A 56,120-nucleotide genomic window follows, 5' to 3' on the forward strand; every position below is an offset into this window, starting at 1 on the left:
CGGCTTCAGCGATACTTACCGGCAACGCGGAATTTCGCATTCTCTTGTCGTAATGTTCAAACATCGCAAGTGGGGTGGAAAGCACGTAAGCCAACTCTGGCGCAATCTCCATGCGGTCGGACATGTTCGCTTTGTTGTTATAGATAATTACCCTGGAGATTTCCTTTTTCGCGAGCTCGACCGGAGTGAGTTTGCTCAAAACGTGCGTGGGGGCGTCTTCAAACTTGACTTGCCGGGGGTGACTCGACTCGATTGTGGCTTTGGACTGGCCAGAGTACGCCGGGGTCATCCCGATAATTGCAGGCGGATTTTCAGAATTTGAGACCAAATCAAGCGTGGAGCCAGGGCCGCGGTCTCCTCTGATGTGGGGCGGGAGACCTTCGTTCGTCCACTTTCCGTCTTCCAACTCGATGCCGAAAAGCGCGCAGAAGAATTTCTTGGGAACAGCCATAGAAAAAAGTGCCATTCGATACGCGGCGGAGCTCTCATCGAACGAAAATCCGATGCCCGCCAGGAGCCCGGTGAGCACGTCGCGCCCCGTGACGACGCAGAGTGGTGGAAGAGGCTTGCCTTCGATGTAGCCTTTCGGAAGTTCGGCCGTGTAATGCCCGTCGAACTCGGTAATTTCGAACACGGTTGAGACCTCCTCGGTAAATCGACCTTTGGACGCGGCCTTGCGTCTGCGATATCTTGCTGGACCGATACGCTCCTCTTGAACGGTTTCCGGCGAAATGGCTTTCTCAACCCAGTACTTAAACTGATTAAAAGTGGGGAACGGCTTACCTTCAGACTGAACAAAGCGAAGGGGTTCTCCTTTGCGACCAACGCTTTTGCATTCGAAGACGTGAATCATCGTCTGCACGTAGATTTCCTGCATTGACAGCCCCGGTGCTTTATGGTTGAGGTACCCCTTCATGCAGGCTTCCACCATTTGCCGAGTTGCAGGGTAGCCAGAGTTCTTTCCCCTCGATTTTGATGGGGCACCTTGCTTGACCTCGGAGAAATCTTTCTCCCTCTTTCCTAATTTATGAAACGGTGGTAAGAGCGCCCATACGTTCCGCCCGTAGCAAAGGTAGGTAAGGAGCCAGAGACGGAAGCGAACGCGGTTTTGGCGGGGGGACGCCCGATTTGCAAACTGATTGATTGCGCGTTCCATGTCTGGTGCCGCGAATATGTCGGCTAAGTTTTCCAGGGCAGGAGCGATGTGGAGAAGCCTTGACTGCGCGTAGTCGATGTAGGAACGCTTGCTACTTTGTCGAAAGTCATTGAGTCGCATCATATTCACGTCCGACAGCTCCTTAAGCCACGGAGGCAAAACCTCGGCAGCGGTGGAGGCGACGTTGATGAGCTTGCGGTCAATACCATCCTCAAACTCGGTCCGGGGGAAGCGAATCAACGTGACCGTGGGCACCAATTGGCTGCCATTTCCCGAGGAAGTAGAAAATTGTGCTAGCACGACAAGAGGGCCGGCGTTCGCTGCGAACTTGTAAGTCATTCCCTTCGCGAGAGCTCCAAACCCTTCTTGTGCTGTTATGTCAGCGCCGATTAGCATGGCTTCTCCTCGAACCACCCTGCGTAGCGGGCGAGTACGTCCTCGGCTTCGGGACGCAGCGGCCGGTCAATCAGCACAGGCCGGAAGAGGTCGACTCTAAGCTTTCGTCGCCAAATGCTCTGGTAGAAGACGTTGCAATAGTCGTTCGTGGTCGTGCTTCCGTTCCCTCCCAAGCGAACGATGACTTCTAACGGAGTCATCCCCGTGTCGATGCATGTTCGAAATCGATGCAGCAAGTCAGTTTGCTGGTCCAGCGATAGGTTGACGGCACGGTTGTGCCACAGAAATAGAGTGCGTAAATTCCCGGTCACATGTGGGTCGATGGCCTCACCGGCCACGTGAACAGTCCTAATGCCGGCGTCTGCGTAGTAGATGGTTTCAAGCTCATGACGCAACTGTTCTTTGGCACTTGGCTGCGGACTCAACCGAGATAACCACCTGTCATCAAACGGTCGCTTGAAATCCTCCTCACGGCTCTTCACTGACCAGTTGACGCAGTAGATATGACCGTCTGCCGCCCTCACAGCCCACAACAGGTCGCCGAGGTAAGGAAAGATGAGTTCCCGCTTCCCGGTCTCGCACATTGGGTCGTCGCCCCAGACTTTGGGGAGAGCATCTAGGCAGTCGAGCCGCTGAGCGACCGCGACCATTCCTTGAAACGGCAGCAAGCCGCCAGCGATACATCCAGGAAAGTTTGTGAGCGGATGTTCCTTCGGGGCGGGAGACAGCATTCTCTGTTCCTGCAGTCCCACGACGCCGGGGTGATACAGACCAATGAGCGCAGCAGCTAGCTCAGGACTGGAGAGGAGATGTATGTATCGACCAGAAACCTTCCACGGGCCCAATTTAAATGCGTGAGACTTCGCCGGAGCCTCGCCTCGCTCTGCCTTGGTAGAGGGCTGATAGTCCTCTCCCCATGTTGGATTTTTCTGACGTCTGAATATTTGCTTGAGGCGAGCTATCGTCAATCCTTTGGATGTTCCCATCATGACCTCCGGGAGAAAGGCCATTTGACGGCGTTCGTAAATGTGGATGACATTTTCTTTCCTCCAAAGCTTGGTCGCGCAATTACCCCTCTGGAAACGCTTTCCAGAAAAATTGCGAAAAATGGCTTGACGCGCCCAGGCGAGTGGAGGAGACTGGAATTGCTAGGTACCAGTCTTCTGCGTTTCGCAGGCGAAGCCGGATGAGCCGCAAGGTGATTCCGGTTTTTCGTTTCTACATCCCACCCTCCATTAAGTGCCACGTTTCTCGCTTTCATATGAGCGAGATGCGTGAGATTTTCCGTTCGCTACGTACGTGATTCTCCCGAAGAGTGCCTTCTGGGATGGAGTCGCCGTGCGTGTTCTGAAATTTCTATAATCTTCCTGCTTCACTTCCTTGTGAAAAAATGCGCATACAATTGTGCATCTTTTTTTTAAAAAATTCCACGTAAACATCGGAATTATTTAATCGCATTTAAAGGTATATTAAAGTTAATTTATTTTAAAAGTTGGTAGTATACCAATTAATTCAAATATCGATTTTCATTTAAATTTTTTTGGGCTGATGTTATCGTCGCTCTGCTGGTTGTTGTGTTTCATTGGATTTCATTTGGAAAAGATGTTGGTTGATGGGTAACTGTGTAATGGGGAGGGGGTGTGCTGATTCTGCCCGCGATAGAGAATGACGAATACGCGTTGGGGTTTCTTGGTCGGATACGTGTGCTGAATCTTGTTGAGTTTCGTCGGCCAGGTGACCTGTCGCCACTTGTCCTCTGGACTGGTGATTTTTGCTCTAGATATCACGACGTTGTGGCCAGTCTCTTGGGAATGAGCTCGCATGCGTTTCGGCTTCACCACGCGCTCCCGGTCGCCCCAGGGTGGTCGTACTCGTCGAGAGAACCGGTTCTAGGTGCTGGCTTTCGTAACCAAATCGTACGATTCTGTTCTGCGTGTTTTAGGGAGCATCGGCGTGAGGTCGGCAGGCCGATTTGGCGTCGCGGTCATCAGTTGATTGGCGTTCACATATGTGCTGAGCACGATGTGCCGCTAATGACAGTTTCCGGATTCTGTCCTTCGCGCGTCCTGCCCGACCCTAAGAGCATGGAGGGGACTAGGGCGCGGTGTTTCTCGTCGAGTTCCGGCTTTGAGGCCGTTCGAAACTACGCGGCTGCGGCTGGATTTTTGGTGCAGGAGCTTGGAGGTGGGCGTGTATATCGGCATGCCTTGAATCGGCTTAAGTCAGTCTTTCAGCTTCGGGCCAGTGAAATGGGACTCGTTACGCAAGCCGAAGATTGTCCTGGAACGTATCTGAGTGACGTTGTGTTCGAGTGCCTTCCGGAGTCGTGGCTTGTTGATGAATTCGGCAAATCGTTAGTGAAGTCTCCAGGTGAGTACTTTTATCCGATTGACGACATTGCTAACGCCGGGCGATTCGATTCATATGTCGCAGGGCCATTGGCCTTGGCGCTAATGTTCCGCCGGGACGAATGGCGGAGTCTTCTGCTGCCACAAATCGAGGCCATAAGGGAGGATTTATGGGGTGCACCATGTGCTAATGCCGGTGCTGATGTGGCTGAGATTGAGCTCCACCGACGGCTGGTCCGAAGCCGGCCGGAGGGGTAAGGGACAATGGGTGAGTCGCTTTTTCAGAGTGGGCTGAGCGTTCCGGCTTACACCGATGAGTCGGTGTACAGTTGGTGCGCGCGGTTACATCGATTACACAGTGGACTAAGTGGCAGAACTCTCAGTCGTTTACTCAGCGGGCACTCGACAGCATGCTTGCGACACGATTTTCCGTTCCGATTGGGGAGTTTCCATCACTTCATGCAAAGCGACGCGACAGCCAGTCAGTTGCTGCATGAGCGAACCGTCTATGGCATTCACGCGCCTTTTTTGTCACTCGAAGCGGACCACGACATTCGTGATTCACTCATCGGTCCTCATGGTTCAAGCGCTCTGCGAAAACTAGGCCTTTCTCGCTCCGGCGTCCAGCCGCTTTACGCCCTCAAATTCTGTCCGCACTGCGCTGAGGTGCAAAAATCCGCATGCGGAACCCCTTGGTGGGTGACCGCGCAGCAGTTCCCATCCACATTCATTTGTGACATTCACCATGTCTGGTTGATGGTGCCAGCCACTTCGTCATCAAGGGGTGTCATGAACGACTTCTACCTGCCCAATATCGACGGTGCGCGCCCCTATTTCCTTTCGTCGCGACGCTCTCAGGCGTTTATCGCGCTTGCGAACTTGGGAAGGTGGACGCAGCAATTACGAGCCGAACAAGCCTCCAGTTACTCCGATGCCGGGTTGCGATGCACCTACCTCCTCGCAGCGAAGCAGCGTGGTTGGGTCGCATTAGACGGGAGTGTGCGTATGCAGTCCCTTAGCGACGGGTTTTCGGACCATTTCGGGGAGACGCTTGGGCGACTTGGGGGAGGGCTCACTGGCAATGTCGGTCCGACGTCGGCTGGATTTCTTCCCCTTTTGTTGCGACGCGTGCCGGGGCACCGACATCCGATGAAGCACCTAATGTTAATGAGCTTTCTGTTTGACAGCTTCGAGGCGTTTAGTGTGTTGCACTCGGAGGTCATAGGCTTGATGGCCGATGGCGGTGAGGAGGCGATAATCTCGAAACTTCGCGACGGTCAAAGAGCGTTGCACGACATGGTGGGACGCGGGAAGTCGGTTACCAGTTCCGCCCATAGTCTAGGCATACCTGTCACTCAAGCCACGCGTACGCTAGACAAATTGGGAGTGCAGGGTCGTGCTCGGCGCCAGCGAATTGTTGGTACGTCGCGCGAACGAGAACTGTGCAATTTACTTTTGTCGGGGCAGAGTCGCTCACAAATTGCGAAAGCAGTTGATGTCCGTCCAGCGTTTATCAAAGACTATCTCGCCGACCGGCCTTCTCTCAAAAGTCAATGGGCTGCTGCATACGAGAGACGCCAACGGGAACACTATCGCGAACGGCTCACTGAGGCTCTTGCGACGCATCCGGACCTACCCATTAAGTCCATTCGGATGCTTCCTGGAAACGGGTTTCAGTGGCTTTACAACCATGATAGGGATTGGCTGCGGGAGATTTTGCCTGCGCTGTGGAGGCGTGGGTGATTGCCCACTCAGGCAGGCATTGACACAATGTTGACTAGCATCTGCGGGATGCGGCCTTCGGCCCAGAAGCATTTGGAGCTTGGGGCACCAGCTCTTCGTCTGAGGACGCGCTGGGTGGTCCGCGCTAGCCCCGGTTTCCTTTCATAAGCACGCGTCAGTGCATCGCATTTCCGCGGACGTCGATGCGCGTTCGCTGAGAGTGTTTGCGACGATGGATGGTTCGTACCCGGCTTTGCTTCACGCGACGAATGCCATGAATAAAAATTTCGCGTGACTGTTGCGGAAGCAAGCATGCAGCCTTGCCGTTCTGGTTGGTGCCCTCCGAGCTGCGACAGGAAATGACTCCCAGTCAGACCTCGCATTCGTTATTCACGAACCAAGATTATTGGGTGCACACCGAGGCCGTCAGCTAATAACTGAATGTTATCCACCGTCACGTTGACTACTGCTCTCTCGAGTTGGCTGATGTAGGTGCGATGAAAGCCGCATAGCTCGCTAAGCGCCTCCTGGGAAATCCCCTGTGCCAAACGAAGTCGCCGACAGTTTTCTGCAATCAGGCGTCGGAGGTACGGGTCAAAGCTTTCTCTCTTGCTCATAGGGAGGAGGATGAATTCAATAGATATGCACGCCTGAGAATTATATATCTACAACTTATAAATCTACTGCCTATACATCTCGGTCTGGTGCTTTTATAATGCGATTAAGTGGTCGTGTATTCACGTGCCATGGGGCTATTGACAATGCCCCTCTTGGTTGGCCCCCCCTATTTTCGTAAGAGCTAACTCGACATTCCGCAGCGCGATGATTAAGTCAACTGAAGAACAGATTGCCGCACGCGAGCTTCACAGGACCGCGTTTCACGAAGCTGGTCATAAAATTGTCTATCAAAGTTTCGGCGGAGACGGTGACGCGATAGTGTGGAGAAATGAAGATAGGCAATCAGATGAAAGTGCTTGGCGAGGGCAGTTTCGTCCGCGGACCTGCCCAGAAGCTACGCGTCGGACTGCGCTAGCGTCCGGGGTTCCCGTCCCGGACCTGCCACATAACTGGCAGGCGTTGTATGGAATCGCTGGAATGGTGGCCGAGGAAATTTGGGACGACGACACCGTCGAGTACTTCACAATCGCCGAAACGATATCGTTCAGAATCTCGATGGGCGAGGCGTCTGCCTCGGACCTCGAGAGTATGGGCATCACTGACATCGAGAGCTTCGGACTTGATGACGAACTCGTCGAGGAAGCTACGCGGATTTTGAAAGATGGATGGCAGCTTGTGCGACAGGAAGTTGAGTACCTTCTCATTGAAGCTGAAACCGCCATCGAGTAGTTCCGTGCTATGCGACAAATGCATTTAGCTGCGGCAGCTCATCGTAGGAAGCTGCTGCAGCTATTCAGTGCACACGGACCGAGTCCCCCGCGCGTGGACACAGCCAGACCATCCGGGAGCCTACATTCCACCATCGTGCTCCATTGGGGCAATGAACTTCTCCGGCAATTCGATGAGATGAAACTGGCTGCCCCCAGTCACACGGTCAAACACAGCGACGCTTTCGTCGAATGATGCAGCAAGAATGCTTTGAAGCTGCTTCAGCCCGCTCATCAGGTTCACAAGTGCCTTCTGGCTCGTCTCGCTCATTGAATGCTGGCCTGGCTCGTCGAACATCAACACGCCTGGATGGTTACCCGCGTAGTCTCGCGTTGACGATGTTTGATAGACCGCCAGAAGGAACGCCCAGATAAGTCTGACAAAGTCACTTGCGGATGACTCTGATTTCACGTTTCGCTTTAACACTTCACGCAGTGTGATGTCACCCAATGCCGGGAGCAAGGTTCCTACATTGATTTGGACCTCTGGAATTTCGGCACTCGTATAGTTGAACGCCGATGCGTTCGCGCGAAAGTTCTTCTCGAGGATTGAAATTTTGACGCGGTCTTGCCTGCTGTATAGGTCGCTCGGAAACGTCGCACGCTCCGCTTCGGCACTGATGAGCTTATCCACCAGGTCATCTGCGCGCTCAAGGAAGGTCGACAAACGAGACTCCGCACCTTGTAGCGAGCGGACATCCTGCTCCAGAATTACCTGCCTCCGGACATCGGCTTCGAGCGTCGCGTCGGACTGGGAAATGTCCTTTCTCAAATTCACGACGTATGCTCGCTGCTGCGCTATCGCTCCCTCCAACGTTGAGATGTGGCCAGCGGACTGCTCACTCATGCTCTCCAAACCAGCAATTTGACCCTTGAGCATCCTCATCTGAGCTTCGAGGTAGTCGATGTTGTGCTGCAAGTCCATAGGTGTCACGCCCTCTGTGTGGGGGAGTAACGTGTTCTCGATGTCTGCGCCGCAGGTTGGACATTTTCCCTCTGCGGATTGAATTTGAAGGCTAGCTCCCAAGTCGTGGAGCTTTCGGGTCGTCTTGTTCTTGCGAAGGTCTGACTCAGCCTGCTGCAGAAGCTGACGGAACTCGCCTAGGGTGTTTTGTCGAAGACGCGCTTCGCTCGTCAATGTCTCGTAGCTAGCCATGAGGCTGTCCAGCTTGGCGGTCCGCTCGTTCAGCAAGTCAATAACATCTTGGGTGGCCGATACCGGCCCAGCTTTGCGACGATGCTCAATCGCCCACCACTGCTCCGCCTTATCCGAGACGGCTTTCGACACAGCAACCATCTCCGACTCGACCCTCACCCAAAGCGACACATCGCTCGACTTGAACGAGCCATGCAGGGTCTTTGGAATGCCCTGCGTGGAAACATCCACCACTCGCAAGGCCGCCTGTAACTCTGCAAAATAGTCCGCCCACCGAGCCTGCAGTTGATTGAGACGCTGCTCGTTGAGCGCCCGCTCCTCCTCGAGCTTAAAGTTGTCCAGACCCAAGAGGTACTGAACAACTCGGGTAGGTGCCCCCAAAATTTGATAAAACGGGATGTTTGCTATGTAGTCGGTCCAACCTCGCTTCTGTTCGATGAACAGCGCAGCTGCAACGACTTGCGGATAGAGCCGCGTGAGCCCACCGATTGAAGATTGCACACGCGGTAGTTGCATACCGAGAAACGTCTCAAGGTAGCGTAAGAAGCCGCTCTCGTACTTCGCGGCGCCGGGGTCATGCAGGAATAGCGGCGCTGGCTCACCGACAGCATCGCCTGGCTTGGTGAGCAATGCTCCGTCAAAGGCTTCGACGAGCTTGGTTTGCTTACTCTCGCTCCGGATAGGACGTCGGAAAGTGACGACCTTGCCGGAGTCGTTTTCAACTTCCACTAGCACGGCGGATTGGCTTATGACACGCGTCTTGCCGTCAAACTGGAAGCTGTCGCGTACGGCTGATGTCAGGGCTTTCTCACCCTTTACACCGACCAACTCCTCGAACCCGAGGCCATACATCAGCGTGTTAACCAGGGTACTTTTCCCCGATGAGTTACGCCCCTTGATGATGTTGAGCCCCGGCATAAAGGGGGTACGAAACCCGAAGGTCTCACCGTCGCTAATGATTCGAATTTCGATTCCACGGATGAGCATACTAGACCCACTTCTCCACGATATTGTCGACCATTTTTTCGGTGATTGACGTCCTGAGTCCACGTAAGTAGGAGGCGTCGGCGTCGTACAGTTTCTCCGTCAAAGCAAGTTCGCAGAGGTCGCTGCCCTTTCTCGTTAAAGCCACTGATTTTGCGGTTGCGACGATGAGCCCATCTGCGGCGGCGAGAGTCATTGCCTTCTGCACGGCGGGGTCCAGGCCCCACGCAGGAAAATCGATTTCCTGACTCTTTGCGGCGCTAACCAGCTTCTCCCTTCGTGCGTCATCTTTCAAGACCCAGTTGAACAACTGCAAGCGGACGAGGCTAGACTTTCTTCCACGCGACGCCAGCAACAATACAAGCAGCAGTTGCGTAATTTTGAAAAGCGGACGATGGTCCGGGAGTACGGTTGACGGGCGAACGTTGAACTCAAGAGTTGCCATTATTTAATTGGCTCCGAAAAGTCCAACTGACACACGGCAAGCCAACGCGCTACGACCAGGTCTGCGAGATTGCGAGCGTCGCTGAAGCTGACAATGCCGCCAAGCTCTTTCTCCAGACGATTGCCAAGTTCGGCCTTGACCGAATCCACCAGCTCATTGGGCTCGCCGGTCCAAAAATACTTGAGCTCCTGCATCTCGTCGGCATAAAGCCCAATGACTCGAATGACCTGAGCGAAGGCCTGAGGAGATGTTCGCTCTATCGTCGCCAAGTGCTGGTCGCAGCGTAGAAACTTGCCTTGAACGAGCTTGTTGAACTCCGACAAGTCAGATTCAAACGTCGGGCTGCCCTGTCGGGACTTGAAGCGCATTCGGTTCTTTCGAGCGATGAGCTTGTCATATTCCTCCGGCGCCTCCGGCAAGACTATCGACTTGTCCACCGCCGGCCCGAGCTGCAAAGCAGTCCCGGCGTTGCGCCTGCACTGCTCAAACTCGCTGGAAAAGTAGCCCGCGTCCAGCAGCGAAATATTGAAGCTTTCGGTGAGGATAGACAGTTCCCACTTGCGGGCGTCCCTCTCCTTCTTTCGCGCGTGCTTGTGAAGCTCGTTGTCGTTTATCGTTGGTGTCACAAAGAGCCAGTTATGAATCCTCGTGGACCCAATACGCTCAGCAATCTGCGCCGCATAAGACTTGAGCTTGCCAACGTCACGGGTAATCTTGTCTCGAATGGCGCCGTAGAGTTCATCCTGCGTGTAATGTCGCTCTGGACAATAGCACTGGAACGCGAGGCCGTCAGTCGTCCAACCTTCGATTCCATAGTCACCAGGTGACGCCGGCATACGCTGATAAGACGGTCCGTATTTCATCTTGAACGCAGACTGGCACAAGCGCTCCCAGCTTGTACCATCGAAAGTCCCGAAATCGGTTTGTATCATGAAGCCCCCAGTCCAAATGTACGGTCCAGACACAGCGCTTCTCGTATGGTCCTCGTCACCGCGAAAGCAAACGCTTCGGCGACGTTCTCCAAGGCATCAGCAAGATGGGACCTTACCGGACGGCCCGCAGATTCCGTATTACACGGAATCTGGAAAATGTGTCTGGTCGGACGTGGCGCGTTGCCGGCCATGCGACTCACGGCAACGACGCGGTTGCACGTTGCGAGCGCCTTCAGGACTTTCACGTGAAATTCCCCTCGAAATTTAATTCGTTGTTCTTCTTTATTTACGTCGATTCTAACAGCGCAGCAACACTACTGCGAACAACCGAAATTGACGCATCTTGAAATTCGGAAATGCGAAAGAAGGCGTTAACGAACGTCATTTCACAGCTAGGAGTGTCGTGCAACAATCCGCCTAGAGTGATAAGTTCGCAAATACGCACGGATTTGGTAACATTTTCCAATTGTGAATCTGTAGCCCTACACAGGTTCACCAGAAATAAAATAATACGTTTTTCGGGGGAAACTCAATGGAAGATGCTGTGCCTGCCGCGCCGGTGGTGCCACTGTTCTCGCTGGACCTAGGAGCAAATGGCGGGGTTTTCGCCCCAACCTCGCTAACGGAACTACTTGCCTGGATATCCACCGAGCGGAACCATTGGAACTGGGTGTATTCCGTCGCAGGTGGAAATTTCCGAAACGCCGTATACGCACAGGTGAGCCAGCTAGACGAGATATCAACGACCGTGACGCGAGTGTCGAACTACCCGAATGGGCACGTTCACCTCGGTAGCGCTGTCACGTCCGCTCGTTCGTCACTCAATAGTTTGTACGTAACGCGAGGATTCCCTCACAGCATGTCATCCATAGGAATCCGGATTTCCGAGCTTCAGAAACGAGACCCCCTGGAAGCATTGGCGTACATGTTTGTCTACGCCCCCAACGAGCAGTATCCCTTCGACACCAATGCCCCGGCGGCGTGGCGGGGATTTCTGGCCGGAATTGCTGACCGGTACGGCATCGGTAGCGTGCCTCGGGACAGCTACCAAGCACAACTGGCGAGCGTGGAGGAAATGAAAGCCGGTTTCTCTAGAGTCATTGCCGAGAAAGCGGAGGCGATGAACTCGCTGCATCGAGAGTACGAGCAATTGCGCGATGACTGTCGCACAACGGCGCAAGGGAATGCTAATCAGTTCTCCAGAGCCCTTGAAAAAATCAAAGAACTGCACGCTGCCGCACTGGAGGGGCACAGTAGCACTATGCAGAATCTGCAGGAGGTGTTTCGCGAGAAGATGACTTTGCGTGCGCCCGTAGACTACTGGGAAGACCGACGCAGTCACCATCAAAAGCGCACCAAAGTGCTCGGAGGCTGGACGTTTGGGTCAATGGCAATCTTGGCCTTGATGCTCGGCGGCGTGGCTTGGTGGGTCATGGGCAACCTCACTGCTGACGGCAAGCCAGAGCTCTGGCGAGCCAGCGTACTTGTCCTAGTTGCCGTCATTGGCGTCTGGGCAACCCGCCTTATCGTCAGGATTTTCCTTAGCCATAGCCACCTGGAGACCGACGCGGCTGAGCGAGTGGTAATGGTGAAGACTTATCTGGCGCTGCTTGAGAGCGACAAAGACTTGTCACCTGAGGACAGGAAACTGGTGCTGGCCCCGCTATTCCGCCCCGCGTCCGACGGCATCGTGAAGGACGAAGGGTTACCTCACCCTGCGCTCGATGCCCTCACAAAGCTAAGCGGGCGTTGATGTGGCTTGACCATGTGCAGCACCGCTTATGTGAGCGAGGCCTCTCAGTGATATTTCATTGCGGTCCCGCACTGCGTCCAGATTTGACTGTGCGGGGCCGGCAACCAAGGGAATGTTAGACACTTGGGTCTGCCAAGAGCATTTCCTCCAGATGTGGAGTTTGTATGTCGTTTCGGGCGGTGATTGCGGCGATGGCTCTCTTGGCCGGAATTATTTTTACGGCAAAGGGACTTTGGAACGGGACATATGGCGGAGCGGCTGGCTACTTTTTGGCCGGTATGCTGGCGGCGTCCGCAACATTGTTTGGACGTGATATTTGTGGAACGTCGCTTTGGCGTGTCGGCGTAGCCCTGTTCACTGTCCTCGGCTTGTACTCTGTGCTTTTCGAAACGCCAGGTTTCGACGTTGAGAAAGGACGCTTCGAGATTGACGTCACTGCCGAACTTATCGAGGCGTCAATGCCGCTCGGACCGCCAGTGCTTGCACCGAAGGAAAGGGAAATTTTGCGTGCAACGCTGCTTGAATGTGCGACGCAGCCGGAAGTTGACATGATGGAGAGTGCAATCGCCGCAAATAAGACGGTCCATCTCGGACCGAGCGCGACACTCGTGGATTCGTCCATCCAGACCCTTTCGGGGAGCAACCGTGAGGAGCGCTGTCTTTCTGGCTTCAAGATTTTGTACAAAGCAGCCCCAGGCCTCTTCGCCACAACAGTCAAAACGCATGAGGCGTGGTTGAAGAAGCACGGTGTACTGGAAGACTGACGGGACGAAGCCGGTTCAGCGGATTACGGTGCAGAGGCAATCCGCCCAAGCGCAACGCTCCAGCATCAAGCCTCCCGGAATTTCTCGCTGTCCGCGCCATCCAGTCAAGTCAGCTCTTTACCGCGGCCCGCCGCCGCGGGGTCCCGGAATTGAATCGCAGTCCCGTTCGAGATGATTCTCAAGTCTTCGGTCACCAGCTCAAACTCGGCCATGAGGGACCGACTCTTGGTCACGGCTTGTCCCGCCACCTCAACCTCCTGCCCCGCCATTCACGTACTTCTATTGGCTCTTTGTACGTCAGCATCTGATATTGGTTTTCGACGTATCGGATGAGGCATTCCACCTACGGTGGTCTGCCGGGCAGGCACCCGCAAATGGAACCCTGAAGCTCCCAATGGGAGTGCCCAGATGGACTCTGACAAATGGACGTCTCGCGTCGTTCACTCGGCTGGTACGCTCTGCCCAAAGTGCGAGTCCACCAAGAGTCTGTATGCGATGACTGAACTCCCGAGTTCACCGCGCTATTCGCGCTGGTGGGTGATTATGACGGGCTACCAAAAATGTAACCGCAGCTCAATGCTTCCGCTTGCCTAATTGCTTTCGCCACTGGCTTAGCCTAGGCTCGAATCGAGTATTGGCCACCAAGGACACCACCATGTCGACGGGCAAGAAGGAGTCGAGTCGAGGACCCAGCTCACAGCGGGAGGGCGACGAGTTCATGTCCACATCGGACGCAGCGAAGATGTTGTTCGTTTCCCGGCCACACATCGACAAGCTCATTGACCAAGGCAAACTAAAGCTGCACCACATAACCGGGAACAACCGCTTTGTGAGGAAAGACCCGGTGCTGGCGTATCAAGCCGGCCAGCAAACCGGGATAAAGGCGTACCAAGCTGCAGCGTCAGACGAGAAGTGAGCTGGCGGCATACTGACCTGGGCAAGGCTACGTTGGATGCCGGCAAATTTGGTGACGCACATCACCACTCACTTGCCGTCCGTAGTAGCCCAGCTTGCCGTGTGTAGTAAATGGCCACTCGGTCACCAAGGAAACTAGCGGCGAATAGCGGGTGTTTTCTGTGGATATCCACCCCCCCTAATCTTTTATAAACTTTGTAATCTCGGTAATCCAACGCACTGGGGGGTCTCAATCGCATGAAACTCAGGTCAGAGACACCCTTGGTCTTGCACACGAAGCTCATCGTTGCTCGGCACGCTGCAACTCCTCCGAAGCATCTCCCCATCGAATCAACGCACCTTTCGAATCGTTCCCAAACGAGGGCATACGTCGCTCTGCACGGCGCGAGATGTCGCTAACGTGAGATGCCCCCCGCCATCGCTCCCTGGTTGCCATAGAGCCGCTCCACACTTATGGGGATGTGGCCGCGTTGAGCGTATTAGAATGCGTGTCACGTGCGTAGACCTGCTTGCCGTTCTGATTGTTGAGCAAGCCGATGCATCGTTCATGCAAAAATTTAGGTCCTGGAAAACAGCATAGGAGCCTTGCGTATGCCGCCGCTTTGCGATGTGCAGACCCCGGCAACCAGGAGAGCGCACCCCTAACCTCATTCCGTCTGCCGGCTTCAACTCATTACCGGTGGCGCTTGGATATGACAGAGGCAACTGAAATCAGAAAACCTAGTGAACTTCAGGAGAGCAGGCTTCGCCAAATGGCCTGGCAGTTGAATGACCTCACCATGGACTTGAAGACCCCAGCTGACCTGGCTCCAATATTGAGAGAGCTCAATAACAAACTCGAGGCAATGTCATGGGCAAGGATGATGCTGGGCGCGCTGGTCCTGAATCTTAGCAAGCTCCAAGAGATTCTCGAGCACTACGGCAAAGACATTCAAACGCTCCCAACCGAAATCCGAGACGACCTCAACGGAATCAAGCAAAAAATCAAGAAGAAGGAAATTTACGCGTACAGGAACACTTACATCGCCCACGCGTTTCTTGAAGAGAAGGTCGAAGATAAAAAGATGAAACGCCCGCTATCACTCGACGAAGCAACGACGAGATTGAGAGCAATTATTGACGAGGGACTGGCTCCACCCATGGAGAATGTTCACGCCTTCTGCCGATGGGTTTACGAGAGCGGAGACCAGAAGTGTGTAGTCAATGTCATCCATACGACGGTTAGCACGCTCGAGAAGCAATTGGGGGGACTTGGGCGGCGAACCTAGCAAGCCCGTTTGCACTACCACCCTGAAAATAATCGCTGCACAAACCTAGAGTACCGAGAAGCCAGGATAGGCTCCAAGAGTGCTTTGTCCGACTCGAAGCCGCCCCCGACACTTCGAGAGAACTTACCGATGAACTACAGCGCTGGTTGCTCGAGTCAGAATCTTAGGCCAATTGCACATCACTGCGTGGGGCATCGGAAGGCTAAAACTCGTCGGCCCGAGACAAGTTGCCAACACAGACAACGGCAATAGCGTCAGGAGGGCAGCCAGGAGATGCCGCCCAGCTTCGCGCCTCACATCAAAGACTGACATAGGCCAATCAATTGGCTGCAGACCAGAGAGCACCAAGTGGCAACGGGATATAGCAACGGCGCGTTGAATACATCACGCCCGCCCTGTAGCCACGCTGATGCGGCGGGCGAGTTCAACCAGCCGCGGCCCTATGTCATGCTCAAGAGCATCCCTGCTCAAGATGAATGCTGGACCGCCACAATTGAAAGCCATCTGCGTGCCGTCCGGTGCTGTAAAGGGAACGCCAACGCTTGAGATGCCTCGGTCCCAATCGCCTACGGACAAGCAGAACCCACGCTCTTGGTAATCAATTTTCGCCTGTTCGATTCCGCGCTCTACGCTAGGCCACTCGTCCTCGTCTTGCATACGCACCTGGTCGAGCACTGACCGCCGCTCGTCCTCGCTCGCCGCGACGAGATAGGCACGTCCCATTGAAGTCGTCGCAATGGGCAACCGCACGCCAATACTGCGCATCACGGTGATAGGTTCACTGCTTCGCACCCATTCGATGTACATAATCGAAAGCCGGTCCCTGACGCCGATTGCTACAGATGCCCGAGCGTGCTCTGCACGCTCCTCCATCAGCGGGCGTGCAAGGTCACGGATTGGGCTGCCGCCGGTTACTCGAACTCACACCTACCTGTGGCGAAGCAGTCGAACACCGGCAGCGCTCGGGCATGGCTTGGGTTTGGAGCGGCGCGGCATAACGCGGTGGCCGGAATTGTGCGAGACAGAGAGCGGTTGCCCGCTCTCTATATAGACCTTACACGGCTTTGGACAAGACCCCGTGAGGGTCAATTACAAATTTCTTAGGAGCGCCAGCGTCGAACTCGGTGTAACCACGCGGCGAATCTTCAAGGGAAATGACCTGAACGTTTACCGCCTTGGCGACGTCTATTCGATTCCACAGAATAGCGTTCATAAGGTCACGGTTGTACTTCATCACGGGAGTTTGGCCGGTGAAGAAGCTATGCGATTTCGCCCATCCAAGTCCGAGGCGAACCGACAGGCTACCGAGCTGCGCTGCCTTATCCACTCCGCCCGGGTCGTCCGTTACGTACAGACCGGGGATGCCAATCTTGCCGGCCACGCGCGTCACTTCCATCAAAGAGTTGAGTACTGTGGCCGGAGCCTCGTGTTGAGAGCCGGAGTGACCGTGTCCCCTTGCTTCAAATCCGACACAATCAACTGCACAATCCACTGTGGGCTCGCCAACGATAGCGGCAATTTGCTCGGACAGGGGGGTGTCTAGAGAAAGGTCAACCGTTTCGAAGCCGACCGCTCGTGCATGCTCCAAGCGCTTCGGGTTTACGTCACCAACGATGGTTACAGCGGCGCCGAGCAAACGGGACGAAGCAGCCGCAGCCATCCCAACCGGGCCGGCGCCCGCGATGTAGACCGAGGCCCCAGGGCGAACGCCAGCAGTCACTGCTCCGTGGTAGCCGGTGGGCAGAATGTCCGAGAGACAGGTGAGGTCGCGAATTTTCTCCATAGCTCGGTCGCGGTCCGGGAACTTCAGAAGGTTGAAGTCAGCGAACGGCACCAATACGTATTCCGCCTGACCGCCAATCCACCCCCCCATGTCTACATACCCATACGCCCCCCCGGGACGTCCAGGGTTCACACTCAGGCAAACCCCAGTGTTTTGGGTTTTGCACATCGGGCAACGTCCGCATGCAACATTGAATGGGACCGACACCACATCGCCCTTCTCCAAGGTGATGACGTCAGAGCCTACCTCAATGACTTCCCCTGTGATTTCGTGGCCCAATACCAGTCCTTGGGGGGCTGTCGTTCGGCCGCGCACCATATGCTGGTCGGACCCGCAAATATTTGTGGAGATGACCTTCAGAATTACGGCGTGGTTCGCCTTTCTGCCGGTAGGGTCGACCATCCCCGGGAACGGAATAGACCGCACTTCGACCTTGCCGGGTTCCACATAAACCACTCCTCGATTACTGCTCATAACACGTCTCCTTATTGTTGAAACGACAAATTAGGGAAAGCGAGAGTAATTGCGTAACGAGAACTGGCAAACGGATGAGCTGCCCGAATGCCAGATTCGATTGTAAGGTAGTCTGATATCTTGAGCGCGAGTGCAGTGTCGCGCGACTGACTGCAAACGAGAGGCTGGTCAGGCAGATTGCTCCTGTTCCACCAAGCGTTCGAGGACACGTCGAGATTGGACCCCTCCGCTGTCGATGTTCAGCTTGAGAACGGGGCGACCGTTCCAGTGAACATGGTTTTCGTGTTGGGCTTCCAACATGAGGAGGTCCTCTGCAAAAATCTTTGCCTGAGCGCCACGAATTGAGTCTGTCAGGGCTTGGTCTTCAACGGAAAACGTTCGTGCGAGCCCTAGGAAATACCACATGGAGCCATCCGACTCTGGCGTAATGAAGTCGACCACGACGCACGTCACTTTGTCGGCGTCACTCGCGACATAGCCGCCTTTGCCTGAGTGAGCCACCCCCGCTTCAATCATGACGTGTGAGGGCGGGGTGTACCTGCAGATTTGCCAGCGGTCACACGGCACGTCATCGGCCAAGTTCTTGGCGCGCAGCGCCGCTGCCCAGAACGGCGGAGGCATGATTCCCTCCATGAGTCGGCTAGTGGTGACCGTGTCACCGTCCACTTCCGTCTTCGGCGGAACTTCCTCGATTTCTCTCTGACCGATGCTCGATGCGTGCACGTGCGTTTCGTGCGTGAGGTCCATGAGGTTGTCAATCATCAGACGGTAGTCACACTTCAGGCGGAATGTGTGGCCCCCATACGCCCAATCGGGGCTGCTCGCCCATTCAAATGTCGGTGGCCGCGAGGCACTGGACGCGTCTTGGTCTCCCGGCCAAATCCACACGAACCCGTTCTCTTCGATGATGGGATAGGTCCGCAGACGCGGGAATCCATTCACTCGCTGATTTGCCATTCCGGCACAGACACCGTCTGCGCCCATTGACAGCCCGTGATAGCCGCAGACGAGGTTGTCGTCTTTTACCGTGCCTAATGAGAGCGGCGCACCACGGTGTGGGCAGTAGTCCTCGAGCGCCGCAATGGTTCCGTCGCCTTTTCGATAGAACACGATACGGTCACCGCATATCTGCCTGCCAAGAGGTTTGTCCTGTACTTCATTGGATGAACACGCGACATACCAAACATTTTTCGGAAACATTGGAACTCTCCGACGGTTTAATCTTGATGAAATGGGGATGTTGCGACGTTATTTCTCTAGCGCTTTATTGCGACGATTTCGAGATACTCCGCAGGGATAACCAGCGCTTGGGTTCCACCTGTATTCGAGTTGCGCAACAGTTCTGTCAGTTCGTTCGTCAGTTGCGACTGTTCGGATGCGCTTAGAGATTCGAAGACCTGCTGTGTGGGCCCAAAGAAGCTTCGATACACGTTGATGAAGTGTTCAGGACTTCGGTAGCGAAACTTGAATAGCTTCCGTTCAATGGAAATTTGCGACGCGTATGACCCGAACAGGTGATGGATGTGGTCCTCTGTTCCCCATAACATCGGAGATGCAGCTCCCGCAGGAGGCGGTACATATCTTGTGGTCAGGCGGGACATCTGTCCGACGAACCCCTGCGGCGTCCACGTTGTCAGCCCAACGCGGCCGCCACTTCGCAGAACCCGTGAAAGTTCACCCGCAGCCAGTTCGTGGTCAGGTGCGAACATCGCGCCGAACGTCGAGAGACAAACGTCAAAGGCGTGACGTTCAAACGGTAGGCGCTGCGCGTCGGCCGTAACAAATTTGATTTTTAGGCCCTCTGCCGTGGCGCGTGCAGCCCCCTTGTCAAGGAGCTCGGGAACAATATCCGTTGACGTGACGGTAGCTTGCCTCCTTGCGGCCGCAAGCGTTGCATTTCCATTTCCTGCGGCTATATCGAGGACGCGCTCGTCGGGGTTAATGTCCACCGCCTCGGCCAAAAGCTCTCCGATGATTTGGAACGTCACCCCGATGACGGCAAAGTCTCCCTTAGCCCATGTGGCACGATTGTTCGCCGGCGGAGTGTTGATTTGTGGGGGATGTGTCATTGGATGTGTGAGCATGTACTAGCGAAATGCCGTAAGCCGAGTTTAAGTCGCCAGGAATGCGACCTCATCGGCAAGGCGTCGTTTATCGACCTTTCCGGTGGGGGCTATCGGCAGGTCCCGAACTAGGCGCAGATATTCGGGGATTTTGTAACTGTCTAAGCCACGATTTCGCAGGTACGTGGCCACATCCTCAAGACTGGGGCGACGATGGTTCGCTCGAATAGTGAGCACCATGCACATTCGCTGGCCAAGGTCGCGGTCATCCACTGCGACGCAAGCGGCAGCGACAACTCCAGGCATGCCAGTTACGAGCTGTTCAACTTGGGCGGGATTGATGTTCGCGCCTCCACGGATGATGACGTCCTTCTTCCGCCCAGTCAGATAGAGATAGCCATCCTGGCTCATACGGCCCATGTCGCCGGTTCTCACCCACCCTTCATCGTCGCGGTACCGAGCGTCCAGTTCGGGGGCATTCACGTATTGCATTGGAGTGATGGGGCCTCGCGCGTAAATCTCCCCGACCTCGCCAACAGGCAACGTTATGGAGCTATCGTCAACAATCCGAATCTCGCAGATTGACGGTTCTGGTCGCCCAACATGCCCCGGCTCATCGGCGCTATCTGTTTGCATGGCGTGACATATCACGCCATCTGCAGAACCATAGAACGGGAGGAACGAGCAGCCGAATGCCTCGGCGCAACCAGAAATACTCTCCGGACTTATGCCGGCACCGCCGCTGATTAGTGCTCGCAGGCTCGTTCGATTTGTCTGCCGAAGTGACGACTCCGCAGCCATTCGTTGGAACATGGTTGGGACTCCGAGAATGTGAGATGGCTTCGACTTTTCAATCGTTGCAATCGCGAGCTGCACGTCAAACTTTCTCATGACGACGATGGAGCCGCCGAGCCAACTAAGGATTCCGGCGGTTGCATTCGCCCCGGCAGCGGACCCCAGAGAGACGAGGTAGAGACACCGGAACTCTTCCGCGCCCCAATTGATGCGCTCCAGATACCGACCGCGGCCACCTAGCATTGCGTTGTGCGAGTAGGCAATCAGTTTGGGTTCGGATTCGGTGCCTGATGTCGTGGTTATCCGAAATGGGGCGTCTGCTGATACAACCGGTAGGCAGTTACTAGAGAGCGCCGGCGTTTCAAAAAGCAGCTCGAGAGAAAGCCAATTCTTTCTCGTCGAACCTCCGAGAGCGATGCGGCAATCAAGGGATGGCAGCATGGGCCGTATTGCATCGACCTCATCGAAGGCACTGCCATCACCTTCTCCACTAACAACTAATGCCCGTGCGGCGCTGCGACGCAGACTGGCTTCGGTGTCCAGTTTTCCTCGCCCGGCAGGAAGGGGAAGCGTCACCCCGCCGAGCGCTGCAACTGCCAAATCTATGGCGCAACAGCGCCAACTGTTGGGGAGCTGATACGCGACAACATCGCCCAGGCCAATTCCAGCATTGCGCAGCCCCGCAGCCAACTTGAGTGAACTGGTTAGGAGCTCAGAATATGTTGTCTCCAGCCCATCTGAGATAACGGCCACGCGATTGGGGTGTTGTGTAGCGCGGTATTGAAATACCTCAAAGACAGATTTGTTCGGATATATTCCAGCGACCGCCCATTGCTCGCGAAGCCGCTTTGGTACCAAGTCAGCAAACACGGAAGTGCTCATTGGAAGCTCCATGGAGAGGTCACTTGTGTGTATTCCGCTTGAGCTAGCCGGAGACGAAATCGGGGATTTTCTGACAACTCCGCCAGGTCTTGAATCGCTGTGATGGCAGGAATGCCCGCGTTTTCGAAATGCCTGCACAGCTCGCTTGTACTGGCCTCCCTTACCTTAGCTGATAGAGCTTCGAGCAGATTTGACTCGGCATCGACGTTGAGGTTAGTTCCTAGTTCGTCGATGCTGCAGTCAATCGCAATCCAACCGTCGCTCGCGCGAAGTACGAACTCATCACTATTTACGCCCTTGATGCGGGAGTTTGAGGCGGACTTGTCCCTACAGGTCTCGCTCTGTGTGAGCAGTGAGGCAGCGCCGAGTAGCGAGGTGTCGACTCGCACAGCTGATGGTGTCAGCTCGCGAGCCAACAACGCTGCACAGATTGCTTGCGCGGATATCGCGGCGCCAAGAACGTCCAGAACTGTGAAAAGCGAGCCGCCGCTTGAGCCTGAGGAGTCGCCTATGCGATGTGCAACTCCGGAAAAGGCTTGCACTGTGAAATCTGTCCCAAACACCGAAGTTGGAGTGTCGAGTCCCCATGCCCCGGCGTATGCGTAGACCAGGTTGTCGTTGACCGCAGCCAGGTCGTTGAAGTCCAAAGCCATTGCCGACGCTTTTCCTGGCGCCCAGTTGTGAAGGAACACGTCATAGGCAGCGACAATCTCAAGCAGGCTGGTCCGTCCTTGGGGCGACTTTATGTCTATTTCAGCCGTACGCTTCAGTCGATTTATCGCATCGTACCGGGCTGATTTGTCGCCAACGAGTGGACCGCTGTATCTGAGTGGGTCTCCTCCTGGAGGCTCTATTCGGGTGACTTCGGCTCCTAGCAGGCTCAGTAGATGGCCGGCCAACGGTCCTTGTATGCGGCTGGTGCACTCGACGACTCTTGCCCCCTTGAGGGGGAGGTTTGAGTCTCCCTCAGCTACTTCTCGCGAATATCGGTGGTTGCCGGTTGGAGCGGTGCGGGATTCGGTGAGCAATGGTCCAGAAAACGCCCAAGGCCCGCGTTCGCGGAATGCTGAGGCGTCCGGGTCTAGTTCTCGGCGCTTAAGTGTTCGAATTTGCACCACGGCGACCTTCGCAGTGCGTGCCATCAGAGCAATTTCGACGAAATCAACCTCCGCCAGGCAGTCAACCAATGCTTGCGGAATGCGTGCCGTGGCAGTTGCGTAGCGCTGAGCAAAAGCTGGCCACGCCGCTGCCGCGCAATCAGTACTTGCGCCCGCCGCGGCCCAGAAGTCCCGCCATGTCGTTGGGTCGATTGCTTCGATTTCAAACGGAATCCCGTCCCTCGAATGGAAGGGGGGCGCTTCCCCGTTACCGCACACATCTCCTGGTGGGCGCTCTGCACCGCAGGTGTCCTCTGCCACGTACTGACCAACGCTAAGAAGCGCGGAAGCAGCAAGTGACGTGCGGACTTCCGTCGTGGACAAGCCTCGCAAACGACCGTACATTGCGGCGATAAGGCCTTGGAGCGTAAGCGTCGCCGTTAACGTCGAAACGTACGGGACGCCTAGTGTGGAGGCGACTCCTCGTGCGCGCGCATGAATCGATGTGATTCCACATGCCGCCTGAATCAGCAGCTCCGACACAGGCTCGGAACCTTTGTGTGCGTCTTCGTCGCCCCAGCCTCCGATGTTGCAGAGCAACGATTCACCGGCCGGACCAACAAGAATTGCGGCGAGCCTACCTCTGGGAAGCGGCGAGGCATACCGTGTCAGCGACATGCCGAGTGCTCGCGCCTGATAGTCGAGGGAACTGATAATTGGGGTATGCCAAGGCTCCCCCGAAGATTCCAGTATCAATGCGAAGCCATCTAAGATTCTCGTCCGCATGTGGTGCTATGCCTGATTTGCCGCGTGGTGTCGATTACCACCGACTGACGAGCCACCTGCAACCGCCGGCAGGATAGTGATGACGTCGCCGGTCTGCACAGGCGTGTCCAGTGACTTAGCGAACCTTATGTCTTGGTCGTTAACGTAGACATTGATGAATTTACGCATCTGGTCGCCGTCAAGAAGGCGCGCTTTTATCCCGGGGAACTGGCTCTCAGCGTGCTCGATAACCTCCCTCACGCTGTTGCCTTGCGCGGCAATCTGCTTCTCATCACGCGTGAGCGCGCGAAGTAATGCCGGAACCTGAATCTTGATGGACATTTTGAGCGCCTCAAGTTGTAATGATGTGAGCGTCTATTTGGACGCTTGAACAATTCGGAGCGTCTCTTCGACAACTATCCCATTGACGATTCGAAAGCTCCGGACTTCGGCCGTATCTGACAGGCCGATACCTACGATTAAGTAGTGCGCGCCAGGCTCACCAGCTCGGTCTATGTCGGCTCGGCTCGGAAACGCCGGAGACTCGGTGTGGGAGTGGAAGAGCACAGCGACCTCTTCATCTCGGGACTCCATTTCCCGCCAAACAGCGAGCTGCTCAGAAGATGCGACGTGGAACTCATCGCTTGATACCGCGGCGTTCGTCAGTCGAACCAGGCGAGAGTGGACATGGGTGTGCGCATGACGCGTCACCAGCCCGCACGTCTCTATTGGATAGTCGCAGCGAGCTTGGTGAACCATCGCATCTATCAACTCCGAACTAATTGTCAGCATTGGTAGGCTCGATTCGGGGAGTCAATACTTCGGAAGTGAGGGGTCGACGTCTTTAATCCACGCGAGGATGCCGCCGTCGAGATTGCGAATGTCGTGGAATCCCTGGTCTCGAAGTAGTGCAGCAGCTGCCTTTGAGCGGGTTCCTGCCTTGCAGTGGAGAACAAGCGGGGTCCCTCTGTCCAACATGCTCAGCGTTTCGGCGGCCAGTAAACTATCTTTGGGAATAAGTTTCGCGCCCGGGATGCGTACGATGTCCCATTCAGTCTTTTCTCGAACATCCACAATCTGCACGGGTGTTCCTTCGTCGAGCCACTGCTTGAGTTGGGTTGGAGTAATGGACGCAACGTCCGATGCCGGCGTGTGGGAATTTGTAAGGCCGCAGAAGCTCTGGTAATCGATGAGTTCGGTGACGAGGGCGCGATTCGGTGCTCGCATGAGAGGGAGAAATCGATATTGCATCTCGAGCGCGTCATAAATCGCGATGCGACCCAAGAGCGTTTCCCCAAGCCCGGTCAGAAGCTTGACCGCTTCCGTAGCCATGATGGTTCCGATGGCGCCGCACAATACGCCAAGCACACCTCCCTTGCCACAAGATGGCGCTAGTTCCGGCGGAGGAGGTTCGGGATACAAGTCTCTGTAATTGACGCCAAGCCCTTGCGGTGGCGACTCCCAGAAAACGCTCGCCTGCCCTTCGAACCGGAATATGGAGCCCCAAACGTATGGTTTGCCTGCGAGCACGCATGCATCGTTCACTAGATACCGTGTAGCGAAGTTGTCGGTTCCGTCAACGATGACATCGTATTGGGAGAACAGAGGCAAGATGTTCTCGCTCGATAGGCGCATCGGGTGGACCTCGACGTGAATCTCTGGATTGATGCGTTTCGCGGCACGTGCAGCGCACGATGCCTTGGGCTTGCCTACATCGTCTACGCCGTATAGCACTTGGCGCTGAAGATTGGATTCGTCGACGACGTCAAAGTCGACTATGCCGAGCGTGCCAACGCCTGCCGCCGCCAGGTAAAGAATGATTGGCGAACCGAGGCCGCCAGCTCCAATGATGAGCACGCGGCTCGTCTTCAGGCGCTGCTGGCCTTGCATTCCAAACTCCGGAATAAGCAGGTGCCTGCTGTAACGAAAGGTCTCGCTCGCGGACAGCGGCTTTCCAACGGTGACTACCGCAGGTTGCTTCATTCAACGCTCCTATGACCACTGCAAATCAAATTGGCGACGAGTCCGATGCTCAAGCGTGTGACGTTTTGCATCCGCTTCTCCTGTGTGTTCGCGCGTTGAAAGGGCAACGAGTTTGGGTTTGCATGAGTGCATATTCGGCGGCAACGGGCTTGTTGCATATGCAACTTATCGCAGGTTTGGCCAGCGGATTGGGCATATCCAAATAAATTAATCGACGATTAATTTATAACGTCGAAAGGCTAGCACTAAGCTCGTGGCCACATCAATCCTTGGCTGCTGAAAAGAGTGTCAGGATTTTCCCCTAGATTATCGAGACTTCCCCGGTCATGAGATTTTTTACTGGAAACATGATGGGCTTTTCTCGATAAGCAATTGATTTGTTATCTATTTTTCGTCGTTTTCGGGCTGTTTCTTGGTGCTTCGAGTCGGGAGAGTTCGCCGTCGCGACTTGCCTGTGCCACGCCTAGGGGAAAAATCTCAGCTTGATGCGAGAGAGCGCAGAGGTTAGCATTCGCATTAATTAATCGATGATTAATAATTTGCCGATTGTGTGCTGCGGCGTACAGCGTTGGCAGAGAGCACATCCGAACTATCAGAAGAACCAGGAGACAGTAATGGCAGACGCAAAATCGACCAATGGAGTTGAACTCACGTTCAGGCCGCCGCGCGGAACACCGGAGTCGAAAGGTGCCGAGCCTCCTCGATACCGCACGTTCGTCGAGGCGGGCATGCGCGTGGAAATTGATGTTCCTGTGCGGTTGCGCGATGGCGTTGTGATGTATGTCGACGTTGCGCGCCCGATTGACGGAGAGCCCGTTCCCCCCATTATTGCGTGGGGCCCGTATGGTAAGCACATCCCGAACCAGCCTGAGCGGTACCTGCCCGGCGCGGTTGACCCGAAGGACCTGTCGCCGAGAGCGCGATTCGAAGCACCTAATCCTGATTACTGGGTTCCGAATGGGTACGCGATTGTAAACGTGAACCCGCGTGGCACTTGGTACTCTGAGGGGAAAGCATCGTACATGTCGGCGCAAGAGGACCAGGACTTCTACGACGTCATCGAGTGGGCGGGCACGCAGCCGTGGAGTAACGGCAAGGTGGGCCTCTCTGGGGTCTCGTATCTGACCGTCTCCCAATGGCGTGTCGCAGCGCTTAACCCTCCTCATCTCGCGGCCATCAACCCATGGGAAGGATGGTCGGATACGTACCGCGAAGTTGTGTACCACGGCGGTATCCCCGATACGAACTTTTGGGAATACCTCTCCAACCGTTGGGGGCACAGCGTCACAGAGGTCGAGGACATCATGGCCGAGACCGACTCGCACCCATACTTCGATACATTCTGGGAGTCCAAGGCGGCTGACCTCGCCGCTATTCGTGTGCCGGCATATGTTGTCGCCAGTTGGACGGACCATGGTCTGCACACCCGAGGCACGTTTGAGGGCTTCAAAAAAATCAAATCCACTCACAAGTGGCTCGAAGTCCATGGGCGAAAGAAGTGGGCTCACTATTACGCGCCTGAGAATGTTGCCAGAGCGAAGGTGTTCTTCGACCGTTTCCTCAAAGGCATCGACAACGAGATTTCAGACTGGCCGAACGTTCGGTACGAAATTCGCGAGCAGTTCTTCGTTGGTGATATGAAGAATGACGTCTCGTGGCCTCCTGCGACAACTCAGTACAAGAAGCTGTTCCTGGACGGCCAGCACGGCACGCTCGCTACCCAGGAGCCCTCGCACACCGCTGCAGTCGCATACGACGCAGTTGATTCGCGTCCTGTTCCTTCGCGCGCTGAGTTTACGTTCACGTTCTCCGAGCGTACGGACGTTGTCGGAAACATGGCCTTGCACGCGTTTGTTGAGGCCGACGGTTCAAACGACATGGATTTGTTCGTGGGAGTTCACAAGTTAGACGAGAATGGCAATCCTGTCCCATTCCCGTTCTGTGCTCAGTTCGATGAGGGACAGGTGGCACTTGGATGGCTGAGGGTGTCTCAACGAGAGCTCGACGCCGAGAAAAGTACACCTGAGCAGCCGGTTCTCGCGCACCAACGAACGATGAAGTTGGCGAAGGGAGAGATTGCGAAAGTGAGTATCGAGATACTTCCTTCGGGGACTCGGTTTGAGGCCGGGGAGAAGCTTTTGCTGGTCGTGCAGGGTAGCGAGGTTCCGAAGCATAAGGCCCTGGCGCACTACGCGCACGAACGAAGCGTCAATGCGGGACGTCACATCATTCACACCGGCCCTGAGTACCCGTCTTACTTGGTTATGCCGGTGATTTAACGCGTCGTCACCTGTTGGGCGTGTCCTCGGCAATTACTCGCACACCTCCGGGGGGCGGTGTGCGAAGTAGGCTGGGGCTCTCTGGGCGTTCGCCTTCGGCACAAGTGAACTGCGCTGCGAAGCGTCCACTCGCGAAAACTGAAATCTGCTGAAGCGTGTTCGCTTTAGGGAGGTAAAATGATGACACTCGCCTACGAGTGTCCGCTTTCCGGAATTCTGTGCCGATGCTTACGAAGACAATCAAAACGAAGAGAAAGGTCGGCGAATCCTCGCCTGAACCTACGACTGGTACATCCGACAGTAACAACTCAAAGGAAAAGCTGATTTCAGCAGCGGAGTACCTCTTTGTCCGCAAGGGGTTCGGGGGGGTATCTATCCGGGAGATTGCGTCTCGAGCCAAGGTTAACTCCGCGCTCATTAACTACCATTTTGGAGGAAAAGACGGTCTCTTCAAGGTGGTGTACGAAAGCGTCGCAGCCCCGATGAACCGCTCACGTATGCAGAATTTCGAGCGACTGAAAAGCGAGATAGAATTTAGCGTCGAGGACGTGCTTCGAGCTTGGGTTTTGCCAATGTTCGAGCGGCCGAAAGCGTCCCATCGTGCGCCCGTCGCTGACCTGTCTCTGAGTCTAGGCTGGGAGCATTCGGAGTTGACGAACCAGATGATGTCTGACGTTTACGATGCGGTGAACGACGCGTTTCTGTCGCTCATGGAGACGTGCCTGCCCAACGTGCCACGCGACGAACTTGTTTGGCGACTATTTTTCCTCATTGGCTCTGCATTGACTGCGACCCGTGCGCACGAGCGAAGTATGCTTGCAATGTCTCGCGGGAAGTTCGACGGTAGGGATACGGTTGAAATGGCAGAACAACTCATTCGCTTTGCGGCTGGAGGCTTCCGTGAATGAGTAAATTGCCGCTGAGCCAAGCTTCATAGCGCCATAGAGACGTAGCGCTCGCTAGAGTGTCGACGTGCGCACCCACAGTTCGCTGAAAGAACACAGCCTCCCTTCATCGCGAGGCTTTTTTTGCGCCCATACGCTTCACGAATCTTGCTTCTTAGCCGATGTGTGCCATGCCCTCGCACCAATTGGTATCGATGATTCACATTGGTGAATGTCCCTATGACAATTTCGTCGTCTACCGATTGACGCGCCCATCGTAAATACATAATCATTAATGTTAATCATTGATTAACAAGTCTGACTGAGCGCGCACGTCTTGCAGGTTTAGCGATTACGGTGAGTGGCGGTTTCGTTGTCTTCTTTGTTAATCAATGATTAATTGTGTGCGCAGGCATGCGCGAATATTAGGAGACAAACGTGAGAGTTGACATAACCGCACTCAAAGAAGTGCAGCGCATCAACGCCTTCCACTTTCGAGTAATGGCCCTTTGCGCGCTGCTACTCTTTTTGGACGGCTTTGACTTGATGGCGATGGGCTTTGTGGCCCGTGACATCGCAATGGAGTTGGCACTGTCGCCGCAACAGCTCGGCTTGGCGTTCTCCGCTGGCGTACTTGGTATGTGTATCGGTGCCGTGGCATTCGGAGTACTTGGCGACCGGTGGGGGCGTCGCCCGTCCACGATTGTCGCATGCTTGGTATTTGGCATCGGTACGCTGCTGACGGCTTGGGCATCCCACCTCGACACCCTTCTTCTGTGGCGCTTCATTGCTGGTATTGGACTCGGTGGTGGCACGCCTCTCGCGCTCTCCCTGGCCGCTGACTACAGTCCTAAGCGAATCCGTGGCACGGTCAGCATGGTCCTTTACTGTGGCTACACAGTCGGGTGTTTGTCTGGGGGCGCAGTTAATACCGTGTTGGCAGGTTCGGGCTGGCAGGCGCTGTTTTATGTCGGCGGAGTATTCACGCTCGCGTTTGTGCCGGTGCTGATTGTTTGGCTCCCTGAATCGCTCGAACAGCTTGTGAAGAGTGGTAAGGGGGCTGCGGCAGGAAAGATTCTCGAGCGCATCCGTCCCGACTTCATTGCACGTTCAACCGATGTGTATGAGTGCGAGAGCGCGTCCGAAAGTGGGGTACGGGGTAAGGTGGCTGAACTTTTTCGTCACGGCGCCGGGGTAAAAACGCTCCTCCTTTGGGCGGCATTCTTCTCCGGCCTGCTGTCGCTGTACTTCTATGGGAACTGGTTGCCGACGATGCTCCGTCAGATGGGGTTCAGTCAGCAGCAGGCCGTTGCGGGTTCCATTGTCGGGCAATTCGGCAACCTGTTTTTGTCCCTCGTTATGGCCAAGCTCATCGGAAAAGTGCCGGTATCCAGGGTTATCGGTATTACGTACATCCTGTCTGGTGGCTTGATGTTGTCTGTCTCTATCGTAGGTTCTGACTATCCCTCACAGCTTGCGGTAAATGCGCTCGCCTTTGGCTTGCTCGCGGGGTCCTTGGGCGGACTCTACGCACTTGCGCCCGCGATTTACGCACCGTCCGTTCGTGCCACAGGGACGGGGTGGGCGATGGGGGTCGGCCGAGTGGGCGCCGTTCTGGGGCCCAGTATTGCTGGTGTCCTGATGTCGAATCAGTGGACTGCAATTGAAGTTCTGAAACTCGCAGCAGTTCCGACCGCTCTGGCGGGCGTCTTTTGCCTTCTCATTGAGCTCACGTCCAAGGCTCCTGTCGCCTCAGGTGTCGCAACCGGCGAGCTGTCCTAGCCCTCGCTAGCAATCTAATTCACGCGCAGGATTTCCCCACTCATTGCTGAGTGGGGAGGACTCGCACACGCTTTTTTTCCACAACTCGCAAAAACAATTAGAACTATTGGAGACAACGATGCATTTCCGCAGAACCAGTATGCCGATGACGTTAGGCCGCTCGAAATCGAGCGCTGCAGTAGCGCTAACAGCAACTCTTGCGTTTGTTGCACCAAGTGTCTTTGCGCAATCGAATGTGCAACTGTATGGCCTGATAGACAGCGGGGTCGAGTATGTGAATCACATTGGGGACGGGCAGTCGGTGGTTCGTATTCCGGCAGGTGGTGGTGAGTTTCCGAGCCGTTGGGGGATTCGAGGAACTGAGGACCTTGGGGGCGGTACAAGCGCCATCTTCACACTTGAAAGTGGCTTCAACGTGCGAGCCGGAGACATGGCGCAAGGTGGTCGACTTTTCGGACGACAGGCTTTCGTTGGCCTTAAAGGGCAGTACGGAACACTGGCTTTCGGGCGACAGTACAACATGACGTATGTTGCCCTGGCGAACTCAACGATTCTCGGCCCGGACATGTATGGCATGGGGAATCTGGATACCTACTTGCCAAATGCACGGACCGACAACACGATTACGTATCAAGGGGCATATCGTGAATTGAGTTTCGGTGCGAGCTATTCGTTCGGCCGCGATTCAACCGGCACTGGAAATACGCCGGGGCAAGGGACTTGTGCCGGGTCGGTAGCCGGGCAAAGTACGCAGTGCCGCGATTGGACTGTGATGTTGAAGTACGAGCGCCAAGGGTACGGGATTGCCGCCTCGTACGACGAGCAGCGTGGTGGTCCGGGTGCGACAGCCTATTTCTTTGATGGGCTCGACACGATTCCGTTGAGTAGTAGCGCAGACAAGGATGCACGTGCACATGTCGGTGTTTTCGGTAGACACGGGAACTTTCGATTCGGGGCCGGCTGGGTGAACCGGCGAGTGACAATTGCTTCCGGCGCGTATCCCGATGTGCATTCGAACCTATACTTCGCGGGCCTCTCTTATCAGCCGACTGCCGCGTGGCTATTTGATGGGGAGTTGTACCGAATCATCAATCCTGACCACGATTCGAGGGCGACAATGGGGTCAATTCGCATGACGTATTCCCTGTCCATTCGCACGGCGGTTTATGCTCAAGCGACGTACATCGCCAATAGCGCGAAAGCCAGATACTCGTCCAGTGGCGGCGGAGGCGGAACGACGCCTAACCCCGGAGTTGGGCAGATGGCCGCAATGGTTGGCATGCGACATTCCTTCTGACGACAGACCGTGTCAACGCGTTGGGGCTACCCGCGCGTTGACTTACTTTGGGGTGCTTCGCGAGCGAACCGAGACATTTGTCGATGTCTCGGTCGGCGATGAAAGGTTGTCAACAAACCGTTCCAATGCCCTTTGCAGAACAAGTATCTCGTTTTGGCTAAGACCATCCGTCATGTGTTGCTGAGCCACATTTAGGACGTCGGAAAGTCGACCTGAAAGTTCATTTCCCATTGGGCTGAGACGCCAACCGGTTCTACCGTTCTGCAGCCGTTTAGTTCGGGAAACAATCCCTCGTAGAGCTAGCACCTGCAGCGTCTCATCGGTGGTCTGCCGTGATACCCCAATGGTTCGCGCCAACTCGGCGTTTGCTATTGGCTCGGTGCCGGGAAATGCGGTTATGACCAGCATATCGAGTCGTCTCAGCCAGGGCGTTACGTCATCGTATGGGAAGGCTTTCCAAGGCGCCGACGCCAAACGTGCGGCCATGATGGACAGCGCGAGGTTCTCTTTCCCGTCTTCCGGTGAAAGGTTGTCCTTCCCCAATGAGCATTTGCGACTCACGTCCATTCATGTCCCCTCAAAAGAATCCCCCCAATTCAAAAATATGAATCGGGGGCGCAGGCACTTAGACGACGGGAATTACGAGGCGAGACGGAAATGTTGGGCCGGTCAAGACAACGTGCTGGCCATTATTGACGGTCACTTCGTGGCGATAGTGAGCGAGACTGACATGTTTGCAGATTTCGGAGCCCTGAATGACCAAGACGAGCGATTCCCCCGCCTCGAACAAAGTGCCTGACGGCCAAATTTCAACGCTGACTTTGGCCACCTCTCCGAGAGTTAGCGGGAGCATTTGCTGATGTGCGAGTACGGGTTGCGCGGGGGTGCTCTTTGCCTCGTCGAGTTCTCTGTGTGAGACCCTGAGCCAGCCCAGCGCCACGGGACCGTCATCAAACTGAGCGCAATAGGGAAATGGAACTCGGTTACCGTGCCTGTCCAGCTTTTGAATCCCCACGAACAAGTCCATATCGTCGGCTTCGTCGGTTTGAACGTACGCGTGAAGGGCCATGTTGCCGACGACCTTCGTGGCTTCTGAGAACGTGTGAACGAACTCTACACGTGACGGAGCGGTAGACCTGTCCTCTGAGTCGTAGGAAGCCCGCGCGTCGCTCTTTGGCTCGCTACCTCGAAGTGTCATCTCGGAGGCATCCAGGTACAGGGTGCGATACTGGGTGCTGCGCAACGGCCAGGTATCGCCTGACAACATCTCGCCGACGAAATTCTTCTCGCGCAGTTCATATGAGACCTTCGGCCACTCTTTCAGGTTGTTATCGATACCCTTAAGGAAATGGTCGAAGAACGTTTTTGCACGTGCGACGGATTCCGGGTCGTAGTAATAGGCCCATTTCTTTCGACCGTGAACCTCAAGCCATTTTTGAGTAGACGAGATACGTTTGAAGCCTTCGAACGTTCCTCTGGTGTGCAGTCCTTGGTCCGTCCAACTGGCGACAATGTAGGCAGGAACTTCGATTGCATCAAGGTCCGCAGACTTCGATTGCCAAAACTCATCAAAAAATGGATGAGCATTTGTCTCTCCAATCAGGTCCTCTACTTGGTTGATGCTGGAGCGCCATCTATTCGCGAGGAACTCCCAGAAGTAGCTGTCAGGAATACCTCCGTGAAACGCTACTTCACGATATGTATCGGACCATCCCTCCCAAGGGTTGATAGCGGCCAGATGGGGCGGCTTTAAGGCGGCCACGCGCCACTGCGTAACGGTCAAATACGAAACCCCAGAAAGCCCGACTTTTCCGTTGCTCCACGATTGAGTGCCAGCCCATTCAATAACGTCGTAGAAGTCTTGGTCCTCCTGGGCAGACATGTACGATGCTTTCCCCTCAGAAAACCATGTGCCGCGAGGGTTGGCGTTCACGATTGCGTAGCCGTTTGGCACCCAGAAGTCGGGGTTGGGAGCCTCAAAGCGAGTGCGGGGCGAGAGGTGAGCCGCATTCATAGCGCCAGGGAGGTAACGTTCAGGTTGGTTCGGAACGTGCTTGCCATAAGGGCCCCACGCGATGATAGGCGGGACTGCGGGCCCTGTCAGAGGCCGGGCCACATCGACATACAGCACGACGCCATCACGAAGTGTCACGGGCACATCGAGCTCAATCAGCATGCCCGCCTCTTCGAATCGTCGATATTGAGGGGGCGTAGCTCCTTGCGATTGTGGCGTCTGACGCGGGGCGCAGAACATCAGTTCAACGGAATGCGACGGTGTTCTGGACATGATTGTCTCCTTTTATTTATTGCGCTCGCTTTCCCGATGAACCTCACCGGCGTGCGGGCTGACCATTCAAAATAGTTGCAACTTAAATTAATCATTGATTAATTTAGGCCAATATTAGCCAGTCAGCGCAGGTCAAACAAGGTGGGGCATGCGCTTCCGGGGTAGGTGTTTTCCCCCGGACAAGTTAGGCGTTATGCCTGCGCTTTGAGGAGACCCATGGGCGGGCAGGTACTGGTTGCCGCAGCCGACTTTGCGAGTGGCTGGCCCTTTTTGATGCAGCGGCGGCGCGCGCGACGGCGGCCAAATTGCGGGAGTTTAGAGCAAGCGGGCAGGCTATGGCGATGGAGGCCCCCACCGCCGCCTACCAATTTTTAGGTCTCGGCTGGGTCATCCGCAGCAAGGATTTCCCTTAGGTTTGTATCGATTTGCTTGAGCATTTCGAACAGAGCGGGTCGGTCGACGTTGCGCAGAATCTTCTTTTCGCGCTGAAGGGCGAGCGGCTTAATTTGCGTTTGGAGTGCACGGCCTTGTTTGGTTAAGGCGACCACCATGGAGCGCGTATCGGTCGGGTGGGGTTGACGTGCGACGAGCCCTTTGTCCTCAAGCTCCCTCGTCAGTCGACTAATCCAGGCCTTGTCGACCATGCATCGGCGGCTGAGCTCAGCGATAGACAACGCCTCGCCGGCATGCATAGCGCTCAGAATCCTCAAGTCCGTCAACCTCAGTCCAGTGGATTCGTAGGAGCGTTCGGTCAGCCGAAAGACTAGCTCCGCGATTCTTGCGAGTCTAACCGCTGCAAGGTCATCAAGCTTCCTGTCCAGTTCAAGCGGTGAATCATTGCCGGGGGCACTGCGACGGGATTTGGTAGGAGCAGTCATCGTTATGAGGAGACGAGGCGAGCTTTGGGCGACAAGTATATCGGATGGGCTTGGGGGCGGGGCGTGCCCCCAACTTGACCGCCCTGCGAGTAAGACAAGGTGCGCAGGCAGGGCACTTTAATTACTGAGAGACCTTTTTTACTTCGCCCAGGCGCTCAACCGAAATCTTGCTGATAAGGCCGCCTTGCAACTGATAACGAACCTCAACCGGCATTTCCAACGCTTCACCTTGCTTCAGCGGGGAAACCACGAATTCAGGTGCATCGTCGACTGCAGTGAAGCGTGCATTTGCCACCAACTTCAATGCGTCGTCCGTCGCAGAAAACTCTACGACAGAGAGTTGCTCGCGCACGGTAGGGAACATCTTGGCGTAGAAGTTCACGATGGCCTGCTTTCCGACGAGGACGGGGGCGGACGGTAGCGCCAGCGTGACGTCCTCATTATAGAAAGCGCTGAATCGCTCCGTGTCGGCGTTCGAAAACGCCGCGAGGTATGAGAGGAATGCAGCCTTCTGGGACGGATGTTGTCCGAGTCGCGGGATGCGAGTAACGCCGCGATTTGGAGCCCACGTCATCGCCTTGAGTTCATGGACCTTCCCGTCCGAGTGCTTATAGGTGACGAAGAACTTAACCGTCACCATGTCCCCGGGAAGCATTGCTCCAAACGGAAAGTCCGCGCGCGGCTTGGTGGCGTGGAAATCCATGTCAACTTCGACGAAGGTCTCGTTGCGCTGCTGCATGACTAACTGTGGCCGCATTCTTTCCAGAATGCCGTTGTGAGCAAAAGCCAAGAATTTGTACAGCCCTGGTTTGCCCGTCACCTCGATGCTGCCACCGGCGAAAACGACGTCATCGGTAAAAAAACGCTCTGTGTGGGCGACGTCATCTCCTTCGTTGAACAGGCGTTCGTACTCTGCGTAATCAAGCATGTTTGTCTCCAGATGTAGTTGGCTTCGCGCGACTCGGTCGCGAATAATGATGTCAAGACAACGTAATATAGCCTGATTCAATTCAAATGTGCACAGATTTAATCTCCGGTGCGGCGTCAAGAGGTACTCGTGAGTGCAGTGGAATGGATTGTCAGATATGAGAGTTCGGCAACTTGGCCACGTTAGGTGGTGGGCTTGCTTTGCGCGTGCGCAATTTTTGATGTCAAAACAACGATATTTATAAAATTCTCATTGGTGCTTACCCTTGGTGTTGCACTGGCGATTTGTTGCTTGATGCAAAGGGGGGGCACCGGAAAACGGCCACTGGTTGGGCGTCTCCGCACGCAATATTTGAACTCGGGGCGGCACGGTCATGCGTGCCCCTTGGATTTCGTTGTCTTGACATCGTTATTGGTTGAAAAGATACTGCCACCACCCCCGCAAAGCGGTATCCGGCGACGCCTCTTTATGCGCATTACACGGCGCTCGAGGCAATCGAACCTAGCCTTATTCGGTGCGAACGGTTTCTCTCGGCTGTCGGTGGCTTCATCGGTCAATTGCCTCAAAAGGGTGGGTGACTGGATGGCCGAAATTTGCGTCTGTCCAACTGGAGGGCTGGTCGCGAGAGGCGTGAGCGGACGGAATCGCTGTGGACATGTGCGCAGCGACGCGGGACATCAAATAAAAAGTTAGATAACAGAACGGAGACAGGCAATGAGAAGTTGGTTTGCTTCAGTGGCGATTGCTCTCGCCATGCTTTCCTTCGCGTCACGCGAAGCTACAGCGTCGGAAGGTTTTGTGTATGGCGGCATCAACGGCGGAGCGGATATTGGTGCGGCCTATCTGCCGCCAGAGCCCGGGTTCTATGGTCTGGTCATTGCGGGCACCGCTCATGCGACCTCCCTTTATGGAAACGACGGGAAGAAGATTGATGGCGCGCAGTTTGGCCTTCACGTCTATTCCGCGCTAGGCGGTTTGATGTACGTCTATCCGTTCAAGCTGGGAGGAGGAACGTTGGCATCGACCATCGTGGAAGGGTTCGGAGGCACGTATTCGCTCACGGCATATGGTCAATCGGGGCGTGCGAGCGGTATTGGCGACCTCTATTCCGACCTGTTGATTTGGAGCAAGCATATCGGCGGAGATTGCCCGGAAACGATGGAGCAAGGGCGTCCAGGTCTTCCGTATGGATTGACTGTGCGATTGGCGTACTCGATGTTCTTCCCGACTGGGGCTTACAACCCTAATAGCGCGGTTGGTTCCTTGGGCCACAACGTCTATTTCTTTATTCCGAACGCATCTGTCACGTATCTCACAGGCCCGAACCGATTCGGTGACGGCACTGAGTTTTCGCTCACGGTTTGGTACGACAAGGCCACGCGCAATCGAGCGACGGATTACCAAACTGGGGACGTCATCGACTTTGACTGGGCCATCAGCGAGCGGATGGGGAAGTGGCAAGTCGGCGTTGCTGGTAACTATGCAACTCAGTTGAACGGTGACCGGAAGTCCGGGCAACTGGTGAATGGAAATGGGGACCGGTTGGGCGCGGCCACGATTGGGCCCGTCGTCGCATATCAAATTCCACAGTGGAAGAGCATCGTCAAACTCAAAGTGGGCCTGCCTATCTGGGCTCGAAATTACAACAACGCCATTACGGTGTATGGGACGTTGATGAAAGCGTTCTAACGCGGTCTTTTTGAGGAAGTCTTGTTGCGAGTGCCCAGAACGTAGGCCGTACGTCGAAATCCTCCTGAGCTTCGATTCTCTGCTCGCAATCAGGAGTTCGTCCCCTTGAAACTTGGTTGACGCATCTGAGAAAGGGAGCTGGAGCAAATGAGCTATGCGCCGTGGGCAGTTCGCAACTCTTGTCATTGAAGTTCGCTGGTGGAGACTTCGGTTTTTTTGTGTTTATTGATGTCTTGACATCTATTGTCGTGCGAGCGCACGATTCGAAAAAAGAGTTACATAGGAGACGCCAGCGATGGATAAAGCTGCATTGGATGTAATTGGCGTGATTCGCTCTGCAGGCCGACCAAGCCGAACTGAGTTTGACATTGAGCGAATTTCGGTCGAAGGGGCATTGCCTGAGACTCTGGACGGCACGTTCTACCGTGTTCTGTCCGACCGACAGTTTCCTGCCCATCTAGGTCCGGACTTTCCGTTCAACGAAGATGGCATGGTCTGGGCGTTGCGATTGAAGGACGGTAAAGCGTCCATCAAGCAGCGCTATGTGCAGACCGACCGTTGGAAGCTCGAGAATGAGCATGGGCGCTCACTTTTCGGACGTTACCGTGACCCTTACTCGGACGAGCCGGAAACTGCTGGTGTGGAACGTACGCTCGCAAACACAGCACCGCTGGTTCATGCCGGGGTCCTCCTGGCTATGAAAGAAGACGGGCCAGCATACGGACTGGACCCGGTCACGCTTGAAACTCACGGCATTTGGGATTTTCACGGAACGTTCAGGAAGCGAGTCATTGCAGCCCACGCGCGCGTCGATAGTGAGGGGCGAATGCACGCTTTTGGTTATGCCGACGACGGTCTGTTCGCCCGGGACATCACGTATTACGAAATCTCTCCCGAGGGACGCATTGTGCATGAGGTGGCATTCGAACTGCCCTACATGAACATGCAGCATGACGTATGCATTTCGGACGACTACGTCATCTGGGCTGTGTCGCCGCTCGTGGGTGTGGGCGATGAGAAGCTCCGCGAAGGTGAGCGCTTCTTCGCGTGGGAAAGCACGCTTCCGCTTTACCTCTGTGTCCTCCCGCGGGGCGGTGCTCCTGAGGATGTACGATGGTTCAAAAGCAATAACCGATTCATCTCGCACAATCTAAACGCGTCGAACATCGGCTCGACTATTACGTTTGACACGTGCACCTCAGCAGGCAACGCCTTCCCGTTCTTCCCCGAGCTCGGCAAGCCGTTCGACCCGACCCAGTCGAAGACGTATCTCACGCGAATCACGATTGACTACGAGCGCGGCGCCAAGCATTGGTCCGATGCGCCTGAGTTTTTGAGCGAGGAGCGGTTGAGTGATTTCGTTGGGGAGTTCCCGAGAATTGACGACCGCTTTAGCGGCAAAGCAGTCAAGAACGGTTGGATGTTGCGATTCGAAGGGACGCGCAATGCGTTCGCCCACGTTGACTTGAGTTCACGCAAGACGACGGTGCACGAGGTGCCGGCGCACGTCGTTATGCAAGAGCCGGTGTTCATCCCGCGTACCCCGAATGCATCGGAAGGAGATGGGTACGTAGCTGTGGTGATGAACGATACCGTTAGAAATCTCACTGATATCGCATTTTTTGAAGCAACTGACGTTGCGAAGGGGCCCGTGTGCACACTGAAATTGCCCCTTCAGATTCGCTCGGGATGGCATGGATGGTGGGCCGATGTGAGCGAGACGACTAAATCAATTTCCGCGCCTGCCGCCGCCTGAAGCAGGTGCGCTTAGTTGAGCGACGGTAAGTCCCGCTCAACGAGCGGGAGGTGGAAATGGTTACGAATAAGAGGAATAAATGGACAAAAATTTCAAGCTGTTGATTAACGGTCAACTCGTGTCTGGCGATATGTCGATGCCAGTTATTAATCCCGCGACCGGGGCAGAGTTCGCGCAATCTCCTCGCGCGTCTCAGAAGCAACTGGACGAGGCCGTGCGTGCGGCGAAGGCCGCCTTCCCTGCGTGGTCACTTCGACCCATCGGCGAACGGCGTGAATTGCTGCTTTCGCTCGCCTCGGAGATGGAGAGACGAGCGCCGGAATTCGCGGCGCTGTTAACGAAAGAGCAGGGAAAGCCGTCAAATCAGGCAATGTTTGAGTGCCTGGGATGTGCATACATCGCGCGTGGCATTTCGCAGTTCACCATCGAATCGTCTGTGTTGCAGGACGACGAGACGAAGCGTGTAGTGGAGTATCGTCAACCGCTGGGCGTGGTCGCGGCAATCACGCCGTGGAATTTCCCGCTCATTCTTCTGTTCAATAAGTTGGCGCCGGCACTTCTGGCGGGTAATACGTTGGTCATAAAGCCGGCACCGACGACTCCGCTGACGAGTCTCCTTCTCGGCGAGGTGTGTGCCGACATTTTCCCGCGGGGCGTTGTGAACGTTATTGCTGACGCGAATGACCTCGGTGCGGCCCTGACTCAACACCCGGACGTCGCAAAGATTGCCTTCACCGGCTCAACGGCAACGGGGATGAAGGTGATGAGCAGCGCTGCAAGCGGCATCAAGCGGGTGACGCTCGAGCTCGGTGGAAATGACGCCGCGCTGGTGCTCGAGGATGCAGACGTCGCCGAAACCGCTCGCAAGGTGTTTGACGGAGCGATGCTCAACGCCGGTCAGATTTGCGTGGCCATTAAACGTGTGTATGTCCCTGACGAGATGTACGACGCGTTTTGCGCTGAGCTCGCACGGCTCGCGATTGAGATGGTGGTTGGCGATGGAGATGCCCCTGCAACCCAGTTGGGCCCCATCCAAAACCGGGCACAGTTTGAAAAGCTCTGTGACCTGCTTGCGGTTTCGCGCCGCGAAGGCAATGTTATCGCGGGCGGGGAGCCTCTCGCCCGGGCCGGCTACTTTATTCCTCCGACGATTGTTCGCGACATTCCGGACTCTGCCGAAATCGTGCAGGAGGAACAGTTCGGGCCCATCCTTCCGGTCCTGAAGTATTCGGACGTATCCGATGCCATCCGTCGAATCAACGAAAGCAAGTACGGCCTCGGCGCTACGGTGTGGGGGAAGTCGGTTGCTCGCGCGGAAGCGGTGGCGTTGTGCATCGACTCGGGCTCCATCTGGGTAAACAAGCACATGGACATTGCTCCGAACCTTCCTTTCCGCGGATTTAAACAATCCGGCTTGGGCGCGGAACTTGGGCAGGCTGGCTTGGATGAGTACACGCAGGCGAAGGTTGTGAACGTCGCACGCGGTTAACTCCACGCGCGGCTGCTGAACGTCCAGGCTGTCCAGGAAGGGATGGCCTGGGGCCCGGAAGCTCTGTCGCTCTTAACTTAGGGAGGCATGGCTCATCCAGTGCAACGAACAAAGATGTCGAACGGGTAATAAAAAACGCGAGGGAACTCATGTCAGCCAGTATCATCGCCAGCCCCCAGTCTGGCAAAAATAAACATCGTTTGGGCTGGGCCGTGATGACGGTCTTTGCCTTTTTGACTGCAATCTACACGTTGATTTTCCTCTTCGGAAATCCACCGGGCGACCCCGTCGTGAAGCAGAAGATGCTGTCTTCACCGCTCGGATATATTCACGTCCTCGGCGGCATGTTGGCGATGGTAATCGGCCCATTTCAGTTCTTGGGGGCGTTGCGACGTCGCCACGTGAAGTTGCACAGATTACTCGGAAGTATTTATCTCACAGCGGTAATGCTTAGTGCCTTGTGCGCGTTTCAGTTGACTTGGGGTTCGCTGGCGAACATCTATGGCGATGTTGGATTTGCTCTGCTGGCTACGGCATGGTTGCTGACGGGTATTCAGGCATTTCGCGCAATTCAGGCTCGTGACTTCCAGTCGCATCGCCGCTGGATGATTCGCAACTACTCGTTGACCTACGCTGCTGTAATGCTGCGCTGGCAGCTCCCCGTCTTGATTCTGGCCGGCGGCGTAGAGCCTTCGCTGGCTTTGAGTATTACGGGCTTCTCGTGCTGGATTCCCAACCTGCTCTTCGCTGAATGGTGGATTCGACGCGGTCGAAACATTCCGCCGGTTCCAAGGGTTGCTGCAGTTTCGTGAACCCGGATAGCGGTGTTCTCTATTGGGTTCTGTTGAGTTTGATTTGAGAAGGCCTCCAGGCTTGAGCGGTACATCTGTCCCTGAGTGTTCCAACAAGGCGTGTAGTCCAGTTGGTGTTCGTACGAGAGACGGCCGACGTAGAGCCTGGAGTGTCGGCGGATGCTCGGGCAGGCAAGAACGGCCGAGGAGGTGCGATGTCAGAACATCAATACGTGGCGGGAGATTTTCACGTCACTGTTTTCTCCATTCAACTACGCGATGGCCACTTTCGTGCTGGGGTCGTTGTCAGGAGAGTTGGAAAATTTCAGCCGCTGCATCGGAAGGAGCTGTACGACCAGTGCTTCACGACTAGGTTAGCTGCAAGAGAGCATGGCGAAGTGTACGCGGACAACTGGTTAAGACACCCGTCCTGAGGGCTAGGGAATCCACCATGGGAACGCTCTCGCCTGGTTGCTGGGGTCTTGCATGGCGCCAACCTTACCGCCGGCACCGCAGTGCTTCCGTTGCGCTCTAAGGAACTTCGAATTTCGCGCGAGAATGGCCTTGGCTTGCCCAACCATCAAAAGGGCAAGCCAGTCTACGCTCGAGGTTCACCTTCACAATGCCGCTCAATGCAGATACATCCGCGTAAGCGTGGAGTGGTTCTTTGGCAACCAGGGAGCGCTGCTGGGTGAGCATCTCCCGTCTGAGACAGCTCGCGCCGTGCGGAGCGACGTGTGCCCTCATTTGGGAACGATTGGCGAGGTGCAGCGGTTCTTTGGGGAGATGCTTCGGAGAAGCTGCAGCGTGCTGAGCAATGAGGCGCTTCGCGTGCGAGGCCAGGGTTGTCTCAGACCCGCGTGTCATGGGGTTGAGCCTCCCCGAGCGTTGGATTACCGAGATTACAAAGATTATAAAAGATTAGGAGCTGTGGATATCCACACAAAACGCCCACTACTTTCTGCTAGATTTTTTCGTGGCCGAGGGGCAATTTACTACGCACGGCAAGCTGGGCTACTACGGACGGCAAGTAAACGTACTATGGACGGCAAGTAAAACTACTACGGACGGCAAGTGAGTGGTGATGGTTATCACCAAATTTGGTGCCCTCCAGAGAGGCATTGCCACGGCCGCCTGCCGCCGGCTCACTCTTCGTCTGCAGCCGCGGCTTGGTATGCCTCTATCGCAGCTTGTTGCTCGGCTTGATACGTCAGCACCGAGTCTCTGCTCACGAAGCTGTTGTTCCCGGTTACGTGGTGCAGCTTGAGTTTGCCCTGGTCGATGAGCTTGGCGATGTGCGGCCTGGATACGAACAGTACCTTCGCCACATCCGCCATGGACATGAACTCGTCGTCTCTAGGGCTTGGACTGCGTTCTCGAATCGACTTCCTCTCGCTGGTCGACATGGTGGTGTCCTTTGTGGCCGATATACGATTCGAGCCTAGACTAAGCGAGCGGAAGCAACGAGCAGCGGCTACATATCGGGAGGGTCATCGTAGTACCCGACCAACACGAACAGTGCAGTGAACTCGTGCGCGCATCCTTCGCGAACGAACTCTTGGTGGACGGTCTTCGTGCCAACCGCGCATACCCCCATGGTTAACCTGGTCGATTCGCACTTCGGGAAAAGCTAATTCGCCGTGCGAACAACGCGGGACTTCCATTCATCCGAGTCCATCGTGGTACCCCCGTTTACATCCAGCAGTTTTACGACATTTCCTTTTCAGACGCAAAAAGTTGGCCCACGCCACGAAAGACCTGGCTTCTCGGACGACGCCTGAAGAAGCCTCGCGCGCCATTCGTTCTTCGCGCGCGCCGCACTGCGGCTTTGACCAAATGTCCCAGCTGTTGTGATGGTAGTCTGAGAATCTCTTCAACCGCATTCGGTGGAAGTACACATACCATGTGCGAGAGCCGAATAATCGCCGTGCGGGTGTTGGTATCGAGGGTTCTGATAGGTCGTCGAGCCCCAATGCGGCGGTAGCGAATGGAGGCGCCGTTTCCTCCACCAAGACGCATATATGTGACGCCGAGGCCGGATACCGGGACACACGTTGCGGTGGGACATCTCATCCGCAACATCTTTCCAGCTTTCGCTCGCTTATATGGTGTTGTCATTTACGGCTCCATCCAGCGGGCCGGGGGGAGGAGTCCGTACGCTAGGAGCTCCCCGGAGAACCGGGAGGGATGAAGCTGCGGTCGGTGGGCGCACGTCTTGCGTAATCAATCACGCTGTCAGTGACATCCTGGTGCATTCGCACGTCGTTTATCGAGCACCACTGGTCCCAAACATAACGCGCGTCCGCCGAGTCTCCTGGGCTTCCAAGCAGGTGGTAGACCCGACCTGACCGAGTGACGCCGCGCATCGATGTCGCATCGAATTCTTGGATGGCTGAGCTGACCCTGCCGGTGAAGTCTCGCGAGTCAGCGCCAACAAAGTGACGCGTTCCTGCGTCGATTTCAACAATCTTCCATTGCACGAGCGTTACGCTAGGCTCCGCATCGACTGTCCAGCACATCCATAGCGGCATGGCGGCCTCCACGGCGGCAACCTTGTTTTTCGCCGGAACGAGGCTTGGGTGCCGCAAAAAACAGACGAAAATATGTCCGCTTTTATTCTAGGAGATGGTGCTGAAATGGCAAGCGGACGACGGTCTCGGTTCGTCCGTCACGAGCGTTGTAGGGCCAAGGATTGGCCGACCGCTATCAGGTCGTCGTAATCAATAAATCGGTCAAGGCTCAAGCTACCTAGTGCAAGGATGCACTGGAGGAACTCGGGGAGCGAGATGGTGCCTTGGTCGATGTGCGCGGCTAGGGTTTTTTCGCTGAGGCTCGCGCCGAGCTGAACCATGCGCTGCGTGAGCTCGTCGACCGTTAGTGCTGGGTGCCTGGATAATTCGACTTCAAGAACCGCAGCAGCGCGGCGTTCCCAGCTGTCTCGGAGGGCAAAGGCGTTGAGCCACAGTCGGGGTACCGTCGAATTTGTGACCTGCAGAATCTGAAGCAGCATTGATAGCTTCACTCGACCTCGCGTCACGCGTAGAGCAAGTGAGCGTTCGTTTTCGATGGCGCCGACGGATTGTAGTGCCGTAGCTAGTTCGGCATATCCCATCCCCTTGCGCGCGAGAATGACTCGAATGACGCGAGCAGCCATATCCGCCCAAGTGGTATCGACCTGGCTCACAGGGTCCATTGCAGTCGTGAAGTGCCGAAGTTAACTGAAGTATAAATTGCCGAAATTTATCACCCATTGCAACGCTCAGATGACGCATAGCGTGAAATCAGGGGCGATGTCAGTGAATTCTACTGTTTGAACGAGAACGTGGGACTTGCAGCAATGGGCTGTACAGCTGTCCCCGTTATACGTCCGGTTCCAAAGCACCATTGTGACAAGACTTATGCCGGTCAAGAAAAGCGCCGCCGCCAAATCCAGAGCCGAGACACAAACTCCACTTCTGAAGGACACGTCATTGGTAGACCCTGCTGCCTGGCATTCCCATGTTGCACGTCCCGCTCCATCAAAATGGTACGTGGACCAAGCAGGTTGTGAAGCATTGCTAAGCGTCAGAGTCCACATAAGTGGTGCGGCACATAGTTGGGCTATATCAACGCGTGCTTAACTTTTTAAATGCTTCGCCCGCAGTAGGCAACAGCCAGTCGTCATTCGCGATACCTCCATGCTGGCGTTTGCCAAACCGCTTCGGCGTCGTCTCTTTGTCGTAAAGCAGCAGGCCTCTTCAGTTCTTTGGTGACGGGAAATAGGAGGCACCGTGGCAGCTCACTCGGCCGCGCCTGTCCACCGTTAGAAGTAGAAGCGTTTGTATAAATATTTGGTAGGTATACTACGGAAAAAAAGTGGTATATCGAAAAACAGAAAAACTTGAGGCCAGACAATGAAAGCGCTGAGGGCACAGATTGAGCTGTTGGTCGGGGATTTGAGGCAGGTTACCAAGTGGAGGCGGATGGCTGACTTTGCTGGGGAAAACGGGTTGCCTGTGACGCGGACTTGGGCTCCGTTTCTCGAAATGGTTTTTGAGAAGTACACCAGCAAAGCAGACTTGCAAGCCGTGGCAGATAAACTGGAGGATTTCTATCGGCATCAGCTTATCTGCTCCGATAGGATGGTCACGTTCTTCCATCCTCATGAAAAGTTCGGAAAGCAACTCTACGCAAAAGTGGAGAATGCTGAACCGATGGAAAGTGCGGCGAGCAAGCATTTTCCGGCGCTCGTTCCCGAAGCGAAACTCAAAACTGACGTCCCGAAAATCCCCACTTTGGTGGGGCGAGGGGCGTCCCCGGACGGGCGAGTTTGCCTTTTCTACTTGTCCGGCAGATTTGTCGAGGAGCGCGAAAAGTACAAGCGGGATGAGGTCGCAGATGCGGTACGGGAAGCATTTCAAGACTTCGACGAGTTCATCGCCGTGAAATTGAAGTTCCGCCAATGCATCGACAGCGTCATCGTTTCACCTGATGGCAGCGTGCAGCTTCGGATGGACCTTCCGACACTGACCAACGTGGACTATGCGGAGATTTGCATTAAGAGCACGCTGGGGCAGTTCCACGGCGACTTCAGTGGAGCCAAGGGTGAGCCTCTGGTCGGGGACCGCGTGAACCTGTTTAACGCCATCGGAAATATCTACAGGACGACCGGGCTGGGCCGGGTCAGCGAGCTGGGTTTCGAGACGCCGACCGATTCCGTCAAGGTAGAAAAAATGCGGAACAAGGACTCGGATTTGCGCGAGGAGTTGTATCATAAAGCGGGTAAGGTCGGCCTAAAGAACTTGGCAGAAATCGTTCCTTACCGTCTGGCGGTGCGCTTCCAGTCGCAAGTTGGGAAGCACCCTGTTGAACTGTCTCTCCCCGGGTCGTTCCGTGAGTTGGCGAAGGCAACTCAGCGGCTAGAAATGGCAGCCGTGAGCGGATGCGTGCTCGAGGACGACTTCAGTACGATAGTGCAGACCCTCCTCAAGCATGTTTAACCTTGATATGAACAGAGCCGACGCAATAAAGCGAGTTCAGGTGGTTTGGGAGGACACTCCTGCCGCCACGCTATGCGTCGCGATTGTTGACGCAATCGCGGGGGGGGTCCTCGAGCGTCTCACATTCGGTCAACTGTATCTACTCGCAAAGAAGAGTAAAGCCGCGGACGCTGATATTGCTCGCGCGCTTCAGTATCTTACGGGGAGCGATTTGCATCTGCTCGATACTGAGTTCGAGTTTATCGACGAGAACGAGGAAACGTTCTACTTCGATTCCGAAGAGATAGGTGTCGCGAGCCGCGAAGGTGCGCTGTTTCATCCAGAGACAGGCGACTCCATCGAGAATTATAAGGACCGGCTCTTTCCGACATTTGTGCCCTCCTCGTTGGCGAAGGAAATTTCGTCGAATGAGTGAGCTCAGCTATGTACTTCCGACAGGTGAGGGTGACCGTCCTGTCAGTCTGAAGGGTTATGAGGCGCTGATAGCGTTGGCTGCCGGCGGCAATCGGATGGCTCGCCGGGTGACGACCGACACCCACGAAGAGTTTTTGAATGTCCTGTACGAGGACCTGGACGAGATTATCTGCGACTTGGAGGGGCGGAAAAAATATTTCGCCGACTCGAGCGAAGACCAAGTCTCTGATGCCATCGTTGCAAGTTTGAATCAGTACGGGTATTTGGCCAGTCACGACAAAGACCATAGTGGGCACGTCGACATTACCGTTGAGGTCCGCCACAAGCGAAACTTTAAATGGCTCGGGGAAGCCAAAATCGACCATGGCCCGAGTTACTGCTGGGGCGGGTACCTACAACTTACTACGCGGTACAGCGTTGCCCGAAATGGGGCGGATGCTGGAGGTATTTTGATTTATCTGCAGGGCTACGATAACGCCGCAGATAGGTTGGAGAAGTGGGCCGTCTATCTCGAAAATGAAAAGGGAATCACATGCGACCGCACTGACGCCGGAAGACCTGGTTTGGCATTCACGACGTCTGAGATTCATACCGGTACGGGTGTGCCTTATTACATTCGACACATGATTGTGTTCCTGAGACACGACCCTCAGAAATAACTGGGCGTGCCTTTCAACGCTAACACGATTTAGTCGACTTCTTCCCGTCAGACATACTTCGACTAGAGTGAGCTATGCACGCGCTTCTCACGCAGTTAATGGACGATGGTGTTGCGGACCTCGGAGTTGTTTGGCAAGACGAGTCCCCGGCAAATGTGGCAGACGATATCGCTCGTGCCATCTGTGGAGCCCGTTTCGGGGAAATTGAAGTTCTGCGTCCAGTCGACGAGAATGTGCGAGGCGCTAATACATATAGCGGCAACTATGGACGGAACAGCTTCCCTTTGCACACCGACCTCGCCCATTGGCATCGGCCGCCACGGTACGTGATGTTGCGGTGCGTCGAGGGAGCTCCTTCCGTTTCAACGCGAGTCGTTGACCGGCGTAGCTTGTCTCCGTATTTCAAAGAGCATGAACTGCGACGAGCTTTGTTCACGCCTCGCCGTCCCATTGAAGGCAGGCGATGCCTGTTATCTGCATTGGCTGGCGAAGTATTTCGTTGGGACCCGTTATTCCTCTTGCCGAAGAACAAACTGGCTGAAGCCTTGGTTTCGGCGTTGCCGGAGCTCTGCAACGAGTTGCCAGCGAAAGAATTCCTCTTGAACGAAAGCGGACACACCTTGTTGCTCGATAACTGGCGAGTGATGCATGGACGTAGCAGAGTTCCCGCCTCCGAAGCTTCGAGAGTGATTGCTCGCGCATACTTGAGCTGACCATGGCACAGAAAACACCAAACGACTGGGCAAGCGAGACGTTGACGGCGAAGGCGGTTCAGTATGCTGAGCTAATGCTTGAGCAGCCGAGAGACGGGTGGCAATTCGGCTTTTGGTCTGCCTTGTGCCTTGAAATGTTGCTCCGCGCCACCCTGGGTTCCTTCTCTACGGTGCTTCTTGCTGACGCCAAGGACTGGAATAACCTGTTGTTCGCTCTGGACATGAAAGGGAGTTCGGCAAAAATTTCCCCCAAATCGATTGATGCGAGCGAGGTAATTTCCCGGCTAGAACAATTGTTGCCGACGTTCACTCGCGAACTCGCAAATTTTTGCGTAATACACCTTCAGCGAAGGAATGCTGAACTGCACTCCGGAAGTTTGCCATTCGAGGGGCTCTCAACTTCGTCTTGGTTACCTCAGTTCTACGAAGTCGCGAAGGTGGTTCTGACTCGGCAAAACCTTGCATTGTCGGACGTGTTTGGCAAAGACGAAGCATCAACGGCGGACACGCTCATCGAGGCCATCAAGGACGACGCGGCAAAGGCGGTCAAAGGAACCATCAATGCTCACCAAACCATCTGGCAGGACAAGCCAGAGGAAGAGCGCAAGGCGCTCGCTGAGGCTGCCGAAATCAAAAATACCCGAGCCCTTGGCCACCGTGTAAGTTGCCCCGCATGTGGTAGCGTTTCGCTACTACATGGGTCTTCTGCGGGGTCGGAGACTCAGAACTTTAAGGACGGCCTCATTGTGGTTCGCCAACCAATGCTGCCGTCGTCCTTTGAGTGCACGGCTTGTGGGTTGAAAATCGTCGGATACTCGAAACTCAGTGCTTGCGGTCTTGGTGGAACCTTCACATCGACGTCGACATTCGAACCAGTCGATTACTTTGAGGACGACTTTCAGTCTCAATACGCGGCGAGCTTAGAAGAGGATAACAACGAGTGAAGGCCGTCGCTTTTTCGTATCAGATTTGATGCCTGTCGAGAATAACGCGGACACTTTCGGATTGGGTGTTCGTGCTCGAATGGGTATGGCTGCGATACCCGCCCATCGAACCTGCAACGCATTTCGCGCTATACGTTCATTCAAGCGTCGCCACCAGGATGGGCACGCCTCTGCGACAGCGTCGTTGGGTGCATCCCGTTGACTAGGGGGCTATTGGGGCAGGTCTCGTGGTGCGATTTTGAGACTCTATTGCGAGCTGGGCCAAGTTGTGAGGCCTGCTGTTGAGCCGGTTTTGGCACGAACTGCCGTCGCCTTTCGGTGCCGGTTATGGTCGAGTCGACAGCGTAGTCCGCGCTTTGATTGGCTGTGTTGCGAAAGAAGAGTGGAATACGGCACCCTAAAAGGACTGAGACGGCGCACTTTGTGCTGAATATGAGTTTTTACGAAGGCTCTCCGCATAATGCTCTTAGGGAGGTCCACCACGAATACTGTGGGTAAGGGGGCTGGTGCAGACGTTGCGCCAGCCCCCTTTCTGTACCGGACAGGTTCAATTTTATCTGGACAGGTTTAATTCTTTTTTATCAGCATTTCACCAGTTCGTCTCACGCTCCGGCGTCGCCGTGATCTTGTGGATGGAGAGGTCGGCGCCGTAGTACTCCTGCTCGTTGTCGAGGCGCAGACCGACGAGGCGCTTGATCACACCGTAGACCAGATAGCCGCCGGCGAATGCGATCGCCACGCCCATCACGGTTCCCACGATCTGGGAGGTGAAGCTCACGCCGCCCAGGCCGCCCAGCCACGTCTGCCCGAACAGGCCGGCGGCCAGACCGCCCCAGATGCCGCATACGCCGTGCAATGGCCACACGCCGAGCACGTCGTCGATGTGCAGACGGTTCTGCGTCACGGTAAAGAGCTTCACGAACAGCACCCCCGCAACGGCGCCGACAACAAGCGCGCCGAGCGGGTGCATCACGTCCGACCCCGCGCATACCGCCACCAGCCCGGCGAGCGGGCCGTTGTGAATGAAGCCGGGGTCGTCCTTGCCGATCCACATCGCCGCGAGCGTGCCGCCGACCATCGCCATGAGCGAATTCACGGCCACGAGTCCGGAAATGCCGCCGACGCGTTGCGCGCTCATGACGTTGAAGCCGAACCAGCCGACGATGAGAATCCACGCACCCAGGGCGAGGAACGGGATCGACGACGGCGGATGCGCGAGGACTTGCCCTTGCCCGTTGTAGCGTCCGCGCCGCGCGCCGAGGTGCACGACGGCGGCCAGTCCGATCCATCCCCCGACGGCGTGCACGACGACCGATCCCGCGAAATCGTGGAACGGTGCGCCAAACGCCTGCGTGAGCCAGTCCTGAATGCCGAGATGACCGTTCCAGGCGATGCCTTCGAAGAACGGGTAGATCACGCCGACGAGGAAGAACGTCGCCACCGACTGCGGATGGAATTTGGCGCGCTCGGCAATGCCGCCCGAGACGATGGCCGGGATGGCGGCGGCAAACGTCAGCAGAAAGAAGAAGCGGATCAGCTCGTACCCGTTGTGCTGCGAGAGCACGGCGGCGCTCGACCAGAAATCGACGCCGTAGGCGAGCGGATAACCGATGAAGAAGTAGGCGAGGCCCGAGACCGCGAAGTCCGTCAGGATCTTCACGAGGGCATTCACCTGATTCTTCTTGCGAACGGTCCCGAGTTCGAGAAACGCAAAGCCGGCATGCATGGCAAGCACCAGGATCGCGCCGAGCAGCAGGAACAGCACGTCGCCGGGTGTATTGGAATTGGGCATGAATGTGCTCTTTGGTGCAAACGAGAAGAAGAAAGAAGATATGCAAGAGCGATGCCAGCAATTTCCAACCCATTGATTCACTTCGGTGTTTTATTGGATGAAGCGGTCCGGGCATGCGGACTGCACGCGGATGGTGCCGTGCAGTGGCAGGCGTGCGTAAATTTCGTGCGCGTCTTGGGTGGGTGAGGGAAGGGGGCGCGGAAAGGCAAGCCGCTGTCACACGCGATGCGTCGCGCGAACGCGCGGTATAGAATCGAGCGTTCTCTTGGTGCCGGGCCGGATACGCCGGGGCGGTGCCGACACACACTACTGAGGAAACCCCATGATCTTCGAAATTGCCCAGATCCAAGTGAAGCCCGGCAAGGAAGCCGACTTCGAACAAGGTGTCGCCAAGGCGGCACCGCTGTTCAAGGGTTCAAAAGGCTGCCACGGTATGCGTCTGCTCAAGTCCATCGAGGAGCCGACGCACTACAGTCTCGTGGTGACGTGGGAAACGCTGGAAGACCACACGGTTCACTTCCGCGGCTCGGAAGCATTCACGCAGTGGCGCGCGCTCGTGAGCGACAGCTTCGCTGCGCCGCCGAACGTGAGCCACGTGACGGAAGCGCTGATCGGCTTCTAAGTCCGGCAGCAGGCCACGAACACGCGCGGCCGCTCAGACATCGAAAAGCGGCAGCGGAGTGAACCTCCGCTGCCGCTTTTTCATTCAATGGGGATAGGTGAGCGAACCTAGGGTTAACTCGGTGGAGATTGTCAAAAGTTTTCATATAACATGCAAACCAGAAAAGAATGAGATGACGTAACAGGATGACGACCAAGCCCAAAACCCTGACCGAACAAGTCGCCCAGCAATTGCAGGACGCGATTCGGCAAGGGGTCTACCCCGTCGGCACGAAGCTTCCGACCGGCAAGCAGCTTTCCGAAACCTATGGCGTGAGCCAGGCGGTGATCCGCGAAGTGACGGAGCGTTTGCGTGCGCAAGGGCTGATCGACAGCCGACAGGGCGCGGGAGTGACGGTCAAGGCGCGCACGCCGTCGAGCGGGTTCCAGGTGCCCGTGGGGCAGGACGCCGCCGATCTGGCCAGCGTCTACGAGTTGCGTCTCGATCTGGAGAGCACGGCTGCGGCACTGGCTGCGGTGCGTCACACGGACGAAGACATCCGGCGGCTCGCCGGCATTCTCGAGAAGCTCGAAGCGAATCTCTATCACGCGGACAATGGCGTCGAATACGACACCGCCTTTCATGCGGCCATCGCCCGCGCCACGCACAACCGCTATTACGCCGATCTGCTCCAGTATCTGAACCTGCAAATCCGTCAGGTAGTGCAAACGGCGCGCGAGAACACGCTGCGTCACGAAGGATTGGCCGCGCAGGTGCATCAGGAACACGTGGCGGTCTTCAACGCCATCAAGGCACGCGATCCGCTGCTCGCGCGTGCCGCATCGCTTTCGCACTTGTTGCGCGCGTCGGCGCGTCTCGGGCTGACGTTGCCCGGACGCGATGTCATTACCGGCGCGATTGCGCCGACGCGTTGGTAAGTTCGCCCGGCGTTTCCGTCATTCAGCAACGTCGCACTCCCGGCTCATCGACTTCGGCCGCTACCCCCAGCCTTCGCCCCGTAACGCCATGACCATCACTGCCTTCGCCCAACGTCTGATCGACGCCGTCGGTGCCGACAGCGTCTTCACCTCGACCGACGATATCGCCCCCTGGCTGGCCGACTGGCGCGGCATGTACCGCGGGAACGCCCAGGCGGTCGTTCGTCCGCGCACCGCGCAGGACGTCTCGAAGATCCTTGCGCTGTGCCAGAGCACGGCCACCCCGGTCGTGCCGCGTGGCGGCAATACCGGCTTGTGCGGTGGCGCGACACCCGACACGTCGGCACAGAACGTGGTGCTCAGTCTCGATCGCATGAACGCCGTGCGCAGTCTGGACACCATCGCCAACACCCTGGTCGCCGAGGCCGGTTGCATTCTCGAAGATCTGCAACGCACGGCGCGCGACGCCAATCGTTTGCTGCCGCTGAGTCTCGCAGCCGAAGGTTCGTGCCAGCTCGGCGGCAATCTGGCGACGAACGCGGGCGGGGTGAACGTCGTGCGCTACGGCATGACGCGCGAACTGGTGCTCGGTGTCGAAGCGGTGCTGCCGAACGGCGAGATACTCCACGGCCTGCGCACGCTTCGCAAGGACAACACCGGTTACGACCTCAAGCAGTTGCTGATCGGCTCGGAAGGCACACTCGGCGTGATCACGGCCGCCGCCCTGCGCCTGTATGCGCCGACGCCCGTGCGTCAGGTGGTGATCGCGGCAGTCACATCACCGCGTCAGGCGCTGGAACTGTACGAGTTGCTATTTGCAGAGTGTGGTCCGCGCATGCAGGCGTTCGAGTTCTTCACCGGCGAGTGCGTCGATCTCGTGATGGCGCATGTGCCGGGCGTGCGCGCGCCGTTTGGCGAGCGCCACCCGGGCTACGTGCTGGTCGAACTGGCCGATACGGCCGACGAGCAGGCGCTCGCAGCGTTGCTGGAGCGCGTGATCGAGGCAGCCATCGAGCGCGACCTGTGCGCCGACGCCGTGGTGTCGTCCACGCTGGGACAGGTCGAGGAGATGTGGAAGCTGCGTGAGGAAATTTCCGAAGCGCAGCGCGCCGACGGCTTGCACCTGAAGCACGACATCTCTTTGCCGATCGAGGCCATTCCGGATTTCATGACGAGCGCCGAAGCGCGCGTGCGAAGCGTATGCCCGCAGGTGCGCCCGTTCATCTTCGGTCATTTCGGCGACGGCAATCTGCATTACAACCTGTCGCGCCCGGCCGGTGAAGCGAACGACTTCATGGCGAAGCATGGTGAGGCGATCACCGCCGAAGTGCTCGACGAAGTCGCCCGTTACGGCGGCAGCATCAGCGCCGAGCACGGCATCGGGCAACTCAAGCGCGAGTACTTCGCCAAGTACAAGTCGCCGCTGGAATTGCGGCTGATGCGTGAGATCAAGGCCGTGTTCGATCCCGCCGGCATCATGAACCCGGGCAAGTTGCTGTAACCGTTTGTCTTTCTGATCGCGGGGTACGCGCTGCCATGGCGGCCGCCCCGATTTAGCCCCCCGGCGTGAGCCCGACGCATCGATTGTCGCCCTCGCGCCTCCTGAGGAGTCGACATGACTGCAATTCCCGCCGCCGGCGCGCCGCTGTGCCTTGGCCCGCTTCCGGAGATCGATCCGCCCACGTTCGAGGTGCCGTTCGGTGCTGTCGACACGCACGCGCACGTGGTCGCGGCGAGCGACGCGTACCCGATGGTGCCCGAGCGCAGCTACACGCCGCCGCCGGCACCCGAGGACAAGTATCTCGCCATGCTCGATGCCACCGGCATGACCTACGGCGTGCTGGTGCAGATCAGCGTCTACGGCACCGATAACCGTTACATGCTCGAGACGTTGCGCCGCAATCCGGATCGGTTGCGCGGCATCGCGGTCGTCTCGCCCGACGTGACGGATGCAGAACTCGAAGCGATGCATGCCGCAGGGGTTCGCGGCCTGCGCATCAACGTCCTGTTCGGCGGTGGCATCGGTTTCACGGCCATGGAAACGCTCGCGCATCGCATCAAGGACCTGGGCTGGCACATGCAGTTCCTCATGGACGTGAATGCCTTGCCCGAGCTCATGCCGCGCATGACCCGGCTGCCGGTACCGGGCATCGTCGACCACATGGGGCATACGCCGGTAGCGCAGGGGCTGGAGGCGCCGGGCTTCTCGGCGCTTCGCTCGCTCGTGCGCGATCACGGTTACTGGGTCAAGCTCTCGGGCGCGTATCGCATCAGCGAACGCTTTCCGACGTTCGACGACGTCACGCCGTTTGCGCAGGCGTTGATCGAAGACGCACCGGATCGCATGGTCTGGGGCAGCGACTGGCCGCACGTGTCGCTCACGCGCATGCCGAACACGGGCGCGTTGCGCAATCTGCTGCCGCAGTGGGCGCCCGACGCCGATACGCGTCGCCGCATTCTCGTGGACAACCCGGCGCGGCTGTATGGGTTTCCGGAGACGAAGTAATTTCCGCAGTTGACTGAGCACAGACGTTTTCACCACTTTCGGGCGCATCCCGCGCTCATGCAGGACCAGAGAGACAAAGGGGAGGCAAGATGGATTGGTATCGCCAGATGAACAAGACCGAGCGGCGCACGTTTATCGCCGCGTTCGGCGGCTGGGCGCTCGACGCGCTCGACTTCATGGTGTTCACCTTCGTGATCACGACGCTGATCACGATTTTCAATATCGACAAGGCGCAGGCCGGCATGCTGGCCACCGTCACGCTGTTGTTCTCCGCCATCGGTGGCTGGCTGGCGGGCGTGCTGGCGGACCGCTATGGTCGTGTGCGCATTCTGCAGGCGACCATTCTGTGGTTCTCGGTGTGCACGATCCTGATCGGCTTTGCACAGAATTTCGAGCAGATCTTCGTGCTGCGTGCGTTGCAAGGGCTGGGCTTCGGCGGCGAGTGGGCCGTGGGGTCGGTGCTCATGGGCGAGATCGTACGCACCGAGTATCGTGGCCGCGCCGTCGGTACGGTGCAGAGCGGCTGGGCCATCGGCTGGGCGGTAGCGGCGCTGTGCTACACGGTGTCGTTCTCGCTGCTGCCGGAGGAGTACGCGTGGCGCGCGCTGTTCTGGATCGGTGTGATCCCTGCGCTGTTCGTGCTGTTCATCCGCAAGCACGTGCCCGAGCCTGAACTGTTCGAGCGCACGCGCAAGCAGGAAGAAGCCGCCGCCAAGCGCACGTCGGCATGGGCGATCTTCTCGCCGGCGCTGATCAAGACCACGTTCCTCTCGGCACTGCTGTGCACGGGCGTGCAGGGCGGTTACTACGCGGTGACGACGTGGCTGCCGACGTTCCTGAAGACGGAGCGTCATCTGTCGGTCATCGGCACGGGCGGATACTTGCTCGTGATCATTCTGGGCTCGTTCATCGGCTATCTGACGGGCGCGTATCTGACCGACCGGCTTGGGCGTCGCGCGAATCTGCTGATCTTCGCCGTGCTCTCGGGCGTGAGCATCTACGCCTACACGCAGTTCCAGTTGAGCAATGACCAGATGCTGATCCTCGGCTTCCCGCTGGGTTTTGCGGCGTCGGGTATCTTCAGCGGCATGGGGGCCTATCTGACGGAACTGTTCCCGTCGGCGGTACGTGCCAACGGGCAAGGCTTTGCGTACAACTTCGGACGCGGCATCGGCGCGCTGTTCCCGAGCCTGGTCGGCTATCTCGCGAAGACGAGCGGACTGGGCACGGCAATCGGCATGTTCGCCGGGGGCGCGTATCTGGTGGTGCTGATTACGGCATTGCTGTTGCCCGAGACGAAAGGGCGCGAAATCGAGTAAGTTCATAGGTTCGCGGATGGCGGGCGCCGTAGCGACAGCGTGCCATCCGGTTTTTCTGAATCAAGGGAGTTCCGCATGAAGATCCTGGTACCGGTCAAACGGGTAGTGGATTACAACGTAAAGGTTCGG

45 protein-coding genes (1 of these 45 running past the window's edge) are annotated in these 56,120 nt (G+C 56.3%); 24 read left to right on the plus strand and 21 right to left on the minus strand.

Features of this window, described 5'->3' with window-relative positions; translation table 11 throughout:
- Window positions 1-1,552, minus strand: partial view of a TnsB C-terminal domain-containing protein gene (locus ABWO90_RS03895; protein ID WP_353189880.1) — the 5' portion only. The gene continues 482 nt to the left of window position 1, outside the view; the window shows 1,552 of its 2,034 coding nt (coding positions 1-1,552); the start codon lies at window positions 1,550-1,552; the stop codon falls past the left edge of the window.
- Window positions 1,546-2,562: a PDDEXK family nuclease gene (locus ABWO90_RS03900; protein ID WP_353189881.1), complete on the minus strand. Its 1,017-nt coding sequence runs from the start codon at window positions 2,560-2,562 to the stop codon at window positions 1,546-1,548. Before ABWO90_RS03900 ends, ABWO90_RS03895 begins: the two co-directional genes overlap by 7 nt.
- Before the next feature lie 801 nt (window positions 2,563-3,363).
- Here ABWO90_RS03900 and ABWO90_RS03905 point away from each other — a divergent pair.
- Window positions 3,364-4,158: a TniQ family protein gene (locus ABWO90_RS03905; RefSeq protein ID WP_353189939.1), complete on the plus strand. Its 795-nt coding sequence runs from the start codon at window positions 3,364-3,366 to the stop codon at window positions 4,156-4,158.
- Window positions 4,159-4,164: 6 nt separating this feature from the next.
- Window positions 4,165-5,643, plus strand: a complete 1,479-nt coding sequence (locus ABWO90_RS03910; RefSeq protein ID WP_353189882.1) for a TnsD family Tn7-like transposition protein — start codon at window positions 4,165-4,167, stop codon at window positions 5,641-5,643.
- 365 nt (window positions 5,644-6,008) lie between these two features.
- On the opposite strand, the gene ABWO90_RS03915 is transcribed toward ABWO90_RS03910, so the two are convergent.
- Window positions 6,009-6,239: a helix-turn-helix domain-containing protein gene (locus ABWO90_RS03915; protein WP_353189883.1), complete on the minus strand. Its 231-nt coding sequence runs from the start codon at window positions 6,237-6,239 to the stop codon at window positions 6,009-6,011.
- Window positions 6,240-6,717: 478 nt separating this feature from the next.
- Between ABWO90_RS03915 and ABWO90_RS03920 the strand changes: the two genes are divergently transcribed.
- Window positions 6,718-6,969: a hypothetical protein gene (locus ABWO90_RS03920; RefSeq protein WP_353189884.1), complete on the plus strand. Its 252-nt coding sequence runs from the start codon at window positions 6,718-6,720 to the stop codon at window positions 6,967-6,969.
- A gap of 120 nt (window positions 6,970-7,089) precedes the next feature.
- Here the strand turns inward: ABWO90_RS03920 and ABWO90_RS03925 are convergent, their stop codons facing one another.
- From ABWO90_RS03925 to ABWO90_RS03935, 3 genes are read right to left on the minus strand one after another with little or no spacing between them, the layout of a single operon-like run.
- Window positions 7,090-9,150, minus strand: coding sequence for an AAA family ATPase (locus tag ABWO90_RS03925; RefSeq protein WP_353189885.1), 2,061 nt, complete (start codon window positions 9,148-9,150; stop codon window positions 7,090-7,092).
- Between the two features lies 1 nt (window position 9,151).
- On the minus strand, window positions 9,152-9,592 hold the full coding sequence (locus ABWO90_RS03930; protein ID WP_353189886.1) for a hypothetical protein: 441 nt from the start codon (window positions 9,590-9,592) through the stop codon (window positions 9,152-9,154).
- Entirely contained in the window at window positions 9,592-10,524 is a 933-nt protein-coding gene (locus ABWO90_RS03935) for a hypothetical protein (RefSeq protein ID WP_353189887.1), read from the minus strand. The genes ABWO90_RS03930 and ABWO90_RS03935 overlap by 1 nt, the downstream gene beginning before the upstream one ends.
- Window positions 10,525-11,383: 859 nt before the next feature.
- Here ABWO90_RS03935 and ABWO90_RS03940 point away from each other — a divergent pair.
- The 4 genes from ABWO90_RS03940 to ABWO90_RS03955 all read left to right on the plus strand — a co-directional run bounded on the left by ABWO90_RS03940 (window position 11,384) and on the right by ABWO90_RS03955 (window position 15,224).
- Window positions 11,384-12,277 (plus strand): DUF6161 domain-containing protein, encoded by an 894-nt coding sequence (locus ABWO90_RS03940; protein WP_353189888.1) that lies wholly within the window; start codon window positions 11,384-11,386, stop codon window positions 12,275-12,277.
- A gap of 164 nt (window positions 12,278-12,441) precedes the next feature.
- Window positions 12,442-13,041, plus strand: coding sequence for a hypothetical protein (locus ABWO90_RS03945; protein WP_353189889.1), 600 nt, complete (start codon window positions 12,442-12,444; stop codon window positions 13,039-13,041).
- 655 nt (window positions 13,042-13,696) lie between these two features.
- Window positions 13,697-13,957, plus strand: a complete 261-nt coding sequence (locus tag ABWO90_RS03950) for a helix-turn-helix domain-containing protein (protein ID WP_353189890.1) — start codon at window positions 13,697-13,699, stop codon at window positions 13,955-13,957.
- 691 nt (window positions 13,958-14,648) lie between these two features.
- Window positions 14,649-15,224 (plus strand): hypothetical protein, encoded by a 576-nt coding sequence (locus ABWO90_RS03955; RefSeq protein ID WP_353189891.1) that lies wholly within the window; start codon window positions 14,649-14,651, stop codon window positions 15,222-15,224.
- 384 nt (window positions 15,225-15,608) lie between these two features.
- Here the strand turns inward: ABWO90_RS03955 and ABWO90_RS03960 are convergent, their stop codons facing one another.
- The 9 genes from ABWO90_RS03960 to moeB form a co-directional block, all read right to left on the minus strand.
- Window positions 15,609-16,121: an IclR family transcriptional regulator gene (locus ABWO90_RS03960; protein WP_502922536.1), complete on the minus strand. Its 513-nt coding sequence runs from the start codon at window positions 16,119-16,121 to the stop codon at window positions 15,609-15,611.
- A 157-nt stretch (window positions 16,122-16,278) separates the two neighbouring features.
- On the minus strand, window positions 16,279-17,481 hold the full coding sequence (gene fdhA / locus ABWO90_RS03965; protein WP_353189893.1) for a formaldehyde dehydrogenase, glutathione-independent: 1,203 nt from the start codon (window positions 17,479-17,481) through the stop codon (window positions 16,279-16,281).
- A 168-nt stretch (window positions 17,482-17,649) separates the two neighbouring features.
- The gene (locus ABWO90_RS03970) at window positions 17,650-18,681 is read right to left on the minus strand and encodes a Rieske 2Fe-2S domain-containing protein (protein WP_353189894.1); all 1,032 of its coding nucleotides are present in this window, start codon (window positions 18,679-18,681) and stop codon (window positions 17,650-17,652) included.
- Between the two features lie 56 nt (window positions 18,682-18,737).
- Window positions 18,738-19,550, minus strand: coding sequence for a class I SAM-dependent methyltransferase (locus ABWO90_RS03975; protein ID WP_353189895.1), 813 nt, complete (start codon window positions 19,548-19,550; stop codon window positions 18,738-18,740).
- Between the two features lie 42 nt (window positions 19,551-19,592).
- A complete protein-coding gene (locus tag ABWO90_RS03980) occupies window positions 19,593-21,221 on the minus strand; it encodes a class I adenylate-forming enzyme family protein (protein ID WP_353189896.1) in 1,629 nt (542 codons plus the stop codon).
- Window positions 21,218-23,104, minus strand: a complete 1,887-nt coding sequence (locus ABWO90_RS03985) for a CoA transferase (protein ID WP_353189897.1) — start codon at window positions 23,102-23,104, stop codon at window positions 21,218-21,220. Before ABWO90_RS03985 ends, ABWO90_RS03980 begins: the two co-directional genes overlap by 4 nt.
- A 6-nt stretch (window positions 23,105-23,110) precedes the next feature.
- A complete protein-coding gene (locus ABWO90_RS03990) occupies window positions 23,111-23,425 on the minus strand; it encodes a MoaD/ThiS family protein (RefSeq protein WP_353189898.1) in 315 nt (104 codons plus the stop codon).
- Between the two features lie 33 nt (window positions 23,426-23,458).
- Window positions 23,459-23,875, minus strand: a complete 417-nt coding sequence (locus ABWO90_RS03995; RefSeq protein ID WP_353189899.1) for a M67 family metallopeptidase — start codon at window positions 23,873-23,875, stop codon at window positions 23,459-23,461.
- A 21-nt stretch (window positions 23,876-23,896) separates the two neighbouring features.
- Window positions 23,897-25,066 carry a molybdopterin-synthase adenylyltransferase MoeB gene (moeB, locus tag ABWO90_RS04000; protein WP_353189900.1) on the minus strand — a complete coding sequence of 390 codons (1,170 nt, stop codon included), beginning with the start codon at window positions 25,064-25,066 and terminating at the stop codon, window positions 23,897-23,899.
- A 614-nt stretch (window positions 25,067-25,680) separates the two neighbouring features.
- Here moeB and ABWO90_RS04005 point away from each other — a divergent pair.
- The 4 genes from ABWO90_RS04005 (at window position 25,681) to ABWO90_RS04020 (ending at window position 31,308) form a co-directional block, all read left to right on the plus strand.
- Window positions 25,681-27,345: a CocE/NonD family hydrolase gene (locus ABWO90_RS04005; protein WP_353189901.1), complete on the plus strand. Its 1,665-nt coding sequence runs from the start codon at window positions 25,681-25,683 to the stop codon at window positions 27,343-27,345.
- A gap of 224 nt (window positions 27,346-27,569) precedes the next feature.
- On the plus strand, window positions 27,570-28,253 hold the full coding sequence (locus ABWO90_RS04010; RefSeq protein ID WP_353189902.1) for a TetR/AcrR family transcriptional regulator: 684 nt from the start codon (window positions 27,570-27,572) through the stop codon (window positions 28,251-28,253).
- Window positions 28,254-28,667: 414 nt separating this feature from the next.
- A complete protein-coding gene (locus ABWO90_RS04015; RefSeq protein WP_353189903.1) occupies window positions 28,668-30,011 on the plus strand; it encodes an MFS transporter in 1,344 nt (447 codons plus the stop codon).
- Between the two features lie 145 nt (window positions 30,012-30,156).
- Window positions 30,157-31,308, plus strand: coding sequence for a porin (locus ABWO90_RS04020; RefSeq protein WP_502922537.1), 1,152 nt, complete (start codon window positions 30,157-30,159; stop codon window positions 31,306-31,308).
- 625 nt (window positions 31,309-31,933) lie between these two features.
- Here ABWO90_RS04020 and ABWO90_RS04025 read toward each other — a convergent pair.
- From ABWO90_RS04025 to ABWO90_RS04035, 3 genes are all read right to left on the minus strand, one after another.
- Window positions 31,934-33,595 carry a CocE/NonD family hydrolase gene (locus ABWO90_RS04025; RefSeq protein WP_353189905.1) on the minus strand — a complete coding sequence of 554 codons (1,662 nt, stop codon included), beginning with the start codon at window positions 33,593-33,595 and terminating at the stop codon, window positions 31,934-31,936.
- Window positions 33,596-33,966: 371 nt separating this feature from the next.
- Window positions 33,967-34,473, minus strand: a complete 507-nt coding sequence (locus ABWO90_RS04030) for a MarR family winged helix-turn-helix transcriptional regulator (RefSeq protein ID WP_353189906.1) — start codon at window positions 34,471-34,473, stop codon at window positions 33,967-33,969.
- A 121-nt stretch (window positions 34,474-34,594) separates the two neighbouring features.
- Window positions 34,595-35,401: a nuclear transport factor 2 family protein gene (locus ABWO90_RS04035; RefSeq protein WP_353189907.1), complete on the minus strand. Its 807-nt coding sequence runs from the start codon at window positions 35,399-35,401 to the stop codon at window positions 34,595-34,597.
- Between the two features lie 714 nt (window positions 35,402-36,115).
- On the opposite strand from ABWO90_RS04035, the gene ABWO90_RS04040 reads away from it, so the two are divergent.
- From ABWO90_RS04040 to ABWO90_RS04055, 4 genes are all read left to right on the plus strand, one after another.
- Window positions 36,116-37,090 (plus strand): SphA family protein, encoded by a 975-nt coding sequence (locus tag ABWO90_RS04040; RefSeq protein WP_353189908.1) that lies wholly within the window; start codon window positions 36,116-36,118, stop codon window positions 37,088-37,090.
- 295 nt (window positions 37,091-37,385) lie between these two features.
- Entirely contained in the window at window positions 37,386-38,846 is a 1,461-nt protein-coding gene (locus tag ABWO90_RS04045) for a carotenoid oxygenase family protein (protein WP_353189909.1), read from the plus strand.
- Between the two features lie 79 nt (window positions 38,847-38,925).
- The gene (locus ABWO90_RS04050) at window positions 38,926-40,335 is read left to right on the plus strand and encodes an aldehyde dehydrogenase family protein (protein ID WP_353189910.1); all 1,410 of its coding nucleotides are present in this window, start codon (window positions 38,926-38,928) and stop codon (window positions 40,333-40,335) included.
- Window positions 40,336-40,484: 149 nt separating this feature from the next.
- Window positions 40,485-41,147 carry a DUF2306 domain-containing protein gene (locus ABWO90_RS04055; protein WP_353189911.1) on the plus strand — a complete coding sequence of 221 codons (663 nt, stop codon included), beginning with the start codon at window positions 40,485-40,487 and terminating at the stop codon, window positions 41,145-41,147.
- A gap of 1,124 nt (window positions 41,148-42,271) precedes the next feature.
- Here the strand turns inward: ABWO90_RS04055 and ABWO90_RS04060 are convergent.
- Entirely contained in the window at window positions 42,272-42,532 is a 261-nt protein-coding gene (locus tag ABWO90_RS04060) for a helix-turn-helix domain-containing protein (RefSeq protein WP_353189912.1), read from the minus strand.
- A 1,262-nt stretch (window positions 42,533-43,794) separates the two neighbouring features.
- The gene (locus tag ABWO90_RS04065) at window positions 43,795-44,310 is read right to left on the minus strand and encodes a DUF6471 domain-containing protein (RefSeq protein ID WP_353189913.1); all 516 of its coding nucleotides are present in this window, start codon (window positions 44,308-44,310) and stop codon (window positions 43,795-43,797) included.
- 778 nt (window positions 44,311-45,088) lie between these two features.
- Between ABWO90_RS04065 and ABWO90_RS04070 the strand changes: the two genes are divergently transcribed.
- From ABWO90_RS04070 to ABWO90_RS04085, 4 genes are all read left to right on the plus strand, one after another.
- Window positions 45,089-46,105 (plus strand): hypothetical protein, encoded by a 1,017-nt coding sequence (locus ABWO90_RS04070; RefSeq protein ID WP_353189914.1) that lies wholly within the window; start codon window positions 45,089-45,091, stop codon window positions 46,103-46,105.
- Window positions 46,098-46,520, plus strand: coding sequence for a hypothetical protein (locus tag ABWO90_RS04075; RefSeq protein ID WP_353189915.1), 423 nt, complete (start codon window positions 46,098-46,100; stop codon window positions 46,518-46,520). Before ABWO90_RS04070 ends, ABWO90_RS04075 begins: the two co-directional genes overlap by 8 nt.
- On the plus strand, window positions 46,513-47,178 hold the full coding sequence (locus ABWO90_RS04080; protein WP_353189916.1) for a hypothetical protein: 666 nt from the start codon (window positions 46,513-46,515) through the stop codon (window positions 47,176-47,178). The genes ABWO90_RS04075 and ABWO90_RS04080 overlap by 8 nt, the downstream gene beginning before the upstream one ends.
- A 715-nt stretch (window positions 47,179-47,893) precedes the next feature.
- The gene (locus ABWO90_RS04085) at window positions 47,894-48,835 is read left to right on the plus strand and encodes a hypothetical protein (protein WP_353189917.1); all 942 of its coding nucleotides are present in this window, start codon (window positions 47,894-47,896) and stop codon (window positions 48,833-48,835) included.
- A 589-nt stretch (window positions 48,836-49,424) separates the two neighbouring features.
- Here the strand turns inward: ABWO90_RS04085 and ABWO90_RS04090 are convergent.
- Complete coding sequence (locus ABWO90_RS04090; RefSeq protein ID WP_353189918.1) at window positions 49,425-50,627, minus strand: ammonium transporter; 1,203 nt, start codon at window positions 50,625-50,627, stop codon at window positions 49,425-49,427.
- A 322-nt stretch (window positions 50,628-50,949) separates the two neighbouring features.
- Between ABWO90_RS04090 and ABWO90_RS04095 the strand changes: the two genes are divergently transcribed.
- The 5 genes from ABWO90_RS04095 to ABWO90_RS04115 all read left to right on the plus strand — a co-directional run bounded on the left by ABWO90_RS04095 (window position 50,950) and on the right by ABWO90_RS04115 (window position 55,991).
- The gene (locus ABWO90_RS04095; protein ID WP_353189919.1) at window positions 50,950-51,249 is read left to right on the plus strand and encodes an antibiotic biosynthesis monooxygenase family protein; all 300 of its coding nucleotides are present in this window, start codon (window positions 50,950-50,952) and stop codon (window positions 51,247-51,249) included.
- Window positions 51,250-51,434: 185 nt separating this feature from the next.
- Window positions 51,435-52,166 (plus strand): FadR/GntR family transcriptional regulator, encoded by a 732-nt coding sequence (locus tag ABWO90_RS04100; RefSeq protein ID WP_353189920.1) that lies wholly within the window; start codon window positions 51,435-51,437, stop codon window positions 52,164-52,166.
- 88 nt (window positions 52,167-52,254) lie between these two features.
- A complete protein-coding gene (locus ABWO90_RS04105) occupies window positions 52,255-53,667 on the plus strand; it encodes an FAD-binding oxidoreductase (protein WP_353189921.1) in 1,413 nt (470 codons plus the stop codon).
- 114 nt (window positions 53,668-53,781) lie between these two features.
- On the plus strand, window positions 53,782-54,672 hold the full coding sequence (locus ABWO90_RS04110; protein WP_353189922.1) for an amidohydrolase family protein: 891 nt from the start codon (window positions 53,782-53,784) through the stop codon (window positions 54,670-54,672).
- Window positions 54,673-54,761: 89 nt separating this feature from the next.
- Entirely contained in the window at window positions 54,762-55,991 is a 1,230-nt protein-coding gene (locus ABWO90_RS04115; RefSeq protein WP_353189923.1) for an MFS transporter, read from the plus strand.
- The last annotated feature ends 129 nt before the right edge of the window (window positions 55,992-56,120 follow it).

The organism is Pandoraea pnomenusa (genome assembly GCF_040391475.1).
GTDB lineage: Bacteria > Pseudomonadota > Gammaproteobacteria > Burkholderiales > Burkholderiaceae > Pandoraea > Pandoraea pnomenusa_C.

What these genes read in the sequence shown, in the direction of transcription:
- ABWO90_RS04095 (WP_353189919.1), top strand. Translation starts at nt 50,950, where the DNA reads ATGATCTTCGAAATTGCCCAGATCCAAGTGAAGCCCGGCAAGGAAGCC.
- ABWO90_RS04060 (WP_353189912.1), bottom strand. Translation starts at nt 42,532, where the DNA reads ATGTCGACCAGCGAGAGGAAGTCGATTCGAGAACGCAGTCCAAGCCCT.
- ABWO90_RS04080 (WP_353189916.1), top strand. Translation starts at nt 46,513, where the DNA reads ATGAGTGAGCTCAGCTATGTACTTCCGACAGGTGAGGGTGACCGTCCT.
- ABWO90_RS03980 (WP_353189896.1), bottom strand. Translation starts at nt 21,221, where the DNA reads ATGAGCACTTCCGTGTTTGCTGACTTGGTACCAAAGCGGCTTCGCGAG.
- ABWO90_RS03910 (WP_353189882.1), top strand. Translation starts at nt 4,165, where the DNA reads ATGGGTGAGTCGCTTTTTCAGAGTGGGCTGAGCGTTCCGGCTTACACC.
- ABWO90_RS03975 (WP_353189895.1), bottom strand. Translation starts at nt 19,550, where the DNA reads ATGACACATCCCCCACAAATCAACACTCCGCCGGCGAACAATCGTGCC.
- ABWO90_RS03905 (WP_353189939.1), top strand. Translation starts at nt 3,364, where the DNA reads ATGAGCTCGCATGCGTTTCGGCTTCACCACGCGCTCCCGGTCGCCCCA.
- ABWO90_RS03930 (WP_353189886.1), bottom strand. Translation starts at nt 9,592, where the DNA reads ATGGCAACTCTTGAGTTCAACGTTCGCCCGTCAACCGTACTCCCGGAC.
- ABWO90_RS04025 (WP_353189905.1), bottom strand. Translation starts at nt 33,595, where the DNA reads ATGTCCAGAACACCGTCGCATTCCGTTGAACTGATGTTCTGCGCCCCG.
- ABWO90_RS04085 (WP_353189917.1), top strand. Translation starts at nt 47,894, where the DNA reads ATGGCACAGAAAACACCAAACGACTGGGCAAGCGAGACGTTGACGGCG.
- ABWO90_RS04040 (WP_353189908.1), top strand. Translation starts at nt 36,116, where the DNA reads ATGAGAAGTTGGTTTGCTTCAGTGGCGATTGCTCTCGCCATGCTTTCC.
- ABWO90_RS04005 (WP_353189901.1), top strand. Translation starts at nt 25,681, where the DNA reads ATGGCAGACGCAAAATCGACCAATGGAGTTGAACTCACGTTCAGGCCG.
- ABWO90_RS04010 (WP_353189902.1), top strand. Translation starts at nt 27,570, where the DNA reads ATGCTTACGAAGACAATCAAAACGAAGAGAAAGGTCGGCGAATCCTCG.
- ABWO90_RS04030 (WP_353189906.1), bottom strand. Translation starts at nt 34,473, where the DNA reads ATGACTGCTCCTACCAAATCCCGTCGCAGTGCCCCCGGCAATGATTCA.
- ABWO90_RS03935 (WP_353189887.1), bottom strand. Translation starts at nt 10,524, where the DNA reads ATGATACAAACCGATTTCGGGACTTTCGATGGTACAAGCTGGGAGCGC.
- ABWO90_RS04045 (WP_353189909.1), top strand. Translation starts at nt 37,386, where the DNA reads ATGGATAAAGCTGCATTGGATGTAATTGGCGTGATTCGCTCTGCAGGC.
- ABWO90_RS04070 (WP_353189914.1), top strand. Translation starts at nt 45,089, where the DNA reads ATGGCTGACTTTGCTGGGGAAAACGGGTTGCCTGTGACGCGGACTTGG.
- ABWO90_RS04035 (WP_353189907.1), bottom strand. Translation starts at nt 35,401, where the DNA reads ATGCTTGATTACGCAGAGTACGAACGCCTGTTCAACGAAGGAGATGAC.
- ABWO90_RS03940 (WP_353189888.1), top strand. Translation starts at nt 11,384, where the DNA reads ATGTCATCCATAGGAATCCGGATTTCCGAGCTTCAGAAACGAGACCCC.
- ABWO90_RS04055 (WP_353189911.1), top strand. Translation starts at nt 40,485, where the DNA reads ATGTCAGCCAGTATCATCGCCAGCCCCCAGTCTGGCAAAAATAAACAT.
- ABWO90_RS04115 (WP_353189923.1), top strand. Translation starts at nt 54,762, where the DNA reads ATGGATTGGTATCGCCAGATGAACAAGACCGAGCGGCGCACGTTTATC.
- ABWO90_RS04075 (WP_353189915.1), top strand. Translation starts at nt 46,098, where the DNA reads ATGTTTAACCTTGATATGAACAGAGCCGACGCAATAAAGCGAGTTCAG.
- ABWO90_RS04090 (WP_353189918.1), bottom strand. Translation starts at nt 50,627, where the DNA reads ATGCCCAATTCCAATACACCCGGCGACGTGCTGTTCCTGCTGCTCGGC.
- ABWO90_RS03955 (WP_353189891.1), top strand. Translation starts at nt 14,649, where the DNA reads ATGACAGAGGCAACTGAAATCAGAAAACCTAGTGAACTTCAGGAGAGC.
- ABWO90_RS03920 (WP_353189884.1), top strand. Translation starts at nt 6,718, where the DNA reads ATGGTGGCCGAGGAAATTTGGGACGACGACACCGTCGAGTACTTCACA.
- ABWO90_RS03915 (WP_353189883.1), bottom strand. Translation starts at nt 6,239, where the DNA reads ATGAGCAAGAGAGAAAGCTTTGACCCGTACCTCCGACGCCTGATTGCA.
- moeB (WP_353189900.1), bottom strand. Translation starts at nt 25,066, where the DNA reads ATGAAGCAACCTGCGGTAGTCACCGTTGGAAAGCCGCTGTCCGCGAGC.
- fdhA (WP_353189893.1), bottom strand. Translation starts at nt 17,481, where the DNA reads ATGAGCAGTAATCGAGGAGTGGTTTATGTGGAACCCGGCAAGGTCGAA.
- ABWO90_RS04110 (WP_353189922.1), top strand. Translation starts at nt 53,782, where the DNA reads ATGACTGCAATTCCCGCCGCCGGCGCGCCGCTGTGCCTTGGCCCGCTT.
- ABWO90_RS04020 (WP_502922537.1), top strand. Translation starts at nt 30,157, where the DNA reads ATGACGTTAGGCCGCTCGAAATCGAGCGCTGCAGTAGCGCTAACAGCA.
- ABWO90_RS04105 (WP_353189921.1), top strand. Translation starts at nt 52,255, where the DNA reads ATGACCATCACTGCCTTCGCCCAACGTCTGATCGACGCCGTCGGTGCC.
- ABWO90_RS03925 (WP_353189885.1), bottom strand. Translation starts at nt 9,150, where the DNA reads ATGCTCATCCGTGGAATCGAAATTCGAATCATTAGCGACGGTGAGACC.
- ABWO90_RS03990 (WP_353189898.1), bottom strand. Translation starts at nt 23,425, where the DNA reads ATGTCCATCAAGATTCAGGTTCCGGCATTACTTCGCGCGCTCACGCGT.
- ABWO90_RS03945 (WP_353189889.1), top strand. Translation starts at nt 12,442, where the DNA reads ATGTCGTTTCGGGCGGTGATTGCGGCGATGGCTCTCTTGGCCGGAATT.
- ABWO90_RS03995 (WP_353189899.1), bottom strand. Translation starts at nt 23,875, where the DNA reads ATGCTGACAATTAGTTCGGAGTTGATAGATGCGATGGTTCACCAAGCT.
- ABWO90_RS04050 (WP_353189910.1), top strand. Translation starts at nt 38,926, where the DNA reads ATGGACAAAAATTTCAAGCTGTTGATTAACGGTCAACTCGTGTCTGGC.
- ABWO90_RS03950 (WP_353189890.1), top strand. Translation starts at nt 13,697, where the DNA reads ATGTCGACGGGCAAGAAGGAGTCGAGTCGAGGACCCAGCTCACAGCGG.
- ABWO90_RS04100 (WP_353189920.1), top strand. Translation starts at nt 51,435, where the DNA reads ATGACGACCAAGCCCAAAACCCTGACCGAACAAGTCGCCCAGCAATTG.
- ABWO90_RS03900 (WP_353189881.1), bottom strand. Translation starts at nt 2,562, where the DNA reads ATGGCCTTTCTCCCGGAGGTCATGATGGGAACATCCAAAGGATTGACG.
- ABWO90_RS03985 (WP_353189897.1), bottom strand. Translation starts at nt 23,104, where the DNA reads ATGCGGACGAGAATCTTAGATGGCTTCGCATTGATACTGGAATCTTCG.
- ABWO90_RS03970 (WP_353189894.1), bottom strand. Translation starts at nt 18,681, where the DNA reads ATGTTTCCGAAAAATGTTTGGTATGTCGCGTGTTCATCCAATGAAGTA.